At 69.0% G+C, this 56,265-nt stretch carries 48 protein-coding genes, 4 pseudogenes and 4 riboswitches (1 of these 56 only partly in view); of the genes and pseudogenes, 22 read left to right on the forward strand and 30 right to left on the reverse strand.

Translation table 11 applies throughout. The features are described 5' to 3' along the window. The 6 genes and pseudogenes from Q9R22_RS05665 to Q9R22_RS05690 form a co-directional block, all read right to left on the reverse strand. Positions 1 to 427 (reverse strand): annotated as a pseudogene (locus tag Q9R22_RS05665) (hypothetical protein); the annotation flags it as partial. A gap of 233 nt (positions 428 to 660) precedes the next feature. Beyond that, positions 661 to 1,058: pseudogene (locus Q9R22_RS05670) on the reverse strand (3-hydroxyacyl-CoA dehydrogenase NAD-binding domain-containing protein). After that, the gene (locus Q9R22_RS05675) at positions 1,055 to 1,846 is read right to left on the reverse strand and encodes an enoyl-CoA hydratase/isomerase family protein (protein ID WP_131332199.1); all 792 of its coding nucleotides are present in this window, start codon (positions 1,844 to 1,846) and stop codon (positions 1,055 to 1,057) included. The pseudogene Q9R22_RS05670 and the gene Q9R22_RS05675 overlap by 4 nt, the downstream one beginning before the upstream one ends. A gap of 7 nt (positions 1,847 to 1,853) precedes the next feature. Next, on the reverse strand, positions 1,854 to 3,077 hold the full coding sequence (locus Q9R22_RS05680; RefSeq protein ID WP_131332200.1) for a thiolase family protein: 1,224 nt from the start codon (positions 3,075 to 3,077) through the stop codon (positions 1,854 to 1,856). A 198-nt stretch (positions 3,078 to 3,275) separates the two neighbouring features. Beyond that, positions 3,276 to 4,703: pseudogene (locus Q9R22_RS05685) on the reverse strand (MFS transporter). Positions 4,704 to 5,055: 352 nt separating this feature from the next. Further along, positions 5,056 to 6,267 (reverse strand): cobalamin-independent methionine synthase II family protein, encoded by a 1,212-nt coding sequence (locus Q9R22_RS05690; RefSeq protein WP_131332201.1) that lies wholly within the window; start codon positions 6,265 to 6,267, stop codon positions 5,056 to 5,058. Positions 6,268 to 6,281: 14 nt separating this feature from the next. Next, positions 6,282 to 6,368, reverse strand: a riboswitch (SAM riboswitch). A gap of 250 nt (positions 6,369 to 6,618) precedes the next feature. Here Q9R22_RS05690 and Q9R22_RS05695 point away from each other — a divergent pair. Continuing rightward, positions 6,619 to 7,368, forward strand: a complete 750-nt coding sequence (locus tag Q9R22_RS05695) for a 3-hydroxybutyrate dehydrogenase (protein ID WP_131332202.1) — start codon at positions 6,619 to 6,621, stop codon at positions 7,366 to 7,368. Positions 7,369 to 7,580: 212 nt separating this feature from the next. Here Q9R22_RS05695 and Q9R22_RS05700 read toward each other — a convergent pair whose 3' ends face one another. After that, positions 7,581 to 8,384: an IclR family transcriptional regulator gene (locus Q9R22_RS05700; RefSeq protein ID WP_131332203.1), complete on the reverse strand. Its 804-nt coding sequence runs from the start codon at positions 8,382 to 8,384 to the stop codon at positions 7,581 to 7,583. A 152-nt stretch (positions 8,385 to 8,536) separates the two neighbouring features. Between Q9R22_RS05700 and Q9R22_RS05705 the strand changes: the two genes are divergently transcribed. The 6 genes from Q9R22_RS05705 to Q9R22_RS05730 all read left to right on the forward strand — a co-directional run bounded on the left by Q9R22_RS05705 (position 8,537) and on the right by Q9R22_RS05730 (position 14,139). Then, on the forward strand, positions 8,537 to 9,331 hold the full coding sequence (locus Q9R22_RS05705; RefSeq protein ID WP_242670562.1) for a CoA transferase subunit A: 795 nt from the start codon (positions 8,537 to 8,539) through the stop codon (positions 9,329 to 9,331). Next, the gene (locus Q9R22_RS05710) at positions 9,328 to 10,005 is read left to right on the forward strand and encodes a CoA transferase subunit B (RefSeq protein ID WP_131332204.1); all 678 of its coding nucleotides are present in this window, start codon (positions 9,328 to 9,330) and stop codon (positions 10,003 to 10,005) included. Before Q9R22_RS05705 ends, Q9R22_RS05710 begins: the two co-directional genes overlap by 4 nt. Continuing rightward, positions 10,002 to 11,192, forward strand: coding sequence for an acetyl-CoA C-acetyltransferase (locus Q9R22_RS05715; RefSeq protein WP_064846513.1), 1,191 nt, complete (start codon positions 10,002 to 10,004; stop codon positions 11,190 to 11,192). The genes Q9R22_RS05710 and Q9R22_RS05715 overlap by 4 nt, the downstream gene beginning before the upstream one ends. Positions 11,193 to 11,342: 150 nt before the next feature. Continuing rightward, complete coding sequence (locus Q9R22_RS05720; RefSeq protein ID WP_131332205.1) at positions 11,343 to 11,867, forward strand: DUF2243 domain-containing protein; 525 nt, start codon at positions 11,343 to 11,345, stop codon at positions 11,865 to 11,867. Continuing rightward, the gene (locus Q9R22_RS05725) at positions 11,867 to 12,748 is read left to right on the forward strand and encodes a cytochrome c oxidase assembly protein (RefSeq protein WP_131332206.1); all 882 of its coding nucleotides are present in this window, start codon (positions 11,867 to 11,869) and stop codon (positions 12,746 to 12,748) included. The genes Q9R22_RS05720 and Q9R22_RS05725 overlap by 1 nt, the downstream gene beginning before the upstream one ends. Then, positions 12,745 to 14,139 (forward strand): short-chain fatty acid transporter, encoded by a 1,395-nt coding sequence (locus tag Q9R22_RS05730; RefSeq protein WP_131332207.1) that lies wholly within the window; start codon positions 12,745 to 12,747, stop codon positions 14,137 to 14,139. The genes Q9R22_RS05725 and Q9R22_RS05730 overlap by 4 nt, the downstream gene beginning before the upstream one ends. A gap of 79 nt (positions 14,140 to 14,218) precedes the next feature. Here the strand turns inward: Q9R22_RS05730 and Q9R22_RS05735 are convergent, their stop codons facing one another. Beyond that, positions 14,219 to 14,983: an NAD(P)-dependent oxidoreductase gene (locus tag Q9R22_RS05735; RefSeq protein ID WP_131332208.1), complete on the reverse strand. Its 765-nt coding sequence runs from the start codon at positions 14,981 to 14,983 to the stop codon at positions 14,219 to 14,221. Positions 14,984 to 15,038: 55 nt separating this feature from the next. Continuing rightward, on the reverse strand, positions 15,039 to 16,439 hold the full coding sequence (locus Q9R22_RS05740; protein ID WP_131332209.1) for an MFS transporter: 1,401 nt from the start codon (positions 16,437 to 16,439) through the stop codon (positions 15,039 to 15,041). A 158-nt stretch (positions 16,440 to 16,597) separates the two neighbouring features. Here Q9R22_RS05740 and Q9R22_RS05745 point away from each other — a divergent pair, with 158 nt between their 5' ends. Further along, the gene (locus tag Q9R22_RS05745) at positions 16,598 to 17,374 is read left to right on the forward strand and encodes a LysR family transcriptional regulator (protein WP_131332210.1); all 777 of its coding nucleotides are present in this window, start codon (positions 16,598 to 16,600) and stop codon (positions 17,372 to 17,374) included. Here the strand turns inward: Q9R22_RS05745 and Q9R22_RS05750 are convergent. Beyond that, entirely contained in the window at positions 17,358 to 17,852 is a 495-nt protein-coding gene (locus Q9R22_RS05750; RefSeq protein WP_131332211.1) for a GNAT family N-acetyltransferase, read from the reverse strand. The genes Q9R22_RS05745 and Q9R22_RS05750 overlap by 17 nt on opposite strands. Next, positions 17,849 to 18,478, reverse strand: coding sequence for a TetR family transcriptional regulator (locus Q9R22_RS05755; RefSeq protein ID WP_131332212.1), 630 nt, complete (start codon positions 18,476 to 18,478; stop codon positions 17,849 to 17,851). The genes Q9R22_RS05750 and Q9R22_RS05755 overlap by 4 nt, the downstream gene beginning before the upstream one ends. Before the next feature lie 117 nt (positions 18,479 to 18,595). Between Q9R22_RS05755 and bioB the strand changes: the two genes are divergently transcribed. The 4 genes from bioB (at position 18,596) to bioD (ending at position 23,430) form a co-directional block, all read left to right on the forward strand. Then, the gene (gene bioB, locus Q9R22_RS05760) at positions 18,596 to 20,002 is read left to right on the forward strand and encodes a biotin synthase BioB (RefSeq protein WP_131332213.1); all 1,407 of its coding nucleotides are present in this window, start codon (positions 18,596 to 18,598) and stop codon (positions 20,000 to 20,002) included. A gap of 85 nt (positions 20,003 to 20,087) precedes the next feature. Beyond that, positions 20,088 to 21,446: an adenosylmethionine--8-amino-7-oxononanoate transaminase gene (bioA, locus tag Q9R22_RS05765; protein WP_131333844.1), complete on the forward strand. Its 1,359-nt coding sequence runs from the start codon at positions 20,088 to 20,090 to the stop codon at positions 21,444 to 21,446. Continuing rightward, positions 21,443 to 22,717, forward strand: a complete 1,275-nt coding sequence (locus tag Q9R22_RS05770) for an 8-amino-7-oxononanoate synthase (protein ID WP_131332214.1) — start codon at positions 21,443 to 21,445, stop codon at positions 22,715 to 22,717. Before bioA ends, Q9R22_RS05770 begins: the two co-directional genes overlap by 4 nt. Beyond that, positions 22,714 to 23,430, forward strand: a complete 717-nt coding sequence (gene bioD / locus Q9R22_RS05775) for a dethiobiotin synthase (protein ID WP_131332215.1) — start codon at positions 22,714 to 22,716, stop codon at positions 23,428 to 23,430. Before Q9R22_RS05770 ends, bioD begins: the two co-directional genes overlap by 4 nt. Positions 23,431 to 23,448: 18 nt before the next feature. On the opposite strand, the gene Q9R22_RS05780 is transcribed toward bioD, so the two are convergent. Next, entirely contained in the window at positions 23,449 to 24,975 is a 1,527-nt protein-coding gene (locus tag Q9R22_RS05780) for a gluconokinase (protein WP_131332216.1), read from the reverse strand. 265 nt (positions 24,976 to 25,240) lie between these two features. On the opposite strand from Q9R22_RS05780, the gene ilvD reads away from it, so the two are divergent. The 3 genes from ilvD (at position 25,241) to Q9R22_RS05795 (ending at position 30,405) form a co-directional block, all read left to right on the forward strand. Next, a complete protein-coding gene (gene ilvD / locus Q9R22_RS05785; protein WP_064846519.1) occupies positions 25,241 to 27,079 on the forward strand; it encodes a dihydroxy-acid dehydratase in 1,839 nt (612 codons plus the stop codon). 40 nt (positions 27,080 to 27,119) lie between these two features. Further along, positions 27,120 to 28,784, forward strand: a complete 1,665-nt coding sequence (locus Q9R22_RS05790) for an amino acid permease (protein WP_311254118.1) — start codon at positions 27,120 to 27,122, stop codon at positions 28,782 to 28,784. 130 nt (positions 28,785 to 28,914) lie between these two features. Then, a complete protein-coding gene (locus tag Q9R22_RS05795) occupies positions 28,915 to 30,405 on the forward strand; it encodes a sodium:alanine symporter family protein (RefSeq protein ID WP_131332218.1) in 1,491 nt (496 codons plus the stop codon). A 136-nt stretch (positions 30,406 to 30,541) separates the two neighbouring features. Here the strand turns inward: Q9R22_RS05795 and Q9R22_RS05800 are convergent, their stop codons facing one another. From Q9R22_RS05800 to Q9R22_RS05810, 3 genes are all read right to left on the reverse strand, one after another. Then, positions 30,542 to 31,816 (reverse strand): hypothetical protein, encoded by a 1,275-nt coding sequence (locus Q9R22_RS05800; protein ID WP_311254119.1) that lies wholly within the window; start codon positions 31,814 to 31,816, stop codon positions 30,542 to 30,544. A gap of 148 nt (positions 31,817 to 31,964) precedes the next feature. Further along, complete coding sequence (locus Q9R22_RS05805) at positions 31,965 to 32,456, reverse strand: CoA-binding protein (protein WP_131332220.1); 492 nt, start codon at positions 32,454 to 32,456, stop codon at positions 31,965 to 31,967. Then, positions 32,453 to 33,877 carry an O-acetylhomoserine aminocarboxypropyltransferase/cysteine synthase family protein gene (locus tag Q9R22_RS05810; protein WP_311254120.1) on the reverse strand — a complete coding sequence of 475 codons (1,425 nt, stop codon included), beginning with the start codon at positions 33,875 to 33,877 and terminating at the stop codon, positions 32,453 to 32,455. Before Q9R22_RS05810 ends, Q9R22_RS05805 begins: the two co-directional genes overlap by 4 nt. Before the next feature lie 61 nt (positions 33,878 to 33,938). Continuing rightward, a riboswitch (SAM riboswitch) is annotated at positions 33,939 to 34,036 on the reverse strand. A gap of 18 nt (positions 34,037 to 34,054) precedes the next feature. Between Q9R22_RS05810 and Q9R22_RS05815 the strand changes: the two genes are divergently transcribed. Beyond that, complete coding sequence (locus Q9R22_RS05815) at positions 34,055 to 34,294, forward strand: hypothetical protein (protein WP_131332222.1); 240 nt, start codon at positions 34,055 to 34,057, stop codon at positions 34,292 to 34,294. A gap of 112 nt (positions 34,295 to 34,406) precedes the next feature. On the opposite strand, the gene Q9R22_RS05820 is transcribed toward Q9R22_RS05815, so the two are convergent. From Q9R22_RS05820 to Q9R22_RS05850, 7 genes are all read right to left on the reverse strand, one after another. Next, positions 34,407 to 35,102 (reverse strand): succinate dehydrogenase/fumarate reductase iron-sulfur subunit, encoded by a 696-nt coding sequence (locus Q9R22_RS05820; RefSeq protein WP_131332223.1) that lies wholly within the window; start codon positions 35,100 to 35,102, stop codon positions 34,407 to 34,409. Further along, positions 35,102 to 36,079, reverse strand: a complete 978-nt coding sequence (locus tag Q9R22_RS05825) for a succinate dehydrogenase cytochrome b subunit (protein WP_131333845.1) — start codon at positions 36,077 to 36,079, stop codon at positions 35,102 to 35,104. Before Q9R22_RS05825 ends, Q9R22_RS05820 begins: the two co-directional genes overlap by 1 nt. Positions 36,080 to 36,224: 145 nt before the next feature. Further along, on the reverse strand, positions 36,225 to 36,743 hold the full coding sequence (locus tag Q9R22_RS05830; RefSeq protein WP_085107897.1) for a DUF3995 domain-containing protein: 519 nt from the start codon (positions 36,741 to 36,743) through the stop codon (positions 36,225 to 36,227). A gap of 9 nt (positions 36,744 to 36,752) precedes the next feature. Further along, positions 36,753 to 38,885: an AMP-binding protein gene (locus tag Q9R22_RS05835; RefSeq protein WP_207387869.1), complete on the reverse strand. Its 2,133-nt coding sequence runs from the start codon at positions 38,883 to 38,885 to the stop codon at positions 36,753 to 36,755. A gap of 112 nt (positions 38,886 to 38,997) precedes the next feature. After that, a complete protein-coding gene (locus tag Q9R22_RS05840) occupies positions 38,998 to 39,963 on the reverse strand; it encodes an ABC transporter permease (RefSeq protein WP_242670563.1) in 966 nt (321 codons plus the stop codon). Then, positions 39,960 to 41,009: an aliphatic sulfonate ABC transporter substrate-binding protein gene (locus Q9R22_RS05845; protein WP_131332225.1), complete on the reverse strand. Its 1,050-nt coding sequence runs from the start codon at positions 41,007 to 41,009 to the stop codon at positions 39,960 to 39,962. Before Q9R22_RS05845 ends, Q9R22_RS05840 begins: the two co-directional genes overlap by 4 nt. 4 nt (positions 41,010 to 41,013) lie before the next feature. Continuing rightward, positions 41,014 to 41,817: an ABC transporter ATP-binding protein gene (locus Q9R22_RS05850; RefSeq protein WP_131332226.1), complete on the reverse strand. Its 804-nt coding sequence runs from the start codon at positions 41,815 to 41,817 to the stop codon at positions 41,014 to 41,016. Positions 41,818 to 41,824: 7 nt separating this feature from the next. Next, positions 41,825 to 41,916: riboswitch (SAM riboswitch) on the reverse strand. 128 nt (positions 41,917 to 42,044) lie between these two features. Further along, positions 42,045 to 42,159: riboswitch (SAM riboswitch) on the forward strand. 77 nt (positions 42,160 to 42,236) lie between these two features. On the opposite strand from Q9R22_RS05850, the gene Q9R22_RS05855 reads away from it, so the two are divergent. The 3 genes from Q9R22_RS05855 to Q9R22_RS05865 all read left to right on the forward strand — a co-directional run bounded on the left by Q9R22_RS05855 (position 42,237) and on the right by Q9R22_RS05865 (position 44,864). Next, the gene (locus Q9R22_RS05855) at positions 42,237 to 43,664 is read left to right on the forward strand and encodes an LLM class flavin-dependent oxidoreductase (protein WP_131332227.1); all 1,428 of its coding nucleotides are present in this window, start codon (positions 42,237 to 42,239) and stop codon (positions 43,662 to 43,664) included. 99 nt (positions 43,665 to 43,763) lie between these two features. Then, positions 43,764 to 44,402 carry a trans-aconitate 2-methyltransferase gene (locus Q9R22_RS05860; protein ID WP_207387870.1) on the forward strand — a complete coding sequence of 213 codons (639 nt, stop codon included), beginning with the start codon at positions 43,764 to 43,766 and terminating at the stop codon, positions 44,400 to 44,402. A 69-nt stretch (positions 44,403 to 44,471) separates the two neighbouring features. Beyond that, positions 44,472 to 44,864 (forward strand): SdpI family protein, encoded by a 393-nt coding sequence (locus Q9R22_RS05865; protein ID WP_207387871.1) that lies wholly within the window; start codon positions 44,472 to 44,474, stop codon positions 44,862 to 44,864. A gap of 141 nt (positions 44,865 to 45,005) precedes the next feature. Here the strand turns inward: Q9R22_RS05865 and Q9R22_RS05870 are convergent, their stop codons facing one another. Continuing rightward, positions 45,006 to 45,251, reverse strand: coding sequence for an SMR family transporter (locus tag Q9R22_RS05870; protein ID WP_311254121.1), 246 nt, complete (start codon positions 45,249 to 45,251; stop codon positions 45,006 to 45,008). A gap of 285 nt (positions 45,252 to 45,536) precedes the next feature. Between Q9R22_RS05870 and Q9R22_RS05875 the strand changes: the two genes are divergently transcribed. After that, positions 45,537 to 46,601 (forward strand): alcohol dehydrogenase, encoded by a 1,065-nt coding sequence (locus Q9R22_RS05875; protein WP_131332228.1) that lies wholly within the window; start codon positions 45,537 to 45,539, stop codon positions 46,599 to 46,601. A gap of 181 nt (positions 46,602 to 46,782) precedes the next feature. Here the strand turns inward: Q9R22_RS05875 and cls are convergent, their stop codons facing one another. The 5 genes from cls to purS all read right to left on the reverse strand — a co-directional run bounded on the left by cls (position 46,783) and on the right by purS (position 52,351). Further along, positions 46,783 to 48,273, reverse strand: coding sequence for a cardiolipin synthase (gene cls / locus Q9R22_RS05880; RefSeq protein WP_131332229.1), 1,491 nt, complete (start codon positions 48,271 to 48,273; stop codon positions 46,783 to 46,785). A gap of 13 nt (positions 48,274 to 48,286) precedes the next feature. Beyond that, entirely contained in the window at positions 48,287 to 48,802 is a 516-nt protein-coding gene (locus tag Q9R22_RS05885) for a GNAT family N-acetyltransferase (protein WP_131332230.1), read from the reverse strand. Positions 48,803 to 48,841: 39 nt separating this feature from the next. After that, positions 48,842 to 51,139 (reverse strand): phosphoribosylformylglycinamidine synthase subunit PurL, encoded by a 2,298-nt coding sequence (gene purL, locus Q9R22_RS05890; protein WP_064846533.1) that lies wholly within the window; start codon positions 51,137 to 51,139, stop codon positions 48,842 to 48,844. A 160-nt stretch (positions 51,140 to 51,299) separates the two neighbouring features. Then, the gene (gene purQ, locus Q9R22_RS05895; RefSeq protein WP_131332231.1) at positions 51,300 to 52,091 is read right to left on the reverse strand and encodes a phosphoribosylformylglycinamidine synthase subunit PurQ; all 792 of its coding nucleotides are present in this window, start codon (positions 52,089 to 52,091) and stop codon (positions 51,300 to 51,302) included. 2 nt (positions 52,092 to 52,093) lie between these two features. Beyond that, entirely contained in the window at positions 52,094 to 52,351 is a 258-nt protein-coding gene (gene purS / locus Q9R22_RS05900; RefSeq protein ID WP_035960791.1) for a phosphoribosylformylglycinamidine synthase subunit PurS, read from the reverse strand. A 234-nt stretch (positions 52,352 to 52,585) separates the two neighbouring features. On the opposite strand from purS, the gene Q9R22_RS05905 reads away from it, so the two are divergent. Continuing rightward, positions 52,586 to 53,428, forward strand: a complete 843-nt coding sequence (locus Q9R22_RS05905; protein ID WP_131332232.1) for an SDR family oxidoreductase — start codon at positions 52,586 to 52,588, stop codon at positions 53,426 to 53,428. 104 nt (positions 53,429 to 53,532) lie between these two features. Then, positions 53,533 to 55,350, forward strand: a complete 1,818-nt coding sequence (locus tag Q9R22_RS05910) for a glycoside hydrolase family 15 protein (protein WP_242670564.1) — start codon at positions 53,533 to 53,535, stop codon at positions 55,348 to 55,350. Positions 55,351 to 55,389: 39 nt separating this feature from the next. Here Q9R22_RS05910 and Q9R22_RS05915 read toward each other — a convergent pair whose 3' ends face one another. After that, the gene (locus Q9R22_RS05915; RefSeq protein ID WP_131332234.1) at positions 55,390 to 55,761 is read right to left on the reverse strand and encodes a Rieske 2Fe-2S domain-containing protein; all 372 of its coding nucleotides are present in this window, start codon (positions 55,759 to 55,761) and stop codon (positions 55,390 to 55,392) included. A 233-nt stretch (positions 55,762 to 55,994) separates the two neighbouring features. Further along, a pseudogene (locus Q9R22_RS05920) lies at positions 55,995 to 56,265 on the reverse strand (3-methyladenine DNA glycosylase); its annotated part runs 626 nt beyond the window's last position; the annotation flags it as partial.

The following is a 56,265-nucleotide window of genomic DNA, read 5'->3' on the forward strand; positions in this document are numbered from 1 at the left end:
AGCTGGCCTGCTTGCCCGCGGGGGCGCTGCCGGGTTCCACGACACGTTCGTAGCTCACGATCTCCATGGCGCCGAAGACGGGGTGGTGCACCGGGATCGCTGCGGTCTTGTCGCACGGCCCCGCGCAGGGGTCCGCGACGGCCGGCAGGGACGGCGCCGTAGCGGTGGCTGACGCGGCCGGGGTGCTGCCCGCACCCGCGGTGTTCGCAGCGGTGGCCGTGTCGGCGGGACTGGGCTGGGCCACCGCGGTGGCGCCGTCGGTGGCCGCCGTGGAACCGTGCGCGGTCTGCTGCGCCGGAGTGCTCACGCTCTGAGACCCCTGGGGCGTGGTGGCCTCTGCCGCGTTCTGGCCATTCTGGCCGCAGCCCACGAGCAGGGGGACCGCGAGAACCGCGGCGGTCAGGGTCTTGGTCCTGGTGCTCTGCATCTCCATCACCTCTACGAAGTTTTTCGATGACGAACACGCCCTACGATTCATCAAGACGTTTGCTTTCGCAACACGTCGTGACGAAATCGCGACCTCTGTCGTGCCGGGGCGGTGACCGGGCCGGGGGGTGGGGAACAGCCCCGCGGCGTCGTCGAACCCCAAGTCAGAAGGGGTTCGACGCGCGGAACAGCCGATGCGCATCCGACCCGCCACGAGTACTGCCGTGCACGCGCTCAGGAGTAGTCGTAGAACCCCTTGCCGGATTTACGGCCCAGTTCGCCGCGCTCCACCATGTCCCGCATGAGCTGGGGCGGGGCGAAGCGGGGGCGTCGTTCACGGTGGCCGGCGTCTTGCCGATGCCCGCGACCCACTGCAGGGTCAGCTCTTTCAGCTCCTGACGGGTCTTGCGCCCGATCACGATCTCCACGAGCTTGGAAGCCGGGACGGGGTTGAAGAAGTGCCTGCCGCAGAACCGCTCGGGGCGCTGGAGCTCATCGGCGAGCCCGTCCACTTCCACCACGGTCACGCGCGCTCCGGAGATCAGGAACGCGTGGGCGATCCCCGCGCCCATGCGCCCGCCTCCCAGGACTCCCATGCGGGACGGGACGGTTGCGGTGGTGTTCTCGGTCATGTCTTGGGCTCCCTCTTGCGGTCCAGGAACGCTTGCATACGGTCGAATTTGGCCTGCGACTCGAACAGGATGGCCTGCGCGAGCTCGTCCACGTGGGGGTGCGCCTCGCGCGGCATGGCGAACACACGTTTGGACACGCGCACGGCCAGCGGGTCCTGCGCGGCGATGCGATCGGCCAGAGCGTCCGCCGCGGCCAGCAGCTCGTCTGGTTCGTGGATCTCGGTGATCAGGTGGGCCTCCAGGGCCTCCTGCGCGGAGAGGGTCCGACCGGCCAGCAGGATGTCCTTGGCGAGTGACTCACCGGCCAGTTCCCGCAACCGCCACAGGGCCCCCGCGGCGGCAATGATGCCCAGGCCGGTCTCGGGTTGGCCCACCGTGACCCGCGGCGTGCCGATCCGGAAGTCCGCGGCCCACGCGAGTTCCGCGCCCCCGCCCAGCGCGTAGCCGTCCAGGGCCGCGATCACGGGCATGGGTAGCTTGGCGATCCGGTCGAACAGCTGCGAGTTCACGCCGCGCAGGGCGTCCTCACGACGCCGCTCGCGCAGTTGCGCGATGTCCGCACCGGAGGCGAAGATCCCCTTCCCGTTCACGTGCGTGCCGCTCAGGATCATGATCCGGGGATCGCGTTCCAGACGGGTGCACACAGCGTGCAACTCGTCCACCATGACCTCGTCGATGGCGTTGCGCACTGCGGGGCGGTCCAGCGCCACGTGCATGCGGTCCGGGGTGTCGGTGATGCGCAGGGCCGTGAACTGCGCGGCCCACTCGGGGGTGTCGTGCTGCGTCATGGCAGGATCACACCCGCTCCACGAGCAGTGCTGCACCCTGGCCCACGCCGATGCACATGGTGGCCAGGCCCTTGGCGGTCTGCTCCCGCTCCATCCGGCCCAGCAGGGTGATGACGATGCGCGAGCCCGAAGAACCCAGGGGGTGGCCCAGGGCGATCGCCCCGCCGTCCCGGTTCACGATCTCCGGGTCCAGGCCGAGCCGGCGGATCGATGCGAGCGACTGGGTCGCGAACGCCTCGTTGATCTCCACGGAGCCCAGATCGCCCGCGTTCCAACCGGCGCGTTCCAGGACCTTCTCGGATGCGGGCACCGGGCCCAGGCCCATGATCTCGGGGGCGAGACCGGCGGAAGCACCGTCCACGACGCGGCCTCGGGCGTTGAGCCCGTACTTGGTCACGGCCCGTTCGCTGGCCACGATCACGGCGGACGCGCCGTCGTTGAGCGAGGACGAGTTACCGGCCGTGACCACGGACCCGCCCTTGACCACGGGGCGCAGCTTGGCGAGCACCTCCGGGGTGGAGCCCTCGCGGGGGCCCTCGTCCGTGTCCACGACCGTGACCGCACCCTTGCGGCCGTGGACCTCCACGGGCACGATCTCGGCGTCGAAATGACCGGCGCGGATCGCGGCCAGGGCCTTTTCGTGCGACTGCGCGGCGAAGGCGTCCGCGTCCTCGCGGGAGATTCCGTCCACCCGGGCGACCTCCTCGGCCGTCTCGGGCATCGAGTAGGTGGCCTTGCCGTCCCGCGAGAGCGGGCCCTCCACGAACGCGGGGTTCACGAACCGCCACCCGATCGAGGTGTCGAAGACCTCCCCGGGCTTGGCGAACGCCGTACGGGGCTTCTCCATGACCCACGGCGCGCGGGACATGGATTCCACACCACCGGCCACCACGATGTCCGCGGCCCCGGACTTGATCATCTGGGACGCGATCGTGATCGCGGACATCCCCGACGCGCACAGCCGGTTGACCGTAATCCCGGGGACCGTGTCCGGGTACCCGTTGAGCAGCCACGCCATCCGGGCCACGTTGCGGTTCTCCTCACCGGCGCCGTTGGCGTTGCCCAGGATCACCTCGTCCACGAGCGCGGGATCGATGCCGGCGTCCTCCACGACGGAACGGATGCACAGTGCGGCTATGTCGTCCGGGCGCACCGAGGACAGGGCACCGCCGTAACGACCCACGGGGGTTCGCGCCCCTCCGACGAGGAAGGCTTGGGGCATCGAGGACATGGCAACTCCTAAGTGAGGCAATAACTGACCGAACGTTCACTGCAAAGGTTCCCCGATCATGTGAGCCACGTCAATCGATGACGGTCACGCGGGGAAGAGCGCGACGGGCCCGGCAACCGTATGGCTGCCGGGCCCGCCGTGCGCCGTCGTGACCTCCGACGAATCAGAGGCCGGGACGGTTGGTTCGTGTGTCGGGGATCAGTGGCGGCGGATGCGCGCCGGAGCGGTGGTCTCGGGCTCGCCGGCCACCGGGGGAACGATCTCGTCCGGGTGCGCCCGGACGTACTCCTGGTGCACCTCCGCGACGTGCAGGTCCTTGCCCTGGTCCGACTTCTTGACGAACGAGACCGCGATGAAGGACACGAGCGAGATCATGGAGATGTACAGGCCGATGGTCCACGCGGCGCCGGTGCGGTTGAGCAGCAGCTGGGCGATCATGGGGGCGAACGCGCCACCAATGATCGACCCCAGGGCGTAACCGATCGAGACACCGGAGTAGCGGACGCGGGCCGGGAACATCTCGGCGTACATGGCGGACTGCGGACCGTAGGACGGACCCAGACCGATCGTCAGGATGAAGATCGCGGCCGCGAACAGGGGCAGGGACGCCGTGTTGAGCATTCACCACATGGGGATGGCCCACAGGATGATGATGCCGTAGCCGATCTGGAACGTGAGCTTGCGCCCGATCTTGTCCGAGATCCACCCGCCGAACATCGTGAAGATGAGCCACCCGACGCCGCCCACGAGCGTGGCGATCAGCGTCTCGGGGCGGGACATCCCCAGGGCCTTGGTGCCGTAGAACGCGAAGAACGCGATGACCAGGTAGCCCGCGGCGTTGTTCGCGGCGAAGATCAGCGCGGCCAGGATGACCTGCGGGGAGTTGGTCCGGAACAGCTGGCCCAGGGGAGCGGAGGACTCCTTGGCGCGCTGGCGCATCTCCAGGAACACGGGGGACTCGTCCACGGAGCGGCGGATCAGCCAGCCCACGAAGATCAGCACGATGGAGAACAGGAACGGAACGCGCCAGCCCCAGGCCTCGAACTGCTCGGGGGTCAGGATGGCGCTCAGACCGAACATGAACAGGGTGGCCATCAGTACGCCCAGGGGCACACCGATCTGGGGGTAGGCGCCGAAGAAGCCGCGCTTGTTCGCGGGCGCGTGCTCCACGGACATCAGGGCCGCACCACCCCACTCACCACCGGCGGAGAAGCCCTGCAGGATACGCAGGACCAGCAGGATGATGGGGGCCGCGATACCGATCTGCTCGTACGTGGGCAGCAGGCCGATCAGCGTGGTGGCCGCGCCCATCCCGAAGAGAGTCATGACCAGGGTGATCTTGCGCCCGTACTTGTCACCGATGTGACCGGCCACGATCGCACCCAGGGGACGGAAGAGGAAGCTGATGCCCAGGGACGCCCAGGCGACGATCTGTCCCAGCGTGGCGTTCTGCTCGCCCGCCGGGTTGAAGAAATGGGTGGCCAGGATGAAGGCGGCCGCCTGCGCATAGATGAAGAAGTCGTACCACTCGATGGTGGTGCCCACGAGGGTGCCCGCAAGGACCTTGCGTTCTTCTCGGGTCATGGTGTGCGCCAGCTGAGCGGGCGCTGAGGTGGTGGATGCCATGCGGGTCTCCAGGATCGGCGGACGCGGGGTCCGTGGGGTGCCAGTGGCGGAGTGGATCAGGGGAATAACCGACCGATTGGTCTCGAAATAAGTGTACGAAAGAATGTGAAGCGCACCACACGTTTCGTGTATTAAATCGTATATTTTTCCCGGGCCGTTCACCCGGGCGGGCAGCATGTCGGCCGTTGTGACGCGTTCATGACACGGCAACGCCCCCTCCCGCCGTGCCGCACCGTGGAAGGTGCGGGCGCAGCGGAAGGGGGGCGGGCGGCGTCGTCCGGGAAGATCGGGGAACCGGAACGGTCAGCGACGCGGTGGGACTAAAAGCTGCAGGACCAGCCGCGCGGCCTGATCAGAACAGGCGCTCGGACGCGATCCGCGCACCCACCACGAGGGACTCGAGCTTGGCCAGCGCGATCTGCGGGTGCAACCGCCCGCCCAGACCGCAGTCCGTGGAGGCGATCACGTTCTCCTTGCCCACCACGGACGCGTACTGCTCGATCCGGTCCGCCACGAGCTCGGGGTGCTCCACCACGTTGGTCGAGTGAGAGACGAAACCGGGGTAGACCACCTTGCCCTCGGGCAGCTGGTGGTCCTTCCAGACCTTCCACTCGTGGCCGTGGCGCGGGCTGGACGCCTCGAAGCTGTAGCCCTGCGCGCGGATGGTGAGCATGAGGTCCACGAGGTACTTGAACTCGAGGTCCGTGGTGTGCGGGCCGTGCCACGAACCCCAGCACAGGTGGAAGCGGATCTGCTCCTCGGGGAGGTCGCGCAGTGCGTAGTTCAGCGCGTCCACGCGCAGCTGGGTGAAGGCCAGGTAGTCCTCCACGGTGGGCTCGGGGTTGATCTGGTCCCAGGACTCGGCGATCGAGGGGTCGTCGATCTGCACGGTCAGTCCGGCGTCCACGATGGCCTTGTACTCCTCACGCATCACGTCCGCGCACGCGTAGACCAGCTCCTCGTCCGTGGCGTAGTACTCGTTCTTCACGCGCGCGCAGGAGCCGGGGGACAGTGCCGCGACGAAGCCCTGCGTGGCACCGTTCAGAGCCATCGCGTCCTTCACGCGGCGGATGTCCCCGGCCACCGCCTCCTGACCCGTGTAGGTCAGCGGGCCCGTGATCTTGGGCTGGGAGACCGTGTTGCGGTGCACGAGCACGCCCGCTGTGGGGTCCTCATAGGCGTCCCGGAAGCGCTCCCGGTCGCGGCGGTCGGGGAAGCTCGTGAGCACGATGTGTCCCGGGCTGGAACGGTGCTTCTCGCCCTCGTTCCAGCGGTCCTCGTCCGTGGGGGTCAGCCCGCCCAGGCGGTGGAACGAGTAGTTCCACCAGGCCCCGTAGTCCACGGCCCCGGACGTGGTGTGGCCGTACTCGCCGTCGTTGACGATGTCGATGCCGATCTCGCGCTGGGTGCGCACGATCTCCTTGACGCCCTCGTCGAGCGCCTCGCCCAGCTGGGAGAGGTCGATCTCGCCCGCCTGGAAACGGTTGTTGGCCTTCAGCAGCTCGGGGGTGCGAGGCAGGGAGCCCACGTGGGTGGTCTGGATGCGATCGGTGTTCAAGGGCATGGCTGTGCTGTTCCTTTCCATCGGTCCTGGCGTTAGCACCGGTGTCACCCCGGTTGCTGCGGCTTCCACGAGCCAGATCTCTCGGCCGCTCTGGATGGGTACTGCTCCATCCAACAGCATCGCGAGGAGTGGACGCCAGTTGTGGCGTGTCGGACGACGACGCCGCTCCCCGGGTTCCTCCTGCCCGGCCCCTCGGGCTCGGGTCACCGGGGCTTCCGTGACCGGGCGGCCCCCGGTGCGGGCCGTGACTCGTAGCTGGTCCGGGGTGGTCCGTTCCGGATCGTGACCCGGCGGCCCCCCGGGGCGTAGCGTGACGCGGTAGGAGAACCGTCCACGCGCAAAGAGGCTGTCATGGAGCAATCACTCGAGGGGAAGAAGGCCCTGGTCACCGGTGGGGCCAGCGGGATCGGCCGCGCCGCCGTGCAGGCGTTCGCGGACCGCGGCGCCCATGTGGTCGTCGCGGACATCAATGAAGAAGCCGCTCAGACGACGGCCTCCGAGGTGGGCGGGGAAGCCTGGGTCGTGGACCTCTCGGACACCGCCGCGCTCACCGAACTGAGCCTGGACGTGGACATCCTGGTCAACAACGCGGGGATCCAAAAGGTGGCACCCGTGCAGGACTTCGACCCCGCGGACTTCCACCGCATCCTCACGCTCATGCTCGAGGCTCCGTTCCTGCTGATCCGTGCCGCGCTGCCGCACATGTACGAGCGCGGATGGGGCCGGATCATCAACGTCTCCTCCATCCACGGTCTGCGCGCGTCCGCGTACAAATCCGCGTACGTCACGGCCAAGCATGGGCTCGAAGGGCTGTCCAAGACCGTGGCCCTGGAGGGCGCTGAGCACGGTGTGACCAGCAACTGCGTCAACCCCAGTTACGTGCACACCCCGCTCGTGGACAAGCAGATCAAGGACCAGGCCGCGACCCACAGGATCCCCGAGGACCAGGTGATCGAGAAGATCATGCTCACCGAGTCCGCGATCAAGCGCCTCGTGGAACCCGAGGAGGTTGGCGAGCTCATCGCGTTCCTGGCCGGCCCGTCCGCGGGCATGGTCACGGGTGCGTCCTACGCGATGGACGGTGGCTGGACGGCGTCCTGAGCGCGGGGCGACGTCGCCGCGTCCACCCTCGCTGCCGTTCGGTGTCGAGGCAATGGCCCGCGTTCCACGGCCCCTCTCCGGCCAAGGGCCCGAACATCTGCGTCCCGAAAAAACACTCGCAGTCGCACAACGCGTGCGGTATCGGGGCACAGATGTTCCGGGGTGCGAGGACGCGGGGTCTGACGGTACGGGACGACGCCGCTGCGTCCGGTTCACACGGTCGTGGCCCCCGCGCGCAGCGCCGTGGAGAGCTTGTGGGCCTGGTCCAGCAAAGCCGCCCCGAGGCCGGGTCTGCGTTCCGCGGTGAACCGGGGTTCGATCCCCGTCAGGGAGAGCGCGTAGCGGGGTTGGCCGGTCGCGTCGAACACCGCGGCCGCCATGCCCCACGAGCCCTCCACAATACGTCCGGGGTTCAGGGACCAGCCGTCCTCCCGGACCTGGGCGACGAGGCGGCGGACGTGAGCGTCGTCGTGCTGTGGACCGAGGCGCGTCCGCTCCTCCCGGGTGTCCGCGAGGGCGGTCTCCAATTGGTCCGGGGGTAGGTGACCGAGGATCGCGAGTCCCGCGGAGGCCACGCCCAGGGGCAACCGCAGGCCCTCGTAGAGCACGTGCGAGCGCACCGGGAACGCCCCCTCCACCCGGGCCAGGCAGATGACCTCGTTGCCGCGGCGAGCGGAGAAGAACGCAGACTCGCCCGTGGCCTCGGCGAGCCGCTGCAGGCACGGGGTCGCGAGGTCCTGGGCGGGATAACGTTGGGCGGCCACCGTGCCCAGGATGTGCAGTTCGGGACCCAGGGCCCAGTTGCCGTCCTCCGTGCGGTCCACGAGCCCCTCGGCGGCGAGCGCTGCGAGCAATCGGTGCGTGGTGGGCCGGGTCAGCCCCGTGCGGTGGGCGATGGCTGCGGTGGATCCGGCTGACTCCCCGGATGCCACGGCCTGCAGGATCGCGGCGACCCGGGAGACCACCTGCGTGCCCTGCGGGGAGAGCTGCGGGTTCCGGGATTTCTGCGGGGTCATACACGCTCCTGCGTCGGGACGTTCACAATATGGACAGACTAGCGACAGTTTTTCAGATTGTGATCCCTTCACCGACGATTACGGGTGAAGCATTGACCAAGATGTGGTCACTTTCTAGTCTGAGAGGCAGATCACGCACTGGAGGGCTGACCATGTCCAAACTCAGGGACAACGTGGCCGAGTTGCTCGCCGAGACGCTGGGGGACGGGATGACCGTGGCGGTGGGCGGTTTCGGACTGTCCGGGATCCCGCGGGACCTCATCGAAGCGGTCCGGGACAACGGAGCCAAGGACCTGACCGTGGTGTCCAACAACATGGGCGTGGACGGCAAGGGGCTCGGTCTGCTGCTGGAGAACAAGCAGGTGAGTAAGGTGCTGTCCTCGTACGTGGGGGAGAACAAGGAGTTCGCCCGCCAGTACCTGGAGGGTGAGCTCGAGGTCGAGTTCAACCCGCAGGGCACGCTCGCCGAACGGCTGCGCGCGGGCGGTGCGGGGATCCCCGCGTTCTACACCGCCACCGGTGTGGGCACGCGCGTGGCGGAGGGGAAGCCCACCGCGGAGTTCGACGGGCGCACCTACGTCCTGGAACGCGGGATCGTCGCGGACATCGCCCTGGTGCACGCGTGGCGAGGGGACACGGACGGCAACCTGATCTACCGGCGGACCTCGCGCAACTTCAACCCGGTGTGCGCCACGGCCGCACGGATCACGTTTGCAGAGGTCGAGGAGATCGTGGCCCCGGGCGAGTTGGACCCGGACCACATCGTGACCCCCGGGGTCTTCGTGCAGCACGTGGTGCAGTACTCAGGGGCGCCCAAGGAGATCGAGCAGCGCACCACGCGACCGAGGCCCGCGGCGTCGTCGTCGGAGGGCGGAACGGACGTGCGGACCGGCGGTGGTGCCGTCCGAGGCGCTGGCAACGGCGGAGCGGAAGGAGCGGTGGCATGAGCTGGACGCGTGATGAGATGGCGGCCATCGCGGCGTCGGAACTGCATGACGGCGACTACGTGAACCTGGGCATCGGGATCCCGACCCTCGTGGCGAACAACCTGCCCGAGGGCGTGAGCGTGGTGCTGCAGACCGAGAACGGGGCGCTGGGCATGGGCCCGTTCCCGTACGAGGGGGACGAGGACCCGGACCTGATCAACGCCGGGAAGCAGACGATCACCCTGCAGCCGGGGGCCGCGATCTTCGACTCCGCGATGTCCTTCGCGATGATCCGCGGTGGACACGTGAAGATGGCGATCCTGGGGGCCATGCAGGTCTCGCAGCGCGGCGACCTGGCCAACTGGATGATTCCCGGCAAGATGGTCAAGGGAATGGGCGGGGCCATGGACCTTGTGACCGGAGCACCTCGTGTGCTGGTCTTGACGGAACACGTCGCCAAGGACGGCTCCGCCAAGCTCAAGCGGGAGTGCGATCTGCCCCTGACCGGTGTCGGGGTCGTGGACCGCATCATCACCGACCTGTGCGTCTTCGACGTGGAGGAACACGGGCTGGTGTTGCGGATCCTCGCCCCGGGTGTGACCGAAGAAGAAGTAGCAGCCAAAACCGAGGCCGAATACCGGGTTGAGCTCGTGGACGTCACCCCGGACTCCGTGCCCGTACAGGAGGAGAAATGACAGAGAACGCCAATGACGTGGTGATCGTCAACGGAGCACGCACACCCCAGGGCAAACTGCTGGGCGCGCTCGCGGACCTGAGCGCCGTGGACCTGGGCGCGCACGCGATCAAGCACGCCGTGCAGCGCGCGGGGGTCTCCCCCGAGGACGTGGATTACGTCTACATGGGCAACGTGGTGCAGGCGGGCACCGGGCAGAACCCGGCCAAGCAGGCCGCGGTGAAGGCCGGACTGCCCAAGACCGTCCCGGCGGCGGCCCTGAACAAGGTGTGCCTGTCCGGTCTGGTGGCCGTCACGGAAGCGGCGCGAATGCTGCGCCTGGGTGAGGCGGACGTCGTCGTGGCCGGCGGGATGGAATCCATGACCAACGCGCCGCACCTGGCCCTGGGTGCTCGCAAGGGCAAGTCCTACGGGGACATGCGGCTCGCGGACTCGCTCGCCCACGACGGGCTCGTGGACGTCGAGAAGGGCGTGCCCATGGGTGAGCTCACCGAGTCCGGCAACGGCGAGCGTCAGATCGACCGCGCCGAGCAGGACGCGGTGGCCGCGCGCAGCCACCAGCTCGCGGGCAAGGCCCAGCAGGACGGGATCTTCGCGGACGAGATCGCGCCCATCGAGGTGCCCCAGCGCAAGGGCGATCCGATCACGGTGTCCGAGGACCAGGGCGTGCGCCCCGATTCTACCGCGGAGGGCCTCGGCAAGCTGCGCCCCGCCTTCACGAAGGACGGCGCCATCACCGCGGGCAACTCGTCCCCCATTTCCGACGGCGCTGCGGCCCTCGTGCTGACCACGCGCGGCTACGCGGAGGAGCACGGACTCGAGTGGCTCGCCGTGGTGGGCAAGCCCGGTCAGGTGGCCGGCCCGGATACCTCCCTGCACTCCCAGCCCTCCCGGGCCATCGAGCACGCGCTCTCGCGGTCCGACTGGACCCTGGAGGATCTGGACTTCATCGAGATCAACGAGGCGTTCGCGGCCGTGGCCGTGCAGTCGGTGCGCGACCTGGGCGTGGACCCCGAGAAGGTCAACATCCACGGTGGTGCGATCGCCTTGGGCCACCCCGTGGGGGCCTCGGGCGCGCGGATCGCGCTGCATGCCGCTTTGGAACTGGCGCGGCGTGGCTCCGGCAAGGCCGCCGTGTCCCTATGCGGTGGCGGCGGTCAGGGTGAGGCGTTGTTGTTGAGCCGTTGAGCCTTTGAGCCTTGCAGGTGGGTCACGCCCGTCCCGGACCCGGGGCGGGCGTGACCCGCACCAGGGACGGCCCGGCTCGAGTCGGCTGACCGGCCCGGGTGCTAACCGGGGGCGGGCGGCCGGGGTGATCGAATGGATTCAGGAGGAACCATGGCGCACACGGCATCCACATCGGACTCGACATCGTCGGGGGGCCCCGGATCAGGGGGCGGGCCTGTCCCGGACCCCCGGCGCACCCGCAAGCGGGCGGCGCTGTCCGGGTTCCTGTTCGGATGCGGTATCGCCGCCTCCATGATCGACTTGTTCATCTTCCACCTGGGCCTGCAGTGGCACCACTTCTACGACCTTTCCACGCACGAGGTGGCTCTCGTGACGGACGGGTTCTTCCACGCCTTCGGGTGGTTCATCACCATCTGGGGTCTGTTCCTGCTCGCTGACGTGCGCCGACGGGGTGGGGTGCACTGGCCCCACTGGATCGGGGCCGTGATCCTGGGCGTGGGGACCTTCCAGCTCTTCGATGGCATCGTGGACCACAAGCTGCTGGGCATCCACCAGATCCGCTATGGCGTGGACATCCTTCCGTACGACCTCGTGTGGAACGGCACCGCGGTGATCCTCATGCTCATCGGGTTCGTGGTGCTGCGGCGCGGCGCGCGGGCCTATCGGACCCGCTGATGTCCTCGGACCACGCCCACCATGCGGATCACACCCACCACGCGGAGACCGCCGCTGCTGTCGGATGGCCTGTGTTCGAGTGGCTGGTCGTGGTGGTGCTGGTACTGGCTGCCGCGGGGTACGGGTGGTTGTTGTGGTCGGGCCGTCACAGGACGGGCCCGAGTCCGTGGCGTCCCGTGAGTTTCTACGTCGGCCTGCTGGGCGTGGGGGTGGGCCTCGTGGGGCCCCTCGCCCACGCCGGGCACACCAGCTTCACCGCTCACATGGTGGGGCACCTGTTGGTGGGGATGCTCGGACCCCTGCTGCTCGTACTGGGCGCGCCCGTGCGGGTGGCGCTGCGCGGGCTGTCCACCGCTGGGGCGCGCCGGGTCTCGCGGGTGCTGCGGTTCCCGGTCGTCCGCTGGGTCACGCACCCCGTGGTGGCCGCGATCCTCAATGCTGGCGGGTTGTGGTTGCTCTACACCACCGCGCTGTTCCACTGGATGCACGCCTCCGCGTGGGGCCACGCGCTCGTCCACACCCACATCTTCCTGGCCGGCTACGTGTTCACGGCGGCCATCGCCGGACCGGACCCCGATCCGCATCGTTCGTCCTTCCGGGTGCGCGCCGTGGTCCTGGTGCTCTTCATCGCGGCGCACTCGGTCCTGGCCAAGTGGCTCTACGCGCATCCGCCCGCGGGAGTCGCGCCCCACGACGCCCACGTGGGCGCGCAGGTCATGTACTACGGCGGCGACGTCGTGGACGTCCTGCTGATCGTCCTGCTGTTCCTGGGCCACCACCGGGCCACGCGCCCGCGCCCGGCAACCGATCGCATGTACCCAACCCTGATCCAGATCGGAGAACCACCCGTGTCCCGCCACCACCGAGAGCCGTTGTCATGAGCACCCCGGGAACCCCGCAGGCCACCGCCGCCCGGTCCGAACCGCCGCTGGCCCGCGTGATGCGGCCGCTCAACACCGCCGTGGAGAGGTTCATCCCCTCGGCGCTGATCTTCGCCATAGTCCTCACCGTCCTGGTGGCCCTCATGGCCCTGCTGCTGACCGATTCCGGGCCCGTGGCCGTGATCCAGGGATGGGGCACGGGACTGTCCGGGCTGCTGGAGTTCATGACCCAGATGGCGCTGGTGCTGTTGCTCGGTCATGCCCTGGCCAGTACCCGGCCCGTGCGCGCCGGTCTCGGCAAGTTGGCCTCGGTGCCCCGCTCATCCCTGCGCGCCTACGTCTTCGTGTTCGTCATCGCTGCGGTGGCCTCGCTCATCACATGGGGTTTCGGCCTGGTGGTCGGCGGTCTGCTCGCCCGGGAGGTCGCCGCGGAGTTCGCGCGCAGGCGCCAGGCCGTGAGCTTCCCGATGCTCGTGGCGTCCGGGTTCTCCGGGTTCGTGGTGTGGCACATGGGGTATTCGGGCTCCGGCCCACTGACCGCCGCGACCCCGGGCTCGTTCATCGAGAAGCAGGTGGGCCACATCATTCCCATCAGGGAGACCATTTTCTCGTGGTGGAACATCAGCGCGATCGTCGTCACCCTGATCCTGGTGGCCCTGGCGCTCTGGCTCGTGGCACCGCGCAGCGTTCCCGAGTCCCACACGGTCACGGCCGAGGCGCCCGCCCAGTCCGAACAGGAGATCGAGCGCCCGGTGATCGAGGCCCCGGCCGACCGGTTGGATGCCTCCCGCATCCCCACGACTCTCGTGGGCCTGGAACTGGTGGCCTACCTGGTCATCCACTTCGCCGGGGGTGGAACGGTCACCCTGAACATCGTGAACTGGATGTTCCTGGGGCTGATCTTCCTGTTGTCCCGCAACACGTTCGAGGTCATGGGCCTGGTCAAGAACGCCGCGTCGAACGTGGGGGACATCCTGCTGCAATTCCCCCTGTACGCCGGGATCATGGGCATCATGACCGCCACGGGGCTGATCCAGGTGCTCTCCGACTCGATCGTCGCCGTGGCATCGCCTCAGACGCTGGGCCTGCTGGCCTTCCTGTCCGCAGGGCTGGTCAACTTCTTCGTCCCGTCCGGCGGCGGGCAGGTGGCCATCCAGGCACCCATCCTGTTGGACGCCGCCGCCCGCCTGGACGTGGACCCCTCCGTGGTGATCATGGCCGTGTCCTACGGCGATCAATGGACGAACATGATCCAGCCGTTCTGGGCCCTGCCGTTGCTGGCCATCGCGGGACTGAAGATCCGGGACATCCTGGGCTACACGACCGTGGTGTTGTTGGTCTCCGGGATCGTCTTCGCCGCCACCATGCTGGTCGTGGGCGCGGGGGTCTGAGCGCGTGTCGTGTTCCGGGCGCACCGCGGTCTCGGAGCACGACGGCGCTCGGCGTCACCTCGCTGAGGTGGCCGGGGTGTCAGACCTCGTCCGGGTTCCAGCCCTGGACCTTGCCGTCCGGGGCCGCGTACTTCACGATCAGGCTGCAGTCCAGATCCCCGTACCCCTCGTCGATCAGGCGCTGGAAGCGCTGGGCCGCGAGTTCGGCCGCGGGGAGGTCCACGCCCGTCTGCTCACCGGCGGACAGCGCGAGCCCCACGTCCTTGGCGGCCAGGACGGAACCCTCCGCACACGCTTCGAGATTGACGAAGAGCATCATGTTGTTCACGATCTTGGCCGATTGCCCCATGCCCGGCCCGCCGGTGTGCACGATCCGACCCGCCATGGGAGTGATGACCTGCTCGGCCCGGGCCACGGTGTCCTTGTCGCCCCCGATCATGAACGTGAGTGTTCCCGCCGCAGCACCGCTGATCCCGCCCGAGACCGGGGCGTCCACGAACGCGAAACCCTTCTCCGCTGCGGCCTTGTGCAGCTCCAGGGCGGTTTCCACGTCGATCGTGGAACTGTCGATGAGGAGGGCGTCCTTCGGGGCGAGCGCCAGGACGCCCTGGTCGCCGAGGTAGACGGCGCGGGAGTGCTCGCCCTTGGGCAGCATGGTGAACACCACCTCCGCACCCTCGAGGGCTTCGGCCATGGAGGAGAACGTCTCCACACCGCCGTCCCGCGCGGTGGCCATGGCCCGCTCGTCGAGGTCGAAGCCGCGCACGGTGTGACCCGCTTCGACCAAGTTCGCGGACATCGGGGATCCCATGTGGCCCAGTCCGATCCAGCTGATGACGGTCATGATGTCGATCCTTTCGTCGTGCCCCGAGGGTTTCGTCGGTCGCGCGTCGCGGGGTTCAGGCGCCGTGGTGCGCGGCGCGTTCTTCGTCCAGGCGGCGGCGATCGGCGTCGTCGACCGACTGCAGGGAAATCCCGCGGGTCTCACGCAGCGTGATCACGGCGAAGAGCGTGATCACGCACGCGATGGAGATGTAGATGGAGATGGGGACCCACGAGTCGAACTGGCGCAGCAGCGTCGTCGCGATGATGGGCGCAAGGGAACCCGCGATGATCGAGGTGACCTGGTAGCCCAGGGAGACGCCGGAGTAGCGCATGCGGGTGGGGAACATCTCGGCCATGATCGCGGGCTGACCGGCGTACATGAACGCATGGATCACGAGACCCACCACGATCGTTCCCAGGATGATCCACTCGTTGCGGGTGTTGAACAGCGGGAAGGCCGCGAATGCCCAGACGATGCCCAGCGCGGCCCCGGTGGCGTATACGGGACGCCGCCCGGCTTTGTCGGAGAGCCGGCCCACGAGCGGGACCACGATCGCATGGACGACGTGCCCCACCAACAGGAGCAACAGGATGTTCGAGGTGTTCATCTTCAACTGCGTGGACAGGTAGGTGATGGAGAACGTGACGACGATGTAGTAGAGGATGTTCTCCGCGAAGCGCAGGCCCATGGCGCCGAGCACGCCGCGGGGGTAGCGGCGGAACACCTCCGCCACGCCGTACGCCGCGCCCTTGGCCTCGATGATCTCCTGCTGGGTCTCCTTGAAGATCGCGGCATCCGTGACGTGGGTGCGGATGTAGTAGCCCACGGCCACGATCACCACGGAGAGCCAGAAGCCCACGCGCCAGCCCCACGACAGGAACTGTTCGTCCGAGAGCGTGCGGGACAGCACCAGGAGCACGACGGTGGCCAGGAGGTTGCCCAGGGGGACCGCGGCCTGGGGCCAGCTGGCCCAGAACCCGCGTTCCTTGTTGGGTGAGTGCTCGGCCACGAGCAGGACGGCGCCGCCCCATTCGCCACCCACGGCGAATCCCTGCGCGAACCGCAGGAAGACGAGCAGTGCCGGGGCCAGGTAGCCCACCTGGTGGAACGTGGGCAGGCAGCCCATGAGGAAGGTCGTGGCACCCACCAGGACGATGGCGACCTGCAGCAGATGCTTGCGGCCGTACTTGTCACCGTAGTGACCGAAGACGATGCCGCCGAGCGGGCGGGCGATGAAGCCCACCGCGTAGACCAGGAACGCTTTGATGATGCCGTCCAGCAGGTTGCCGGTGTCTACGAAGAACAGGGGACCGAAGACCAGGGTCGAGGCGGTCGCGAACAGGAAGAATTCGTACCACTCGACCACCGTGCCGGCCATCGACGCCGCGACCACCTTCTTGAGGCCCCCGCGGGGCTGCTCGTTCGCGGCGGGTCCGGTGCCCGGCGGTGGGGTGGTCTGGTCCGTGGTGCTCATGGGGGTCTCCTTCTGCTCTGGCCCATGTGATGACCGTCACAGTGCAGTGCCACCAACCTACTGGGCGGTGGTCGTGCGCTCAATGGCCAAAACGTGGCCGGGGGCGTGCAGAAATGCACAGACGGCTGGCCGACGCTCGGCTCCGCACGGAGGGTCTGATGACGCGCGGGGTGGACAACCTGCTCCTGTCCGTGGTGCGGCACGGTTCCTACTCGGGTGCCGCTGCCACTCAGGGGATCAGCCACACCACGGTGTCCCGCAGGATCGCGGCCCTCGAGAAGTCCGCGGGAGCCCGCCTGCTGGTCCGCTTGGACGGGGCGTGGGAGCCCACGGATCTGGGTCGACAGTTCGTGAGTGCCGCCGAGGGCATCGAGACGGCCCTGGATTCCCTCGCCCTGGAATCGGGCGGTGCGGGAGGCGGGGTGAAGGGGCTCGTGCGGGTCTTGGCCCCGGACGGCCTGGGCGGGATCGCCGTGGGTGAGGCCATGCGCAGGCTGTCCGAGACCCACCCGGGTGTGCGGCTCGAGATGATCAACGCGGCGCGCCGCCCGAGCGCCAACCTCGTGGGGATCGACGTCGCGGTGGTCGTGGGGCGCCCAGAGGTCTCCCGGAACGAGTCGTTCCACGTGGCGGACTACTTCCTGGGGCTCTACGCGTCCGCGGCGTACGTGGAACGCCACCCGGCCCTCGAATCCCCCGCCCAATTGCAGGAGCACCCTCTGCTCTACTTCATCGAGTCCATGCAGGACGTCCCGGAGCTGATCGATCCCGTGCGGCATCTGCCGCGGATGCACCAGTCGATCGGGGCCACGTCCTCCATGGTGCACGTGGAGTTGACCCGGTCCGGGGCGGGTATCGGCCTGCTGCCGTGCTACCTGGCCGATCGCGCCGGGGTCCGCGCGCCAACGCACTCGCTCGCTAGCGCACCATCCTGAGCTCGCGCAGGTCCGACAGTCGCGGGTCCACCGTCTCGGTCCCGTCCGCGCGGAAGCCATTGCCCTCGTAGAACCGGATGGCGCGCGCATTGGCCGCGGCGACCCACAGCTGCGCGGGCTCGGCCCCCAGCGCGGCGTCCAGCAGCGCCTGTCCCGCTCCGCCGCCGTGGTGCTCGCGCAGAACGTATACCATGCGCAGCGCGGTCTCCCGCGCCGGTTGCGACTCCTCCGGTGCGCCGACCGCGGCGAAGCCCACGATCCGTCCGGCCACCTCCGCGACGCGCACCGCGCTCCGGCCGGCTTCATCGCGCAGCAGGCCGTCCCACATGGTGCGACGACGCCACTGCGCCGTCTCGTCGTAGAAACGCTCCGGGAGCATGCCCGCGTACGTCTCACGCCAGGAACGCACGTGGACGGCCGCGAGGGCGGGAGCGTCGTCGGGCTCGGGGAGACGGATGGTGAAGGCGGGCCGTGTCATGGGTCGGACCTCTCGAGGGGCGCTGCCTCACGACCGAGGATCAGGGCCAATCCGGCCTCGAACCGTGGAGCGCTGTCAGTGGTGGGCAGCCCCATGGCCTCGCGGGTCTGCTGAGCGGTGACGGAGCCCAGTGTGAACCGGACCAGGGTCAGGGCCGTGTTCTCGGCGGTCCGCTGCGTGAGACCCGTGGCGGACAGGGCCGCGACGAGTAGCGGAACCGGCGGCAGGTCGAGCGGATCGAGGGCGTGGGCCACGCCGACGACCTCCGCGCCGTCGCGCACCGCGAGGATCAGCCGACGGAACTCCTCGGCAACCCGAGCGGGGTCGAGGTGGCCGGGCTCGGTGCGGCCGTCATCGGAGTGCCCCGGACCCGCCCCGTCGTGACCGGCCGAGCGGACGGCGCGGGGAATGGCGTCGTCGTGCACCGCGCGGTCGGCGGCGAGCGGTGCGACCATGCGCTGGGCGAGCACCGCCAGCAGCTCCTGCTTGTTGGCCACGTGCCAGTAGAGGGCGCCGGGCTGGACCTCGAGCTCCTTGGCGAGGCGGCGCATGGAGAGGTCACCCAGGCCGTAGCTCTGCAGGATGTGCCACGCGGCATCCACCACGTCATCGCGGTTCAGGGCCACGGTGCTCCTCTCGGGGTGCTCGGTCGGGTGCTGCGTGTGACTCTACCGATCGGCCGGTGCGGCGCGGGGCGGGCGTTGGAGAATTGACTTTCTTGAACGGCGTTCAATAATTGAACAATGTTCAAGAACCCTGCCGAGCTGGCCGAGCGCGTCCTCGCCGGCGACCCAGTGACCCCGGACGAAGCCCTCGAGCTGCTGCACACCGACGACCCCGGCATGCTGGACCTCGTGGCCGCCGCCGCACGGCTGCGCCGCGAACACTTCGGGATGACCGTGAAGGTGAACTACCTGGTCAACCTGAAGTCCGGGTTGTGCGCCGAGGACTGCGGCTACTGCTCCCAGCGCCTGAACTCCGGGACAGACATCCTCAAGTACTCGTGGCTGAGCCCCGAAAAGGCGGTGGAGCAGGCCGAGTACGGCATCCGCGGTGGTGCGAGTCGCGTGTGCCTCGTGGCGAGCGGTCGCGGCCCGTCCAACCGTGAGGTGGGCAACGTGACCCGCACGGTCGAGGCGCTGAAGGAACAGCACCCGGATGTGGAGGTCTGCGCATGCCTGGGCCTGCTCAAGGACGGCCAGGCGGAGACGTTGAGCGGAGCGGGCGTGGACGCCTACAACCACAACCTCAACACCGCCGAGTCCCACTACGAGTCCATCTGCTCCACCCACACCTACCAGGACCGCGTGGACACCGTGGAGCGCGCGAAGGACGCCGGGCTCTCGCCGTGCTCCGGGCTGATCGTGGGTATGCGGGAGACGGACGAGCAGCTCGTTGAGGCGCTCTTCGCGCTGCGGGAGCTGGGCTCGGATTCCGTGCCGGTGAACTTCCTCATGCCCTTCGACGGCACGCCCCTGGCAGGCACGTGGCAGCTGAGCCCGCAGAAGTGCCTGAAGATCCTCTCCGTGGTGCGCTTCGTGTGCCCGGACAAGGAGATCCGCATGGCCGGTGGCCGCGAGATGCACCTGCGTTCGCTGCAGCCGCTCGCCCTGCACGTGGTCAACTCCCTGTTCCTGGGCGACTACCTCACCTCCGAAGGGCAGGCGGCCAAGGCGGACCTGGACATGATCGCGGACGCCGGCTTCACCGTTCTCGGCGCCGGTCCGGACCCGTCCCGGGACCGTCACGCCGGCCCGGCCGACGTGCAGGGCAGCGGTGCGGAGCAGGGCGCGGGGGAGCGGACGACGACGCCGTGCGGGTCCGCGTGCGGATCGGCCGCCGGTTCCGCGTCCGGTGACAATGCTGCGTCCGACGGTGAGTCCGCCTCTGCTGACGTGCCCCGAGGCGAGCCTGCCGAGGGGGTCGGCAGCGCCCCCGAGGACGGTTCCCCCATCGCCGGTGACTTGGCCCGCGGCGGCGCCGCGGCGTCGTCCGCACCGACCGGCGCCGGCATGTCTCCGGCCCTGGCGGCCCTGCTGGGCTCGGGCGACGGCCCCGAGCAGGACGAGGACGACACCAGGGTGAGGGTGGAGCTGAGCCCGACTGTGCGGCGTCGTGGTGCGGGCACGTCGGTGGCGCCGAATGCCTGAACCGGCACCGCAGATCACGCACGGCACCGCGCCCGCCGAGAGCAGCGGGGAGGCTTCTTGCCCCGCCGCGGGTGCCGTGGCAGAGATGGCAGAACAGGGTGACGACGCCGTGGAGCCCACCCGCCTCGCCGCTCGTGACCGCGGGCTGCTCTGGCACCCCTACGCACCGCTGGACGGACCCACACCCCACGCGGTGCTGGCCGCGGAGGGCGTGACCCTGACCCTGGAGACCCCTGAGGGGGACCGGATCCGGGCGATCGATGGCATGGCCTCGTGGTGGTGCGCCGTGCACGGCTACCGCAACCCAGAGCTGGACCGCGCCGCCGTGGACCAGATCACGGAGTTCTCCCACGTGATGTTCGGGGGGCTCACGCACCGCCCGGCCGTAGAACTCGCGGAGCTGCTGGTGGAGGTCACCCCGCCCGAGCTGCAGCACGTGTTTTTCGCAGACTCGGGCTCCGTGAGCGTGGAGGTCGCGCTGAAGCTCGCGGTGCAGTACCAGGCGGCCCTCGGACGACCGGAGCGCCGTCGCATCCTGACCGTGCGCGGCGGCTACCACGGGGACACCACCGGGGCCATGAGCGTGTGCGATCCCGAGGGCGGGATGCACGCCGAATTCTCCGGGCTGGTGGCGGAGCAGCTGTTCGTGGCACCGCCTCCCGCGGCGTCGTCGCCGGGGGAGGATCACGAGTGGGTGGGGTCGGACGAGGACGTCGCGCGGTGGAGCGCGGACGTGCGCGCCACGGCCTGGGCGCACCGGGACGAGCTCGCGGGCGTCATCGTGGAGCCCGTTTTGCAGGGAGCCGGCGGGATGCGCACGTATGACCCGCGCTGTCTGCGAGCCCTGCGGGAGATCGCGGACGAGCTGGACCTCGTGCTCATCGCGGACGAGATCGCCACGGGGTTCGGACGCACCGGGCGGTGGTTCGCGTGCGAGTGGGCCGGGGTGGTCCCGGACGTGATGTGCGTGGGCAAGGCCCTGACCGGCGGATACATGACCCTCGCCGCTGTGCTGGTGTCCGGATCCGTGGGAACGGTCATCACGGCGTCACCGCAGCGTGCGCTCATGCACGGGCCCACGTTCATGGCCAACCCGCTCGCGTGCGCGGTGGCCCTGCAGTCCGTGCGGATGCTCCGGGACACGTGGCGCCGGGACATCACCCGGCTGGAAACCGCCTTCCGGGAGATCCTCCCCTCGGCCGCCGAACTCGACGCGGTAGAGGACGTGCGGGTGATCGGCGGGGTGGGTGTCGTGGAATTCCACCGGGCCCCGGACAATGCACGGTTGACGCGCGCAGCCCTCGAGCACGGGGTGTGGCTGCGGCCCTTCGGTCGGTTGCTCTACGCGATGCCGCCCTTCATCTGTTCGGACGACGACTCCCGCCGCATCGCCCGCGCCGTCGTGCACGCGGCCCGGGACGTCACCGGGGAGGCCGGGGCATGAGCACGGAAACGGAGACGGCACTGGCAGGAGGCACCGCGGGACCCCTTGACGATTGGCTTCACGACCGGGCGCGGGAACGCGACGAACTGGGACTGCGGCGTGAACTGCGGCCCATGCGTGGACCGTGTGTGGACCTCGCGTCCAACGACTACCTGGGCCTGTCGCGGGACCCCCGCGTCGTGGCCGCGGCGCACCGCGCACTGGACGGGTACGGGGCCGGTTCACGGGCGTCGCGGCTCGTCACGGGCACATTGTCCGTGCACGAGGAGCTTGAGCGCGCCCTGTGCGAGCTCACGGGTCAGCCCGCGGCCCTGGTCTTCTCGAGCGGGTACGCGGCGAACACGGGTGTGCTCACGGCGTTGGGAGATGTGGACACCCTCATCGTCTCGGACGCCCACGTGCACGCCTCCCTCGTGGACGGTGCCCGGTTGTCCCGCTCGCCCGTGCGGATCGCGCGGCACTCGGACGTGGCCCACGTGGAGCAGCTGCTGGCGGAGCGGTCGCAGTCGCGGGCGATCGTCGTCGTCGAATCCGTGTACTCGGTGTGGGGGGATCACGCACCGCTCGAGGCGCTGGCGCGGGTGTGTTGCGCGCACGATGCGTTGTTACTCGTGGACGAGGCCCATGGGATCGGGGTCGCCGGCCGTGGTCGCGGGCTCGTGCACGAACTCGGCCTCGCGGGCGCGCCGCACGTGGTCCTGACCGTGACGCTGTCCAAGGCGCTCGGCGCGCAGGGCGGGGCGGTGCTCGGGTCCGAGCTGCTGCGCGACCACCTGCTCAACCGTGCGCGCCCGTTCGTGTACGACACCGCCCTCGCACCGGCGAGTGCCGCGGCCGCCGCGGAGGCCGCCCGGATCGTCCTCGGGCGGCCCGAGCTTGCGGACCGGTTGCACGAGCGCGCGGCCTTCGTGGCCCGCGCGCTGGACGTGCCTCTCGCGCACGCTGCGGTGCAGTCGGTGCCCGTGGGATCGGCGGAACTCGCCGTGGACGCCGCCCGGACCCTGCGTGAGCGTGGGGTGGCGGTGGGATGCTTCCGCCCGCCGTCGGTGCCGGACGGCATCAGCAGGCTGCGTCTCACGGCGCGCGCGAACGTGGAATTACAAGAATTGTCGGGGGCGGTGGATCGGGTGCGGGAGGTTCTGCGCGCTCTGGAGCCGTCCACGCCGGGAATGGGCGCCGGCCTCGGCCGGGTCGCGCCGTCGCGACCCGTTCCGGCCCCGGGCTCCGGCGCCGATAGAGGTACGCCATCCGTCCAGGAGGTCACCGCATGACTCGCAACCCACTCGCCCATGCGCCCCTTCCCCGTATCACCATCGTCACGGGGACGGACACGGACGTGGGCAAGACCTACACGACCGCGGCGCTCGCGGTGGCCGCATGGTCCTCCGGAGTCCAACGGATCGCGGTCTACAAGCCCCAACAGACCGGCGTGCGCGGGGACGATCCGGGGGACGTTGACGACGTCGCTCGGCTGGCTCATACCGTCGGCGTGCCGTCCGTGGCGCTCACCGTGGCGGAGGGACAGCGGCTCACCGAGCCCATGGCCCCGCCTCCCGCTGCGGCGGTCGACGGGGTGGACCTTCTGTCGATCACCGCGCACGTGGAGCGGGTCATGGAATTACAGGAATCCCACGACCTCGTGCTGGTGGAGGGCAGCGGGGGAGTGCTCGTGGAGCTGGACGGGCAGCAGCATACGATCGCGGATCTGGCGCGGGAGCTGCAAGGCCGCGCGGGGGAGGACGTCGGGACGGTCGTGGTGACCCGCCCGGACCTGGGAACCCTGAACCACACCCTGCTGACCCTGGAGGCCCTGCACCACCGGGGCGTGCGGGTGTCGGGGGTCGTGCTGGGATCCTGGCCGGCTCACCCCGATCCGGTGCAGGAATCCAATCGGAACTACCTGGCGGACCTGCCGGATGTGAGCGGCCACCACATCCCACTACTGGGCGCGGTCCCCGCGGGATGGAACGTTGGCGTGAGCTGAAGACGGCACATGGAGGGCTCACGAGCCCTCCACCGCCGCCCCGTAGAGCCGCTCGAAACGGTCGCGGACACCCCGGTAGTACTCCTGTGCGGAATCGCGAGGGGTGTACGTCCCCGCGGGTTCCGGGGAGGAGCACTCCACGTCCGGCGCGAGTGACTCCAGCATGAGCAGGGCATTGCCGCGGCACGTGGACCGCTTGATGGTCTGGTGGATCACGGGGGTGCCCAGGTAGTCGCCCAGGATCTGCAACCAGGACGGCAACTCCTGGGTGACCCGGCCCGCCGCCACGATCCGCTCCACGTCCGTGGCGGCCCGTTCCAGCTCGTCCGACACCCTCCGGTAGGAACCAGCGATCCCCTCCAGCATCCCGCGCGCCATAGCGGAGGCATCCGTGGACGCTGACACATCCGCGAACACCGCCCGCGCACTGCCCGCCCACCCGGTGGAGCGTTCGCCGGTCAGGAAGGGGAGCACCCCGGGGGTGTCGGGGGAGGGATCCGCGGCGGCGATCTCGTCGAGTACGACGCCGTCGAGCGCGAGGGTGTCGAGCAACCAGCTCACGGCGCGGCCCACGTCGTTGAGGGCGCCGCCCAGCAGGCACCGGGAGGAGTCAATGCGGTAGCACCACAGCCCCGGCGGGATGTCCTGGGGGCGGTGGTGCAGCAGGACCCGCATGGCGCCGGAGGTCGCCGCAGACGCGACGATCGTGTGCTCGTCCGATCCGCCCACCCCCAGGTTGGCGCACAGCCCGTCCGCCACGGGCGCGAACCACTGCGCGTTCGCGAGCCCCTGCCAACGCGCGGTGCGCTCGGGATCCACGTCCGGCAGCGGTTCGTGGGGTTCGAGGACCGGGGAGAGCACGTCCGCGGTGATGCCGGCGGCCTTGAGCATCCGCCGATCCCAGTTGCCCGAACGGCGGTTGAGCAGCCCCGTCCACGCGGCGGTCGCGGTACCCGCGGCGGTGGTGCCGAGCAGACGCAACCACACGTACTCGCCGATGCTCAGCCAGCGCTCTGCGGCCTCGAAGTCCTCGGGGCGCGTTTCCGCGAGCCACCGGAACCGCGGGGCCAGGTAGCTCGTGTGCAGGCGCGCGCCCACGGTCTGCTGGACCTGCCGTTCGTCGAGTTCCTCGCGCATTTGTTTCAGCTGCGGCGCGCACCGTGAGTCGGCGTACGTGAAGCACTCGGTCACGGGGTCACCCTTCGCGTCCACGCCCACCAGGGAGGACGCGAAGGAGTCCAGGCCGACGCCGCGCACCCGCCCCGCGAGCTCCTTCCGGTCGCACACCACGTCCAGGATCTCGCGGATCTCGTCCACCACCTGGTCCGGGTCGATCACGGAGGTGCCGTCCGCCGCGGTGGTGAACGCGTGGGGGATCTTGTGGCGGTACCCGCGCACGGGTGTCCCTGTGGCGTCATGCACGGAGCCGCGCGTGGCGGTGGAGCCGATGTCCAGGGTCATCACCAGGGGGTCCTGCGCCCGGTCCAGTTCCACGGCGAAGTCCACGCCGTCGTCCAGGCACGGTGTGTTCTTGTGCTTGCCCATCTGCGTCTTGCTCCCTCGCGGTTGTGCCGTCCTCCCAGTCTAGGGACGGGCCCGGTGCGCGCTCGGCGGACGACGGCGCCGGGGTCCGGGGCGCGCGGGACGGACGGCGGCGTCGTCGTCCTCTCGTCCCGAATGGTGAGACGGCTGTCTGCTATGTGAAAACTGTGTCGGCGTCACGCGTATTCTTGAGGGAACACTTTTTGCCGGGAGAACGGCGCATTTCGCGCCGTCCACGTCCCGGTCCAGCCTTCGGGAAGGGGTCACAGTGCCGCAGCTACGTTCAGCAACGTCCACCACCGGTCGGAACATGGCGGGTGCCCGCGCCCTCTGGCGCGCCACCGGCATGGGCAGCGAAGACTTCGGCAAGCCGATCATCGCGATCGCGAACTCCTTCACGCAATTCGTCCCCGGTCACGTGCACCTGAAGAACATGGGGGAGCTCGTGGCCTCCGCGGTGCGCGAGGCCGGAGGCGTGGCCAAGGAGTTCAACACCATCGCCGTGGACGACGGCATCGCCATGGGCCACGACGGCATGCTGTACTCCCTGCCCTCCCGGGACATCATCGCCGACTCCGTGGAGTACATGGTCAACGCGCACTGCGCGGACGCCCTGGTGTGCATCTCCAACTGCGACAAGATCACCCCCGGCATGCTCATGGCCGCGCTGCGCCTGAACATCCCCGTGGTCTTCGTCTCCGGCGGCCCCATGGAATCCGGCGAGGGCGTGGAGGGCGTGGTGGAGCACCGCGTGGACCTCGTGGACGCCATGGCCCTGGCCGTGGACGAGTCCGTCACGGACACGCAGCTGGCCCAGATCGAGGAGAACGCGTGCCCCACGTGCGGTTCGTGCTCCGGGATGTTCACCGCCAACTCCATGAACTGCCTGACCGAGGCGCTGGGTCTGTCCCTGCCCGGCAACGGCACCACGCTGGCCACGCACGTGAACCGCAAGCGGTTGTTCCTGGAGGCCGGGCGGCGGATCGTGGAATCCGCCAAGCGCTATTACGAGCACGACGACGACTCCGTGCTGCCCCGCAACATCGCCACCAAGGCAGCGTTCCGCAACGCCATGGCCCTGGACATCGCCATGGGTGGGTCCACCAACACGGTGCTGCACATCCTGGCCGCCGCGCAGGAAGCCGAGGTGGACTTCAATCTCTCGGACATCGACGCGCTGTCCCGGAAGGTCCCGTGCCTGGCCAAGGTGGCGCCGAACTCCACCAAGTATCACATCGAGCACGTCCACCGGGCGGGCGGCATCCCCGCGATCCTGGGTGAACTGCGGCGCGGCGGGCTGCTGAACGAGGACGTCCACACCGTCCACTCGCAGACCATGGGCGAGTGGTTGGACGAGTGGGACATCCGCTCGGGCAAGGCATCCGACGCCGCCAAGGAGTTCTTCCTGGCGGCACCGGGCGGCGTGCGCACCACCCAGGCGTTCTCGCAGGCCAACGAGTACGAGGACCACGACGTGGACGCCGCCGAGGGCTGCATCCGCTCCGTGGAGCACGCCTACACCAAGGAGGGTGGGCTCTGCGTGCTGTTCGGCAACATCGCCGAGGACGGCGCGGTGATCAAGACCGCCGGGATCGACCCCGACCTGTTCCACTTCACCGGCCGGGCCTTCGTGGTGGAGTCCCAGGACGAGGCCGTGCACGAGATCCTCTCCAAGAACGTGAAGGAGGGGGACATCGTCGTCATTGCCTACGAGGGACCCAAGGGCGGACCGGGCATGCAGGAGATGCTGTACCCCACGAGCTACCTCAAGGGCCTGGGGCTCGGCAAGAAGTGCGCGCTCATCACGGACGGCCGCTTCTCCGGGGGCACCTCCGGGATCTCGATCGGCCACATCTCCCCGGAGGCAGCGGCTGGCGGTGCCGTGGGTCTCATCGAGCACGGTGACGAGATCGAGATCGACGTGGAGAACCGCGTGCTGCGGGTCAACGTGGACGACGCCGAGCTCGCGCGCCGTCGCCAGGAGAAGGGTGACGCCCCCTGGAAGCCCACCAAGCCGCGTGAACGTCGCGTGTCCAAGGCGCTGCGGGCGTACGCTTCCATGGTGACCTCCGCGGACAAGGGCGCAGTGCGCGTCGTGGAGGACTGAGGACGGTCCCACCCGGGCGGTCAGGACGAAGGGAACAGATATGTCCCAGAACGGCCCGCGGTTGACCGAGGTCCAGGAGAAACACGTCCTGCAGCGGCGCTTCGAGGACGAGACGGCGGGGTTCCACAAGGGGCTGGGCGCTCGCCAGTTGCAGATGATCGCGATCGGCAGCGCGATCGGGACCGGGCTGTTCCTGGGCGCCGGTGGCCGGTTGGAGCAGGCCGGTCCGTCCCTGTTCCTGCTGTACGCGGTGTGCGGTTTCTTCGCCTACCTGATCCTGCGCTCACTGGGCGAACTCGTGGTGCACCGGCCGTCCTCCGGCTCGTTCGTCTCCTACGCCCGTGAGTTCTACGGCGAGAAGGCCGCGTATGTCTCCGGGTGGTTGTATTGGCTGAACTGGGCCATGACGGCGGTCGCGGACGCCACGGCCATCGCGATCTACATCAAGTGGTTCGGTCAATACAGCGCGTTCGTGGCGGGGATCCCGCAGTGGATCCTCGCGTTGATCGTGGTGGTCCTAGTGGTGTTGCTGAACCTGGTCTCGGTCAAGGTGTTCGGCGAGCTGGAGTTCTGGTTCTCCCTGATCAAGGTCCTGGCCCTGGTGGTCTTCCTGGTCATCGGCACGTTCTTCGTGCTGTTCGGCACGCCCACCGGTTCCGAGGTGGGGTTCTCCCTGATCCGGGACAGCGGGGGCCTCTTCCCGTCCGGCGTGCTGCCGGCACTCATCGTGGTGCAGGGTGTGGTGTTCGCGTACGCCGGCATCGAGCTCGTGGGCACCACGTCCGGGGAGACCCGCAACGCGGAGAAGGTCATCCCCCGGGCCATCAACACGGTGATCCTGCGGATCGCGGTGTTCTACGTGGGCTCCGTCCTGCTGTTGTGCCTGCTGTTGCCCTACACCGCCTACAGCGCCACCGAGAGCCCGTTCGTCACGTTCTTCTCGTCCATTGGCGTGGACGCGGCGGGGCCCATCATGCAGCTCGTGGTGATCACCGCGGCGCTGTCCTCGCTCAACGCAGGCCTCTATTCCACCGGGCGCATCGTCCATTCCATGGCGCAGGCCGGTTCCGCCCCGAGGTTCACGGGCAAGCTGTCCGCGTCCGGCGTGCCCTACGGCGGCATCCTGTTGACCGCCGGGGTGGCCGTGCTCGGCGTGGGGCTGAACTTCGTGGTCCCGGAGCAGGCGTTCGAGATCGTGTTGAACCTCGCGGCACTGGGCACCATGGCGGGCTGGGCCGCGATCTCGCTGTCCCACCAGCGATACGTCTCCCTGGCGCGGAAGGGCTTCTACAACCGCCCGAGCTACCGGGCGCCGCTGGCGCCGTTCACCAACTGGCTGACCATGTTCTTCCTCGCGGGGGTCCTTGTGCTGATGGCCGTGGACTACCCCGTGGGCACCTTCACCCTGGCGTCCTCCCTGGTGCTGATCCCGATCCTGGTGATCGGGTGGTTCATGGTGCGGGGCAGGGTGCGCGAGATCGCCGCCGAACGCGAGGGCTTCACGGGGGCGTTCCCGGTGCTCGCGGAGCGGCCCGCGGTGGGCGCGTTCCGCCCGGTGGGCCGGGAGAACTCCACGGGTTCCGGGTCCACCACGTCCACGGCGTCCCTGCATCGGGCCCCGGGGCCGGGTTCCACCGCCGGTGCCCCGACGCCGCCCCCGGGACACCAGGGTCCGGGGCACCAGGGCCCGGACACGTCCCGCTGACACCCGCACGGGGCCCTGTTTCCGCTACTGTGACCTAGATCAGTGCAACAGCACACATCAGTCACCCGGTTCCCCGCTGCCCATCGCGCAGCGGCCGGAACCGTCTTGAGGCAGAATTCCGGGGAATCACATGGATGCGTTGACAGAACTCGTGGGAACGCTGGGCGGTTACATCTGGTACGTCGTCTTCGCGATCCTGATCGGTGTGGGGTTGTACCTGACCATCCGTACCAAGGCCATTCAGCTGCGCGGGATCCCCGAGATGTTCAGGGTGCTCACCGATCCGCCCGGTGACGCCGAGAACGGCCGGAAGGGCATCTCCTCGTTCCGCGCGTTCACGGTCTCCGCGGCCGCTCGCGTGGGCACGGGCAACATCGCCGGTGTGGCCATCGCCATCAGCCTGGGTGGGCCCGGTGCGGTGTTCTGGATGTGGGTCATCGCCGCGATCGGCGCGGCCAGCGCGTTCGTGGAGTCCCTGCTGGGGCAGCTGTACAAGGTCAAGACCGGCGACGGCTACGTGGGCGGTCCCGCGTACTACATGGAGCGCGGGCTCAACAAGCGCTGGATGGGTCTGCTGTTCGCGGTCATCATCACCGTGACCTACGGTTTCGTGTTCAACTCCGTGCAGTCCAATTCCATCGTGGACGCCGTGAGCGGGTCCTTCGACGTGGACATCACCAACGGCCAGGGCATGTGGATGCGCGTGGTCCTGGGTCTCGCGCTCGTGGTCATCACCGCGGCCGTGATCTTCGGCGGCATCCGCTCCATCTCCTCCGTGACGCAGATCCTGGTCCCCGTCATGGCCGTGCTGTACCTGGTCCTGGGGCTGCTCGTGATGGTCCTGAACATCACCGCGGTCCCCGGCATGCTGCTCATGATCGTGGAGGGCGCGTTCGGCATCCGCGAGTTCGTCACGGGCAGCGTGCTCGGTGTGATCATCCAGGGTATGAAGCGCGGTCTGTTCTCCAACGAGGCCGGCATGGGTTCCGCGCCCAACGCCGGTGCGACCGCCTCCATCTCCCACCCGGCCAAGCAGGGTTTCGTGCAGTCCCTGGGGGTGTTCTTCGACACCATGCTCGTGTGCTCGATCACCGCGTTCATCGTGCTGCTCTCCAACCCCACGTTCGGCGACGAGCGCCAGGGTGCCTCCCTCACGCAGAGCGCCCTGGGCATGCAGCTGGGTGACTGGGCCGTGCACTTCCTGACCGTGGCGATCTTCCTGTTCGCGTGGTCCTCGGTGATCGGCAACTACTACTACGGCGAGTCCAACATCCGCTTCATGACCAAGTCCCGTGCGGCCATGAACATCTACCGCTTCGCCGTGCTCGTGTGCGTGTTCCTGGGTGCCATGCTCGCGCTGGACCTCGTGTGGTCTCTCGCGGACCTGTTCATGGCTTTCATGGCCACGCTGAACCTCATCGCGCTGTGCATGCTCGCGGGTGTCGCCGCCAAGGTGCTGGCCAACTACATGGAACAGCGCAAGGCCGGGGTGGAGCCCGTGTTCAAGGCCGGGGACGTCCCCGGGATCACCGGTCTCTCCGCCTGGGACGGCACGGACACCGTCACACTCCCCGTGTTCTGGGAACAGCGCGCCAACCAGAAGAACGGGGCGCGCCGCTGAGCGACCCGTACGCGGCGTCGTCGTCCCCGGCTCTTTGCAGGGGCGACGACGCCGCTGTCGTTCCCGCGCACGCACGTCACCGTGCGTGGCGGGCGCGCGGACGACGCCGCTCGCGGGGACCGCTCGACGGCTGCGCTCAGCGGCGCTCGGGCGAGGGGATCGGGGAGTCGCCCGAGCCGTCCGCGAGATCCTGCTGGACCTGGGTGTCGATCGCGCCGGTGAGGGCGTCGTCGTCCGCGGGGGAATCGTGGGTCGCGTCCCGGAGCTGGTGCTCGTTGAACTCGGAGAACTCCTTGTCCTGCGCGCGACGCTTGGTCAGCAGGGCGCGGATCCGGTTGCGGCGCCCGGCCTCCACGCTGATGTCCTCGCGGTGACGGAACCACCACCACAGCATGACGACCACCAGGACCATGCCCACGTACCCGATGATCGGGTAGACCACGCTCATCAGGGTGCCGAAGCCCGCGAGGCTCACCACGTAACCCACCGCGCACAGGCCCAGGAAGATCGGGACGTAGCGGTGGCGGTGGTTCACGGTGACCCGGCGACCCAGGGCGTAGAACATGCTGATGGTCGTGTTGTAAATCATCACGAACGTCACCACAACCATCCCGAGTGCGGCCCACGGGTGCATGGTTTGGAAGAGCTGGAGCATGGGCACCTCGGAGCCGCCCACGGCATCGAAGTTCACGAGTAGGGCGAAGGCGTTCATGGCCAGCAGAACGGTGTAGACCACGCCGCCCAGCAGCCCGCCCCAGCCGGCATCGCGCGGGTTGAGGGCGTTGCCGCCGATTACCAGGGACATGGACACGCCCAGCATCAGGGCCATGCACGTGTAGTTGATCGCGGACAGCCACCACGGGCTCACGGGGGAGTCCGCCTGCACCGCGAGCTCGTGCAGCGATCCGAGATCCACGGGGAGCTTGGTCAGGGTGTAGCCGAAAGCCACGATCACGGCCACGAAGATCGCCGGGGTGACCGCCGAGATGATGTTGGTGACCTTGTTGACGTTGAGCAGCCCCGTGACCATCACGAGCACCACCATGATGGCCGAACCGATCCATGCGGGCAGCCCGAACTGTTGTTCCAGTGTGGAACCCGCACCGGCGAGCATCACGATGCCCATGGCCAGCAGGGTCAGGCTCACCGCGATGTCCAGGAACCGGGACACCACGGGAGAGGACACGGACCGGAAGACCCGGCGGTGTTCGTCCGCCAGGAAGTAGCTGCCGATGTGGATGATCACGGCACCCGCGGCGATCATCAGGATCCCCGAGACCACCGAGCCGGCCAGCCCCCAGACACCGAACGAGATGAAGTACTGGATGACTTCTTGACCGGTGGCGAAACCGGCACCCACCAGCAGGCCCACGAAGGCCAGGGTGACTTGCAGGGTTTTCTTGGCGGACACGGGAGCAACTCCTCGGGGGTCGGACGGTTCTCATGTGGCTCGGATCACATCCTGGGCCTTCTCCACCGGTCAAGCATAGGGAGTGGGCTCCTCCGCGCCACGGGACAGCGTCCGGCCTGCGACGTGATGTCGCCGACACCTCCCGATCTCAGGCCAGGACCTGGCGCTTCGAGGAGATCACTCCGGTGTTGAACCCGGCCAGGTGGAGACCGCCGTGGAAGCGCGCGTGCTCGATCTTCACGCACTGGTCCATCACCACGTCCAGCCCGGCGTCCTCTGCGATGGCCGCCGCTTCCTCGTTCCACGAGCCCAGCTGCAGCCACAGGGTCTTGGCGCCCACGGCCACGGCCTCCCGTGCCACGCCGGGCAGGTCCGCGTCCTTGCGGAACACGTCCACGAGGTCCGGGACCTCGGGCAGCTCCGCGAGCGACGGGTAGACCTTCTGGCCCAGCACCTCGTCCAGCACGGGGTTCACGAAGTACACGCGGTACGGGCTCGACGACTGCAGGTACGTGGCCACGAAGTAGCTCGCGCGGGACGGCTTGTCGGACATTCCCACGATCGCGATCGAGCGCGTGCCCCGCAGGATGCCGAGCCGTTCGGGGGCGCTGGGGCCCACCCAGGTGCGTTGCGTGCTCATACCTGTTCTCCTTCGGCTCCGGGCAGCGTGCAGGCCGCCGCACTGTTGTCCTGGTCCAGGGTGGTGCGCGCCGCGTCCGTGAGCGCGGCGGAGGGGGCGATGACGCCGCCGTCCCGGTTCCTACCGCTGGCTGCGCTTAGTGCCTGGTCCAGGTCCCACAGGATGTCCGCGGCGTCCTCGAGACCCACGGAGATCCGGATCAGGTCCTCCTTGACCCCGCCCGCGGCGAGCTGTTCGGAGCTCAACTGCTGGTGGGTCGTGGATGCGGGGTGCAGCACAAGGGTGCGGGCGTCCCCGATGTTGGCCAGGTGTGAGGCCAGTTGCAGGCTCCCGATGAATCGGGCGCCCACCTCACGGCCGCTCAACTCGTCCGTGCCGGCCACACCGAAGGCGAAGACGGATCCGATGCCGTGGGGCAGGTACTTCTGCGCGCGTTCGTGGTGGGGGTGGCCCTCGAGTCCCGCGTAATTGACGTAGGAGATGCGTGGATCCGTGGCGAGCCACTGCACGACCTCCTGCGCGTTGGCCACGTGGGCGTCCATGCGCTGGGGGAGGGTCTCCACACCCTGCAGCAGGTTCCACGCGGCCTGCGGGGTCAAGGACGGCCCGATGTCCCGCAGCTGCTCCGAACGCAGTTTGGTCAGGAACCCGTACTCACCGAAGTTCCCCCACCACGTCACGTTGTTGTACGAGGGAACCGGTTCGGTCATGGCCGGGAACTTCCCGTTGCCCCAGTCGAAGCGGCCGGATTCGACCACCACGCCACCCAGGGTGTTGCCGTGCCCGCCCAGGAACTTGGTGATCGAGTGGATCACGATGTCCGCGCCGTGCTCGAACGGGCGGCACAGGTACGGGGTGTTGAGGGTCGCGTCCACGATGAGCGGGACACCCGCCTCGTGGGCCACCGCGGCGAGCCCCTCCAGATCGGCGATCTCACCGGAGGGATTGGCCACGAGCTCTGTGTACACGGCCTTGGTGTGCTCGGTGATCGCAGCCTTGTAGTCCGCCGGGTCGGTCCCGGGGACGAAGGTGGTTTCCACGCCGAAGCGACGCAGGGTCACGTCCAGCTGGGTGACCGTTCCGCCGTAGAGCTGGGACGAGGCCACCACGTGGTCACCCTGGCCACACAGCGCGGCGAACGTGATGAACTCGGCGGCCATCCCGGAGGACGTGGCGACCGCCCCGATCCCGCCCTCGAGGGAGGCGATGCGCTCTTCCAGGGCCGCCACGGTGGGGTTGCCGATGCGCGAGTAAATGTTGCCGTACTTCTGCAGCGCGAACAGGTTGGCGGCGTCGTCGGCGTCCTTGAAGACGAACGAGCTGGTCTGGTAGATGGGCACGGAGCGGGCCCCGTGCTCGGCGTCCGGGGTGCCGCCGGCGTGCAGGGCGCGGGTGCGGAAACCGAACTGGTGCTCGGCCATGGATGTCCTCCTCGTCGGCCGGGTACGGCTCCCGTCCGACAGCTGCCCGGGGCCGCGCAGCACTCCATCGGTCCTGGCGGTAGCACCGTGCAGTTGGCCGAGCACTGCGGGTTGCTGCGGCGTCATGGATCCAGGTCTCTCGGCCGCTCGGGATGGTGCGCCTATTGTGTCGCGCGCGTGGGTGACGGACCAAACCGTGCGGATCGCAGCCGCCCGAAAGCGGGTGCGATTGATTCAGAGGGCGCGCGCCACGGGTGCCCCGCCGCGAAGGTCACGCTGCAGAACAGGTTCCAGCGTTCCCTGGCCCGCAGGATCCCGGATGCCACGGTGGTCGAGGACTCACGCTCGGCGGCCCGCACCACCGCGCGTCCCGCCGGGCCGTTGCGGCTGCCCTTTCCCCGGTGGCGCAAGGGCTGACCCGCCCGTCCGCGGTTCGGCCCCCGGTCGGTGGGGCCCGCGGTGAAAGCGGTGAACTTCCCGCCCGTGGGGTCGCCGACTGCTGGTGAGCTCGCTGGCTTCGGGGCGGAACTCAGCCGTACTTCTCGGGGTCCTTCCGGCGCAGGTTTTCCCGCGCCACCGCGGTGAGGTTCTCGAGTGGCAGCCCCGCCGGGCAGACCTCCGTGCAATCGCCCAGCAGGGAGCACGGGCCGAACTCGTGCTCGGCGGCGTCGAGCACCTTGCTCGAGCGCTCGTCGCGTTCCTCGGGCGTCTTGGCGAGCGGCGGCAGTTCCTTGAGCAGCGTGCCCACGTAGAGCTGGCCCGAGCCGTTGGGGCACGCGGCCACGCACGCGCCGCAGCTGATGCACCCAGCGGTGTTCAACGCCTTCATCGCGACCGGGAACTTGGCCTCCTTGGCCACGCGCCGCAGGGCCTTCTTGTCCACGGACAGGTCCTTCTTGACCGGGAACGCTCCCGCGCGCAGGGGCTCGATGAAGATCTCGTCCCCGTCCCGGTAGGCCCTGAGCGACTGAGTGCACGAGGCCCGGTTCTTCTCCGGCCCGTGGGCCACGCCGTCCACGGTCACGCCGCACTTGCCGCAGATGCCCTCGCGACAGCCGTCGTCGAAGCTCACCGGCTCTGTACCCTGGCGCTCGAGCGTCTCGTTGACGGCATCGAGCAATTCGAGCACGCTCATCTCCTCGCGGGCCTGCACGGGGTGGACGGTCTCGAAGCCACCGGGCTCGTCCTCGCCCGCCTGGCGCCACACGTGAACGGTCAACAGCATCAGCGCACCACCTTGGTCAGTACGGCCACGGGAATGCTCACGTTCCCCAGGGCGACGACGCCGCCCACGGCCTTAGCGATCGTGTCCACCTGTCGTACCCGTCGCGCGGTTCCGGTCACCCCGGTGTCCATCGCGGCGGTCCGCAAGCCGTGGATCATGTGTCCGGCGAGCGCGGCCATCGAGGCCGTATAGAACACCGCCACGGACGGCCGGGACAGGCTCGCCACCAGGTTGCCGTACGCGTCACCGTGGGTGTGGCTTACGGAAGCAGCAGGCCGGGCGCCCGCCGTCAGGTCCAGCACGTGGTGCACCGTGAACAGTCCGAGCACCGCGCCCGTGGAGCGCATCGAGCGGGCGATGATCCGGGGGACGGAGCGGCGTCGGCCCCGGGGGCGCTGACGTGGCGCGTGGCCATCTAAGCGGCTGGCCAGGAAGGCGCCGTTGAACGCCGCTTTCCGGTACCGTTGCGTCCCGCTCGGGGGAGGCGCGAGGGGGAAGCCACCCCGCAGCACCTTCTGCGCGGCGGCGCCCACCCGCCACGTGATGGGCCGGAGCGCATCCGCCACCGCGCGGCCCTCGGCGCTCATGGCCCGCAGCGTGAGCTCGGTTCCGGCCAACACATGGGTCGCAGCACTTCCGATCAACCCGATACGCACGACCCACAGCACGGAGTTGCGGGGCAGCACCGGCGCGCCCACCGTGCGAATGAACTCGGCGTACTCGTTGTAGTGGTCCCGGCCTAGGTAGACCTGCATGTTCCCGGCCATGTGCCCCACAGTGAACACGCTCAACACGGTGCCAGAGGCGGCCATGGCGAGCTTGAGGTCGGAGCTGTGGGTGTCCCCGAACATGCGCTGCCAGGCATCGCCGGCCACGGCAGCAATCCCGGCAGTGACGGACGCGTCCGCGGGGGCTGTGGCCGTGCGGGTAGTGCCGGTGACGGGTCGCTCGGTCGAGGGCTGCGCGGCGGAATTCATCACTGAGCCATCTTAGAAGTTCCTTCGGGGCATAACAGTTCGCGGGGTCACACGCGGTCATGCCCGCAGATCAGGAAGAAGCCTGGGTGGTGGTCATCCGCAGTTGGTGGCGTGGGTTCCCCGGTCGGCTCCTTCGTGCGGATGTTCACCTCCCGATAAGTGACTCACGTGTGCCGTGCGGGCGCGTCCGCGCCGGCCGGGACCGCCACAGATGGATCAGCAGCGCGGCACCCCAGACCAGGAACAGTGGATCCCACAACCATGCGTGACCGATCATGGCTAGTCGCTCGTATCCGGTGGCCGGGCGGATGAGCCCGATGAGCACGGCATTGCTGATCACCGTGTTGGTCCCGCCGTAGACCACCAGGACCACGGCACCCACCCAACTTATGGCCCGCCAGAACCGCCGCCAGGGCACCCTGTCGTAGGCTTCCGCCACTGGGATGACGGCTGCCATGAGCTTGAAAAGCGAAACCATGCCCAGCCCCAGCCCGACGGCCAGGGGTGCCTCGTAGGACAGCCGTACCGTCCACTGCCCCACGGTGTCCAGCAACCAGTGCCCGCCCAAAGCCCAGTAGAGGCTGAATCCGGCATGCACGACCCCGGCCGCACACGCCAACCAGACCCAGCCGCGACCGCCGTGGGATCGGGGCAACAAGCTCATGTGGTCAAGCTAAGCACGCCCTGCCAAGACCTCCGCGATCGCGTTTAGCGCTTCCTCGTTCTGCAGCGAGGAACGGTCGCCCAGCTGCTCGCCCTCGTAGAGCTGGGTCAGCAGGCGGCGCGTGATCTTCCCCGAACGGGTCTTGGGCAGATCCGGAACCACGATGACCTCGCGCGGTTTGGCGATCGGGCCGATCTCCCGGGCCACGTGCGCGCGCAGCTCCTCGCGGACCTCGTCCGCGGACAGCGATTGCGCATCCGTTGTGAGCACCACGCACGCCAAAATAGCGTGGCCCGTTACCGCGTCGCGGATCGGGGTGGCCCCGGCCTCCACTACGTGGGGGTGGGTCACCAGGGCGGATTCGATCTCGATCGTCGACAACCGGTGCCCGCTCACGTTGATCACGTCGTCCACCCGCCCCAGGATGTAGAGGTCGCCCTCGTCATCGGTGCGTGCGCCGTCGCCGGCCCGGAACCAACCGCGCTCGCCGTAGGCCGCCCAGTAGGAAGACAGGTAGCGCTGCGGATCGCCCCATACCGTGCGGGCCATGGACGGGCCGATCTTGTCGATCACGGCGTAACCCTGCAGGTTGGGGCCCACTTCCTCACCGGCCTCGTCCAGTACCCGCACAGATACGCCGGGGACCGCACGCGTAGCGCAACCGGGCTTGGGAGAGGTGTGCGCTGCAGCCTCGTCGAACGTGCCGGGACGGGCGAACTGCGGATCGTGCGGGCGCGGGGACGCGACGCACGAGCCCGTCTCGGACTGCCACCACGTGTCCACGAAGGGCACCTCGTCGCGGCCTACCTGGGCGCGCAACCAGCGCCACGCCTCCGGGTTGATGGACTCGCCCACGGAGCCGAGCAACCGGATCGAGGAGAGGTTGTAGACCGGGGGCAGCCCCTTGGGGAACGCGCCCATGAGCGAGCGGATCAGGGTGGGTGCCGTGTAGTAGTTGGTCACGCCGTAGCGCTCGATGATCTCAAAGTGGCGACCGTAATCCGGGGTGTTGGGCGTGCCCTCGTAGATCACCTGGGACACGCCGTTGACCAGCGGGCCGTAGATCTCGTAGGTGTGCGCGGTGACCCACGCGAGGTCCGCGGTGCACCAGTGCACGGTGGAGTCCACCTTGGCGGGGTCGTTCACGGCGGACAGCTCCTCCGGGCGCAGCACCCCGGACGCGTCGGGCACGTCCGGGAGCAGGTCGAACAGCAGGGCGTGGGTGTATGCCGTCTGCACCATGTATCCGCCCATCGTGTGGACCAGGCCCTTGGGCCTCCCCGTGGTGCCGGACGTGTAGATGATGAACAGGGGCGTCTCCGCGTCGAACGCCTCGGGCTCGTGGACTTCCGAGACGCCCGCGGTGAGCTCGTGCCACCACACGTCACGCCCGGGGGTCCACGGCACGAGTTCCTCGTCCTTGGAATGCAGGCCCCGGGTGCCGCGCGGCAGATCGGTGCGCCCGGGCCGGGACGTGCGGCGCACCACGATCACGTGCTCGATGCTGTTCTCACCGCTGCAGGCCTCGTCCGCATTGGTCTTCACGGGGACGACGGCGCCGCGCCGGTTCTGCCCGTCCGTGGTCACCAGGACCTTGGCTCCGGTGTCCTCGACCCGGAACTTGAGGGCTTCTGCGGAGAACCCGCCGAACACGAGCGAGTGGATCGCCCCGATGCGCGCGCACGCGAGCGTGATGATCACGGTCTCCGGGATGACCGGGAGGTAGATGACCACGCGGTCGCCCTTCTCCACGCCCAGTTCGAGCAGGGCGTTGGCGGCCCTGGACACCTCACGCTGCAGGTCCGCGTAGGTATAGACCAGGCGGTCCCCGGGTTCACCCTCGAAGTACAGGGCCACGTGCTGACCACGCCCGGCTGCCACATGGCGGTCCACGCAGTTGTACGAGACGTTGAGTTTCCCGCCTTCGAACCACGCGATCTCGGGCACGGTGTAAGTGGGGTTGCCGTCGTGGTCCTCACCCGTGCGCTGCGGCTTCTCGAACCGGTGAGCCGTGTGCCACGGCTGCGCCCAGTCCAGCCGCCCGGCCTGCTCGACCCAGAACTGCACCCGGGCGTCGTCGGAGATCAACGCCGGGTTCGGTGTGGGGTGAGCGGGGTCTGAGTACGAGTGCGTACCGGTCACGAGTCCTCCTGTGATGTCGATCCGAACGGTCGGTGTCTGTAACGGCCGGGCCCCCGGTCGAACGACCGGGCCGCGGTGGAACGGCGGGCGCCGGCGGGAACCGGGCGGGTTGTCACCTGGTTCCGGCCACGCTCCAGCGCTGCTGCGTCCACCGCTCGAAGATGCCGAGCAGGGCGTCCGTGAGCTTGCCCAGCACGGCCAGCAACACGATCGCGAGCAGCAACCGGTCCGTGCGGCCGTTGTTCTGCGAATCGGTGAGCAGGAATCCCAGGCCCATGGAGGAGCCCAATAGTTCCGCGGCCACCAGGAACAACCACGCCTGGGCCAGGGCCAGGCGCAGCCCGGAGATCACGGAGGGCAGCACCGCGGGCAACTGCACGGTGGTGAAGAGCTTGACCCCGCGCAGCCCGAAGGACCGTGCGGCTTCGATCAGGTGCTGGTCCACGTGGCGCAGCGCGGCGGACACCGTGGTGTACACCGGGAAGAAGGCGCCGATCGCCACCAGGGTCACCTTGGAGTTCTCCCCGATCCCGATCCACAGCAACAGCAACGGCACCCATGCCAGGGACGGCACGGCGCGCAGCGCGCCGATCGTGGGCGAGCCGATGGCCCGCGCCCACGGGGAGAGCCCCAGCAACGCGCCGAGCAACAGCCCGAGCCCACTGCCGATCAGGAAGCCCACGATCACGCGCTGCGTGGAGATCCCCACGTGCAACCACAGGTCACCGCTGCGCAGCAGCTCCCATCCCGCGGCGAGCACCGCGGACGGGCGCGGCAACTGCACGGGGGAGAAGGTCCCGTTCGTGGAGAGGGTGTGCCACGCGAGCACCAGCAGCACGGGCAGGACGATCCCGATCAGCCCCAGGGCCCAAGGATTGCGCAGCGCGCTGGGACGCGTGCGGGAATCCGCCGCGGCAGGGGTGTCTGATGGGGGTGCGACGTCGCCGGGTGCCACCGCGCCCGCCTCGTGGCGTCCGTTGTCGTCGGACAGTGTGGCCACCGCAGTGACGCCAGCTGCTTCGGAGGACGCGCCGTCCGAGGACCGCGGTGCGGCGGAGGAGGTGTCGTGAGTGCTCATGAGGACTGCTTCCCTTCGATCACCTGGGCCACGGCGGCCGCATCGGCGTGTTGTGCGTAGTGCTGCTCCACGATGTTCGCGAGCGCCTCGTCCACGTCCTGCTGCGAGGAGACGTCCCCGGATTCCACCAGGATGGGCCCGACCCGCTCGAGCACCGCGAGCTGTTCGGGGCCCGGAACGGGGTCGATGTCCAGGTGGGTGCGCTGCCAGACCCGCCGGGCGGTGTCGCGATCGATGCTCGCGCCTTCCGCGAGGATCGCGATCCCCTCCTCCGGGTGCTGCAGCGCCCACTGCCGCGCGTAGGCGTACGTGTTCACCACGTCCTGCGCACCCGTGGGATTCAGCTGCAGGAACACCTCCCTCGCGTTGAGGAACCCGTACGTGTTGAACTCCAACTGCCGGTGGAACAGCACGTCCCCCGCCTTCTCCGCGGCGGCCATCACGGGGTCCAGTCCGGACCATGCGGCCACCTGACCGGTGTCCAGCGCGGTGCGCCCGTCCGCGTGCTGCAGGTTCACCACGGTGACGTCCTGTGCGCTCATGCCCGCCGCGCCGAGGGACTGCAGGAGGAAGAAGTACGGATCCGTGCCCTTCGTCGCGGCCACGGACGTGCCCGCGAGGTCCGCCACGGTGCGCACGGGGGAGTCCGGGGTGCGCACGAGCGCGGACCACTCGGGCTGTGAGAACAGGTCGATCGTCCTGATCGGCGAGCGGTTGGCACGCGCGAGCAGTGCGGCGGAACCTGCCGTGGAGCCCACGTCCACGACCCCGGCGCGTAGCGACTCGTTGGCCTTGTTGGAACCGGCCGAGTACACCCACGTCACGGTCTGGCCGTGGGCGCCGGCGACCTTCTCGAGCCAGCCCTTGGCCTTGATGATCAGGGACAGCGGGTTGTAGGTCGCGTAGTCCAGGTAGATCTCGTGCGCGGAACCGCCGGCCACACCGCGGCCCGGACCTTCGCCCTCCATGACGCATCCGCTCAGGGGCAGCGCCAGCGCGGACAGGCCGAGTGCCTGCAGTGCGCGGCGTCGGGACAACTGCGCCATGCGCTCAGCGCTCCACGCCGAGTAGGGCCAACAGGTGGGCGCGCAGTGCGGTGATCTCACTGTCCTCGCGGGAGCGCGGGCGGGCCAGCTCGGGGGAGATGATCTCGGCGATGGTCGCGGGGCCCGTGGCCGTTTCCCGCGCGAGCACCACCACGTGATCGGAGAGCACCAGGGCTTCCTCGACGTCGTGGGTGACCATGAGCACGGTCGTGGGATCGGCGCGGTGCACGTCCAGCAGCAGATCCTGCATCCTGATCCGGGTCAGGGCGTCCAGGGCCCCGAAGGGCTCGTCCAACAGCAGGACCCGCGGGTTCCGTGCCAGGGCCCGGGCGAGGGATGCGCGCTGTGCCATGCCCCCGGATATCTCCGAGGGACGGTGATTCGCGTGGTGGGACAGGCCGACGAGCTCCAACAGCTGCGCCACCCGCCGCTTCCCCTCCTGGGCGGGAGTCCCGTGGGGCAGACCCAGTGCCACGTTGCGCGCCACGCTGCGCCACGGCAGCAACCGCGGTTCCTGGAAGCCGACGGCGCAGCGCGGGTCGATCTCGCGCACCACCGAGTCGTCGATCCGGACTTCGCCCTCGCTCGCCGTGCCGAGCCCGGCCACGGCGCGTAGCAGGGTGGACTTGCCGCACCCCGAGGGGCCCAGGACGGAGACGATCTCGCCCGGACGCACCGTGAAGGTCACGTCCCTCAGGACCTCGTGGACATGCGCTCCGTGGTGTGCGGGGAAGGACTTGCCGACCCGGTCGAAGGTGACCGCCGCGGCGTCGACGGCAGATTCCGGGCGCGTGAGGATATGGCTCAATTCATCAACTCCATCGTTCCTGGCATTAGCACCTTGCCCGCGTGGGGCTGGTTGCTGCGACGTCAACGAGCCAGGTCTCTCAGCCGCTCCGGATGGGAACCCCACCATTGAACGGGCCGGGAGCCCGCGGGTGCAAATCGTGTGACGCGCCGGGGCGCCGTCGTGACGTGCCGTAACCCCAGGTGTTTCCGAGGACCGGGGATCCCCGTTAGGATCGATGCCACAACGATCACGAGTGCCGACGTTTAGCCCTGGCTTGTCGGACGGCAACCCTCTCCCGTAGCGGGGTGCCCCAGGTGAGGATCGGGCCGCATGACACACCGCATGCGGCAAGTACGGCGCCACACAAGCGCGCTGGACCCGCAAGGTAGGCCGCCGTAGGTGGTGCACGGGGCGCGGGTCGTGTTCCTGCTGAGGGGCTGACCGAGATGAGCAAACGGATTTCCGTCAACGCGTTCGACATGACCTGCGTGGATCACCAGAGCTTCGGGTTGTGGCGCCACCCGCGGTCCCGGGCCACCGAGTACAACACCATCGAGTACTGGACGGAGCTGGCCAAGCTGCTGGAGCGGGGCAAGTTCGACGCCCTGTTCCTTGCGGACGTGGTGGGCATCTACGACATCTACAAGAACTCCGCGGCTCCGGCCGTGCGTGACGGGGCCCAGGTCCCGGTCAACGACCCGTTCATGCAGGTCTCGGCCATGGCCGCCGTGACCGAGCACCTGGGTTTCGGCGTGACGAGCGCGGTGACCTACGAGCAGCCCTACACCCTGGCCCGCAAGTACGCCACGCTGGACCACCTCACCAAGGGCCGTGTGGGCTTCAACGTGGTGACCTCCTACCTGCCCTCCGCCGCCGAGAACCAGGGTCTGCCGCGCCAGATTGAGCACGATATGCGCTACGAGATCGCGGAGGAGTTCCTGGACGTGTGCTACAAGCTCTGGGAGGGCTCGTGGGAGGACGACGCCGTGGTGCAGGACCGTGAGACGGGCGTCTACGCGGATCCCACCAAGGTCCACCCCATCCGGCACAGCGGGGAGCACTTCACCGTTCCCGGGGCGGGGCTCACGGCACCGTCCCCGCAGCGCACGCCGCTGATCTTCCAGGCCGGCGCCTCCTCGCGCGGGCAGGCGTTCGCGGGTAAGCACGCGGAAGCCGTGTTCATCGGCGGGTTGCGCCCGGACCTCACGCGTTTCGTGACTGACAAGATCCGCGACCGGGCTCGGGCCGAGGGCCGCAGCCGTGACGACGTCAAGATCTACGCGATGCTCTCCGTGGTCGTCGCGGACACGGACGAGCAGGCCCAGGAGAAGTACCGCGATTACCTGCAATACGTGGACCTGGAGGCCTCCCAGGCGATCATCGGTGGGTGGTCCGGCGTGGACCTGTCCCAGTTCGACGAGGACGAGGCCCTGAACTACATCAAGACCGACTCCATCCAGTCCTTCTTGACCCCGTTCACGCTGCAATCCAAGGACAAGCAGTGGACGCGCGAGGAGATCGCCAAGCACTGCGCCCTGGGCGGGATGGGTGCCGTGCTCGTGGGTTCCGCGCAGACCGTCGCGGATCAGCTCGAGACCTGGGTGGACGAGGGCGGCCTGGACGGCATCAACCTGGCCTACCACGTGAGCCCCGGTTCCTTCGAGGACTTCGTCGAGTACGTGGTCCCCGAGTTGCAAAAGCGCGGGCGCTACCGTACCGAGTACGAGGGCACCACCCTGCGCGAGTCCCTCTACGGCGAGGGCCAGCCGCGGGTCAAGGACACCCACCCCGCCGCGAAGTACCGCGGCGCGTTCGTGGGCGAGCCCTCCGTCGCGGACACGCCGTCCCGCGAGCTGGTGGGCTGACACCTCCCTCCAACGACGACGCCGCTCGCGCCCGGTCCCGCAGGTCCGGCAGGGCGGCGTCGTCGGCTTCCTCGCCCGTTGCCAGGGCGGGACCCCCGTGTGAGAGTGGAACGCGTGCAACCCGGTTACGACCACTTGGCGAACGACTACGAGAAGGCTTTTCCCGCTCCCTTCCGCACGGCGCTCGAACGGCGCGCGGTGGAGGCCTTCGCGGATCACGTCATCGCGGCAGGGGCGCCCGGCCCCGCGATGGATGTGGGGTGCGGCACGGGCCACGTCACGGCCGCACTGTCCGAGCGGGGTCTGCACGTGGTGGGGGTGGACCCGTCCGAATCCATGCTGGGTATCGCGCGCACATCGTACCCGGAGGTCGCCTTCGAAGCCGGCGATGCGAATCCCACGTCGTGGGGTGGTGCAGCGGGGCCTGACCGCCGAGTGGCCGCCGTTCTTGCGCGGTTCAGTCTGATCCACGTGCCACCCGCGCGGCTCCCCGGCATCCTGGACTCCTGGGCGGACGTGATGGCACCCGGAGGGGTGGTCATGGTGGCGTTCCAAGCACTCGACGGAGAGCGTGCCGTGGTCTCGTTCGATCACGCCGTGGCTCCGGCGTGGCGCTGGCATCCGGACGTGATGGCCGATCATATGAAGCATGCCGGGTTCACGGAGGCCTGGCGTACCGTCAGTCGCCCGGACGCAGAACATCGCTTCCCCGAGTGCCACCTGTTGGCGGCACGGTGACCTGATCGAGCACGAGATGGATGGGTTGTTTCATAGGGTGGGGGAAATGCCCGTGACCCGGAGGGAACCGTGGACGAGGACCTGCTCGGAGTGATCATGCTGTCGTTCAGCACGGTCCTGGTGTGCGTCGTGACCGTGGTGATCGTCAGGGCAGCGGCCGTCGGCTCGCTCGATCGCAACGGGGCCGTGGGCCTCCGGACCCGGCACACGCGCGCGACCGACGCCGCGTGGTCCGCGGGTCACGCCGCGGCCCTTCCGAGGGTGCGGTGGTCCGTTCCCGTGGCCGTGTGTGCCGTGGTGGCGGCGATCGTGTTGCTCGTTCTGGGGCGGCCCGAATGGGGCATCGTCGCCGGGCTGGTGGGTGTACTGCTGCAGGTCGCGGTGCTGGTGTCCGCCGTGGGGCCGGCCAACCGTGCCGCTCGGCGGGCCGCGCAAAAGTCGGCTCCGGAACCCCGCGCCTGAGACCGGAACCCCGCGCCTGAGACCGGGGCGCATCAGCGGCGTCGTCGACGGCGCGGCGGGCGTAGGGGGGGCACGACGGGGCGCTCGCGGGAGGCCTTCGCCGGAATGGAGAGCGGCCGGTGCGGGCGGCCAGGTTGCGGGTCAGTGACTCGCTTCGAGCTCCACGAGCAGGACACCGGCGGCGGCCCAGATCCCGTAGGTGACCCCCAGGGGCATCCCGCGGCGCAGTACCAGCGTGAGACACATGAAGGCCCCGGTGTACCCCAGCACCACCACGGCGTACAGGGCGGGTTGTCCCAGGGCCGCCTTGATGCTGAGCGTCGCGGTGACCTCCGGGAGGACGGCCCCGGCCAGGAAGAACCAGGCCATGACGTTGCCCTGCCTCATGACACCCGGTCCCGGCGGTTGCGAACACCGGCGACGGCGCGGTCGGGCGCTGTGGCGCTACTCGGGCAGGAGATCAACGCCGGTGAGCCTATAGCGGCGGCACCCGGAGCCACGCCGTGTGACCGAAGTCGGGCGGCGGCTGCCGTTGACCGCGCGGGGCGCGCGAGCGTCGTCGTCCCTCGAACCGACGGGAGCGAGCCCGTGGACGATTGACCCCGGCGGCCTAGAGTGGTGACACAGCTTACATGGTAAGGCGACTTCCACACACGCTACGAGGGAGTAAACATGAAGGTTTTCGCGCACACGGAGCCGGGTGGAGCAGCCCAGGAACTCGAGGTGGAACGGCCCGAACTGGAAGGCTCCGCGGTCATGATCCGCGTGACCAACTCGGGGGTCTGCCACTCGGACGTGCACTGCCAGGACGGGTACTTCGACCTCGGCAGCGCCGGGCGCTACGAACTGACCGCGGCGGGCGCGCAGTACCCCGTGGTGCTCGGGCACGAGATCGTGGGTGAAGTCGTGGCCGCGGGACCGGACGCCACGGTGACGCCCGGGGACACCAAGTACATCGTGTTCCCGTGGATCGGTTGCGGCGAGTGCCAGGCCTGTTCGGAGGACCGCGAGAACTACTGCAGCGGGAAGAAGCGCAACCTCTCGGTGCAGCGCCGCGGCGGCTACGCAGAGGAGGTCCACGTGCCGGACGAGCGCTACCTGGTGCCGCTGGGCGACATCGACCCGTCCTTCGGCGCCACGCTCGCCTGCTCCGGCCTGACCTCCTACTCAGCGGTCAAGAAGATCATGCCGCTGCCCGCGGATAAGCCCGTGGCCGTGATCGGCGCGGGCGGTGTAGGGCTGATGACCATTGCGGTGCTCAAGGCCCTGGGTCACGAGAACATCGTGGCCGTGGACATGAGCGAGGCCGCGCTGAAGAACGCCCAGGCGGTGGGCGCGTCCGCCACGGTGGCCGTGGGCGGCGAGGACCTCGTGGGCGACATCGTCCGGGCCGGCGGGGAGAAGATTGCCGCGGCCATCGACCTCGTCAACAACGGGGACACCTCCAACGCCGCGCTCTTCGCCATGGCCAACGGCGGGACCCTGGTCAGCGTGGGCCTGTTCGGGGGCCAGTACCAGTTCCCCACCGCGCTCACCGCGTTCAACCTGCTGAACATCCGCGGCAATTTCGTGGGCAGTCTTCCCGAACTCAAGGAGCTCGTGGCGCTCGCCCAGGACACGGATCTGCCCAAGCCGCCCATCACGGAGCTCCCGCTCACCGCACAGGAGGTCAACTCCGCGCTGGACGGCCTGCGCAACCGCACGTTCAACGGCCGCGCGGTGCTCGTAGCGGGCTGATCCGCACCGGGCCCCGTGCCCACCGTGCACGACGACGCCGTCGCCACCCCGATCTCTGCGGGCGGCGACGGCGTTCGCGCACCCGGGCGAGGAACGAACACTCGCGCCCGCCCCGGGTGGGCGGCACCGAGGGGACGGACGACGCCGCGCCCGGCCCCGCGGCGTCGTCGTCCGGGGCGCGTCAGAGCAGGCCGGAAGTAAGGCGGCAGACGTTCTCCACGAACTTGCGCCCCAGCGAGCGTTTCTCCCAGGCGTCCAGGTCCAAGAGGGTGGAGTTGGCGCGGAACTGCCCCACGACGTCCTCCATCCGGGTGCGGAACGACTCGTCCACGATCAGGACGGAGACCTCAAGGTCCAGCGCGAAGGAACGCTCGTCCATGTTGGAGGAACCGATCACGGAGACGATGTCGTCCACGAGCACGAACTTGGCGTGCAGCACGGTGGGGGAGCTGTAGCGGTAGATCTCCACCCCGGCGCGCGCGAGTTCGGAGTAGTACGAGTTCTGGGCGTGCTGCGCGAGGAACTGGTCCGAGGTCTCACCCACGAACAACTGCACCCGTACGCCCGCCTGGGCCTCCGTGGTGATGGCGTGGAGCAGGGACTCGTCCGGGACGAAGTACGGGCTGGAGATCACCACGCGGTGATTGGCGTTGTAGATCAGGTGGTTGAACAGGCGCAGGTTGTTCTCGGTCTCGAACCCGGGCCCGGACGGCACCACCTGGGCGTACATGGGCTCGGCCGTGTGCTCGAGCGCGGCGGGGGTCTCGTCCAGCAGGAGGTCGTCGGTTTCCGAGTACCAGTCCGAGACGAACACCGCGTTCAACTCGGTGACTACGGATCCCGTGCCCCGGACCATGAGGTCCTTCCACTCGAGGCCCTTCCGCAGGTTCTTCTTCTTGTTGTAGGAGCGGTGGATGATGTTCTGTGAGCCCGTGTAGGCCACCTGGCCGTCCACCACCAGGATCTTGCGGTGGTTGCGCAGGTCCGGGCGCTGCCACTCACCGCGCCACGGGCGGATGGGAAGCATGCGCCGCCACGGCACCCCGGAACGGTTGAACTGGCGGACCAGTTCCGCGTACCCCGGGTAACCCAGGGACCCCACGTGGTCGATCAGGATCCGCACGCGCACACCTCGTTCGTGGGCGCGGATCAGGGCATTGAGCAGCTCTCGGGAGACCTGGTCCACGGCCACGATGTAGAACTCGAAGTGCACGTAGTCCGTGGCGCGGTCCACGTCCCGGGCCATCCGGGCCATGGAATCGTGATTATCGGTGAGGATCTCGAAGTCGTTACCGCCCACCATGGGCAGGGCACCCAGGTTCTGGTTCAGCTCCGCGGTGGTGCGCACCCATTCCGGGTACTCGGCGAGCTCGGGCCCCAGCGGGAGGCGCTCGGGGGTGTTCTCCTGGATCACGTGGTTCATCCGGGCCTGCTTGGCCATGCGTTTACGCGGTAACCGGGTGGAACCGATCACCACGAACAACAGGAGCCCCGCGTACGGCATCAGGAAGATGGCGAGCAACCACGCGAGCGCCACGGACGGACGGCGCTGATGGGGGATCCAGCCCAGGGCCAGGATCTTCAGGAGCAGGTCCAGGACCGCCAGGATGATGAGGATCCACTCCGGCAGGGTGTCCGCGGGGAGCAGGTCGAAGGGTATCCAGGGGTACATCCGTGACCGTTCGTCAGGGGCGCCGCAGGTAGTAGGTGTCCTCCGAGCCCTCGGAGGGTCGTTTCACGAACCCGCAGCGCACGAGCACCCGGCGTGCCGGTTCGTGGTCGGCCGGGACGGAGCCGTGCACCGCACGGATCCCGGGGTCCTCGAATGCGCGGTCCACGAGCGCGCGCAAGGCCTCGGTGGCCAGCCCCTGGTTCTGGTGCTCCGGGACGATGGCCCCCTTGATCTCCAGTTCGTGGTCCATGGCGGGTCCCGCGAACCCCGCGGCGCCGATGATCTGCCCCGAGCTGAGCCGGATCACGGCGAGCAGGGCGCAGTCGCTCTCCGTGAAGAAGTGCTCACCGGCCTCGATCGCCTCCCGGGCCCAGTCCTCGTTCTCGGGGGTGGGGAAACCCGGCGCGAACTGGGGCAGTCGTGAGCCCCCGGCCACGACCTCGAGTTCATCCGGTGTGAACGCGCGCAGCTCCAACCGCTGCGTGCGCAACGGCTGCGGCGGAACCGGCCGCGGCATGTCGTCCAACATGGCTCCCTCCGAGGGTTCTCGTGCTGTGGTCCCGGCCCGTCAGCCGAAGTGACGGGGCAGGGTTGATGCGTGGGCGGTCTTCAGCTCGTCCAGCGCCACCGTGAACTCGCCCTGGAAGTCCAGGGCCCCGGCCTCGGTGTCCACCACGCCGATCCGCGCGAATGGGTAGCGGCGCACAGTGCACATGTCCTGGAAGCGCACCTCCTCCGAGCGCGGCACGGCCACGACGGCGCGGCCCTGCGTCTCGGAGAACAACAGCGTGAACAGGTCCACGCCGTCCCGCTCGGCGACCTCACCGAGGCCGATCCGGGCGCCCACGCCGAAGCGCAACGCCATCTCGGCGAGCGTGGCCCCGAGGCCGCCCTCCGCGACGTCGTGCGCGGCGTCGATCATGCCGTCCCGAGACATGTTGATGAGCATGTCACCCAGGACGCGCTCGCGGGCCAGGTCCACGCGCGGGGGCAACCCACCCAGGTGGCCGCGCACACGCGCCCACTCGGAGCCGTCCAGCTCGTCCGCGGTCTCGCCGAGCAGGTAGATCGCCTGGCCATCCTCACTCCAGCCCGAGGGCGTGCGGCGCGTGACGTCGTCGAACACGCCCATCATGGCGATCACCGGGGTGGGATTGATGGCCACGCCGCCGGTCTGGTTGTAGAGGGAGACGTTACCGCCGGTCACGGGCACACCCACGGTCTGGCACCCGTCCGAGAGGCCGCGCACGGCCTCCGCGAACTGCCACATGATGTCCGGGTCCTCGGGGGAACCGAAGTTCAGGCAGTCGGACACGGCCACGGGGCGCGCGCCCGCGGTGGCCACGTTGCGGTACGCCTGGGCGAGCGCCAACTGGGCGCCCTGGTACGGGTCCAGGCGGGTGTAGCGACCGTTCGAGTCCGTGGAAAGGGCCACGCCCAGGTTGGTGCGCTCGTCCACGCGGATCACGCCGGCGTCATCCGGCATGGCCATGGCGGTGTTGCCCTGAACGTAGCGGTCGTACTGGTCGGTGACCCAGTCCTTGGAACACAGGTTCGGGGAGGCCATCAGTTCCACGAGCGCAGGGCCGAGCTCCGCGCCGGACGGGCGGGCGGCGTCCTCCGGGGAGCCCGTGAAGTGGGCTGCCTGCAGGGCGTCCTGGGATTCGGGGCGCGCGTAGGGGCGTTCGTACACGGGACCGTCGTGGGCCACGGTGCGGGGATCCACGTCCACGATGACCTCACCCTGGTAGTCGATGACCAGGCGGCCGGTGTCCGTGACCTCGCCGATCCACGAGTACTCCACGTCCCACTTGGCCATCACGGCCTCGAAGCCCGCGACCTTCTCGGGGGTGACCACGGCCATCATGCGTTCCTGCGACTCGGACATCAGGATCTCGCCCGGGGTCAGCGACGGATCGCGCAGCAGGACCTCGGTGAGGTCCACGCGCATGCCGCCGTCACCGTTGGACGCGAGCTCGGACGTGGCACACGAGATGCCCGCCGCACCGAGGTCCTGGATGCCCTCCACGAGCGAGCCCTTGAACAGTTCCAGGCAGCACTCGATGAGCACCTTCTCCGCGAACGGGTCACCCACCTGCACCGCGGGGCGTTTGGAGGGCTTGGAGTCGTCGAAGGACTCGGACGCGAGTACCGAGGCGCCGCCGATCCCGTCCCCGCCGGTGCGCGCGCCGAAGAGCACCACCTTGTTGCCCGTCCCGGACGCGTTCGCCAAGCGGATGTCCTCGTGGCGCATCACACCCACGGCGAGCGCGTTGACCAGGGGGTTGCCCTGGTAGCACGGGTCGAACTCCACCTCTCCGCCGATGTTCGGCAACCCCAGCGAATTGCCGTAGCCGCCCACGCCGGCCACGATCCCGTGCACCACGCGCTGGGTGTCCGGGTGGTCGATCGCGCCGAAACGCAACGGGTCCATCACGGCCACCGGGCGGGCACCCATGGAGATGATGTCTCGCACGATCCCGCCCACGCCCGTGGCCGCACCCTGATAGGGCTCCACGTAGGACGGGTGGTTATGGGACTCGATCTTGAAGGTCACGGCCCAACCGTCCCCGATGTCCGTGACGCCGGCGTTCTCACCGATGCCCACCATGAGGTTCTTGCGCATCTCGTCCGTGACCTTGTCCCCGAACTGGCGCAGGTGCACCTTGGAGGACTTGTACGAGCAGTGTTCAGACCACATCACGGAGTACATGGCCAGTTCCGCCGCGGTGGGGCGGCGGCCCAGGATCTCCTTGATGCGCTCGAACTCGGTCTCGTTCAGCCCCAGTTCCGCCCAGGGCAGTTCGGTGTCCGGGGTGGAGGCGGCGTGCTCCACGGTGTCCAGGTTGAAGTGGGTTTCGCTCATGACGACTACTAGATCCCTTTGCGAACGATGGGGCGTGCGGTGCCGGGCGGGCGCTCACGCGGAGGCATGGTGTGGGCCGGGTGCGGTTCCCCGAACTGGCCCGATGATGAACGGACGGGACGCCGCGGTCCTCGCTGCGGGCGAGCGCGGCGTGGACGGGTCAGCGCAACAGGTGTTCCAGGGCGGAGACGAAGACGTCCAGCCCGTCTGTTCCCTGGCGCATCTGGACCGGACCGGAGCCGGAAAGATCGGCGCCGAAGCCCGGTTCCACGGCGTGCTCGGGGTGGGGCATGAGTCCCACCACGTTGCCCCGCGCGTTGGTGATCCCGGCGATGTCGTTGCGGGAACCGTTGGGGTTGCCGCCCGCGTAGCGGAAGACCACCCGGTGCTCGGCCTCTAACTCGTCCAGGGTGCGCTGCTCCGCGACGTACTGCCCGTCCTGGTTCTTCAGCGGCACCACGATGGTCTGGCCCTGCTCGAATCGCCCGGTCCACGCGGTGTCCGTGTTCTCCACGCGCAGCGCCTGGTCCCGGCAGATGAACTTGAGCTGTTCGTTCTTGATCATGGACCCCGGCAGCAGGTGGGCCTCGGTGAGCACCTGAAAACCGTTGCAGATCCCCAGCACCGGCATGCCCTCCCGGGCATTGGCAGCGTCCACGATCCTGTCCATGAGGGGGGCGAAGCGGGCGATCGCACCGGCGCGCAGGTAGTCCCCGTAGGAGAAGCCACCGGGCAGGATCACGGCGTCCACACCGTTGAGGTCCTTGTCTGCGTACCACAGCGGCACCGCGGTGCCGCCGGCGATCTCGACGGCGCGAGCGGCGTCGCGGTCGTCGAGCGTGCCCGGGAAGGTCACGACACCCACCCGCACGTCCGCGAGGCGGGAATCGGTGGCGGGTTCGGAGAGGTCCGCCACGAGGGGCGTCTGCTCGGCCGTGAGGTTCTGGGCCACGCTCAGTCCTCCTCGGGGGCCACGGAGACGTTCACGACGTCCTCGATCACCGGGTTGGACAGTAGCTTCTCCGCGGCTTCACGGGCCTGAGCGAGCACCTGCTCGTCCGCTTCGCCCTCGACCGTGAGTTCGAACCGGCGGCCCTGGCGCACCTCCGTGAAACCGCTGAGCCCGATCCGGGGCAACTCATTCGCGATCGCCTTGCCCTGCGGGTCAAGGATTTCCGGTTTGGGCATGACGTCAACGACGATACGGGCCATTTCCACTACTCCTGCGCTTACGGGCCAATCCTCGCCCATCCTATCGGCCCGGGGGTGGGCCGCGGGCAGACGGCAGAGCTGCCGTGCGCGGCCCGCAGGGGATGTTTCCGGACACGGGCGTCCCCTACGATGGAAAGTGTGCTGAGCGTCGGCCCGCCCGGGAGCCCTCCCGGTCACCGGGTCGGCGAAGCGCGAGAGCTCGCCCGGACCCGCTCCACCAGAGAGGACACTGTCATGGGATTCCCTGAACAACAGCAAGAGGCCCCCGGACTGCAGGCCGAGATGAACCCCGTCCCCGATTGCGGTGAGGACAGCTACCGCGGATCGGGCAAGCTCGAGGGCAAGGCCGCGGTCGTCACCGGTGGTGACTCCGGGATCGGCCGAGCGGTGGCTATCGCCTACGCCCGCGAGGGCGCGGACGTGCTGATCACCTACTTGCCCGAGGAGGAACGGGACGCCCGCGACGTCGCCCGCTACATCGAGGAGGCGGGACGCAAGGCCGTCCTGGTCCCCGGGGACCTGTCCGAAGCGGCGCACTGCCGTGCCGTGATCGCGAAGGCCGTGGAGGAGTTCGGCAAGGTGGACGTGCTCGTGAGCAACGCCGCCTACCAGATGACGCGCGAGAGCCTCGAGGAGATCCCCGACGAGGAGTGGGAGCACACCTTCAAGCTCAACGTGGGGGCGTACTTCCACCTGGCCAAGGCCGCCGTGCCGCACATGGCGCCGGGATCGGCGATCATCGGCAGTTCGTCGGTCAATTCGGACATGCCGGTTCCCACCCTGGCGCCGTACGCGGCGACCAAGGCGGCAATCGCCAACTTCTCGGCCAGTCTCGCGCAGTTGCTCGGGGAGCGCGGGATCCGCGTCAATAGCGTGGCCCCCGGGCCCGTCTGGACACCGTTGATCCCTTCGACCATCCCCGCGGAGCAGCTCGAGAGTTTCGGGGACGCGGAGCCCCTCGGGCGCGCCGGCCAGCCCGCAGAACTGGCCCCGGTGTACGTGTTGCTCGCGTCCGACGACGGCAGTTACGTCTCCGGGGCGAGGATCGCCGTCACTGGCGGCAGCCCGATCCTGTGACCCGGTCGCGCTGACGTCAGCGAGTCCTCCGGATGGCGGGTCGTGCCGTTCCCGCGGCGCGATCCGCCGTCCTCCCGTCCCGTCCCACGAGAGAAACGAGCCCCGTGAACGCAACCCCCGACCGCGCCGAGCCCCTGAACAAGGTGTCCCGGCGCCGGGACGGCTACGTGGACCTGCGTTCCTACGCAGCCCTGGGTAACGGGCGCACCGTGGCGCTGGTGGCCCAGGACGGATCCGTGGACTGGTACCCCGTCCCGGACCTGGACTCCGCGCCGCCGTTCGCCAAGCTGCTCGACGCCGAGCACGGCGGGTGCATCGAGCTGCGCCCGGAGGAGGAGTTCGAGGTCACCCGGGAGTACGTCCCCGGGACCAACATCCTGACCACCACGTTCTCCACGGCCTCGGGGACCGTGCGGGTCACCGATTCCCTCAACATGGGGTCCACGGGGCAATTGCCGTGGAACGAACTGGCCCGCTCGGTGGACGGTGTGACCGGGAACGTGGCCATGGTGTGGCGGGTGGCCCCGGGCACCATGTTCAACACCGTCTCCCCGTGGGTCGAGATGATCGCGGGGGAGCCCGTGCTGCGCACGAACCGGGTGGGCATGGGGGTCCGCACCGACGCTGCGGGGGAACCGCAGGTGGGGACCCGGCAGATCTCCGGGCGGTTCACCACGCGCCCCGAGTCCGAGCATCTGCTCGCGGTGGTCGCCACGCACGGTGAGCCCTTGCGCCTGCCCTCGCCCCGTGAGATCCGCAAGAACCTGGCCATGACCCGGGACACGTGGCGCCGATGGCGTGATCTGCTCGACTACGACGGTCCCTACGGCGCGGAGGTCGAACGCAGCGCCCTCGCGCTCAAACTGCTCAGCCACAGCCCGTCGGGGTCCGTGGCGGCCGCGGCGACCACGTCCCTTCCCGAGAACAGGGAGGGCACCAAGAACTTCGATTATCGCTTCGCGTGGATCCGTGACGCCACCTACACCCTGCACTCGCTGTTGCGACTGGGGGAGCAGGAGGACGTGCACGCGCAGGTGTCCACGATCCTGCGCCGAGCCCGGGCACAGACCCCCGACCTGCGCGTCCTCAACCGCTTCGACGGCGAGGTCCCCGCCTCCGAGATGACCGCGTACGACGCCCCCGGGTGGCGAGGGATCGGCCCCGTGGTCTCGGGCAACGATGCCGCGGACCAGTTGCAGTTGGGCGTGTACGGGGACGTCTTCGACATCGCGCACCTCTACGTGGGCGGCGGCAACGTGTTGGACACCGCCACCGCCCGGACGCTCGCCGACCTCGCGGACGCGGTGTGCGACCTGTGGCGCCGCCCCGACTCCGGGATGTGGGAACTGCCCGAGCACCGGCACTACACGAGCTCCAAGCTGGGGTGCTGGCACGGCCTGGACCGGGCCGTGAAACTGGCGGAGGCCGGTCACATCCCCGGGTGCGTGGACCGGTGGCGCTCGGAACGGGAACGGATCCGGGAGTGGATCGAGACCGAGGGCTGGAGCGAGGAACGGGGCGCGTACGTCTGGTACCCGGGAACCGACGAGTTGGACGTGTCCGTGTTGCTGCACGCGATGACCGGGTTCGATCGTGGTCCCCGCATGTCCTCGACCATCGACGCCGTTCGGGAGGAGCTGGGCCGCGGTCCGCTCATGTACCGCTACAGCGGCATGGAGAAGGAGGAGGGAGCGTTCGTGGCGTGCTCGTTCTGGACCGTAGCGGCGCTGGCCACGGTGGGCCGTCGCGAGGAGGCCGTGGACCTCATGGACGAGATGCTCCCTCTCGCCAATGACGTGGGGTTGTTCACCGAGATGATCGACCCCGAGGACAACTCGTTCCTGGGCAACTTCCCGCAGGCCCTCAGCCACCTGGCCCTGCTCAACGCCGCCGTGGCACTCGAGCAGGCGGCGCTCGAGTAGGACGCGCTGCAGCAGGGGACGACGAACGCCGAGGTCCGCTCAGTCGAAGCGCGCCACCACCCAGCCGTCCACTACATCCACGGCGGCCGCGGGGAGGTCCTTGGCCGGGTCGTGCGGCAGCTGCCGACCAGCGGCCATGGCCAGTCGCGAGCCCAGGAACCGGCCGTCCGGGCCGAACACCCAGTAGTGGTTGGGACACTCGAAGCTCTCGGCGCGCCCCGCGGCCTCCCGGCACACCGTGGCCTGCTGGTGTGGGCACGTGTTGGACAGCACGTGCAGCGTCCCGTCGGCATCCCGGGTCACGAGCACCGGGCCCGCGCTCGAGCGGGCGGTCACGAAGTCGAGGGGTTCCGCCACCGCGGAGACCACGGTGATCCGTTCCCATCCGTGGGCGGTTTCCCCGGGCCTCATGAACGGTCTCCGTGGGTCCGAGCGGTTCGGCCCTGCATGACGGCGCCGCTCGCGCCGTCCCGTCCGACTGCTCCGGTCTGCGTCATAGCGCCGATGTGCCCGCCCGCTCCGGACTGCCTCGTCGCGCCATCATGCCCGGCCGCGCGGACGGGCACCGCGGCGTCGTCCGAACGGCGTGGCCGGGGCGCGGAGCCGGCGGAATCGAGCGGCGCGGACGCGGCGTCGTCGACCCCGTCCAGGAGCCGCTCGACGGCCGCCGCCAAGCGCTCTCGCAGCCGATTACCCCGCTGCGCGAAGGCGCGCTGGCGCCGGACGTACTCGGCCTTGCCCTCGGGCGTCTCGATCCGCACGGGCTCGTACCCCCATTCCGTGAGGTCGTAGGGGGAGGCCTCCATGTCGGTCACGCGCACGTCCCACGCGAGGTCGAAGCAGTCCGCGAGCAGGTCCGAATCCACCGCGGGCAACAACTTGTAGGCCCACTTGTACAGGTCCATGCTCGCGTGC

The sequence above is a fragment of the Kocuria sp. PD6 genome, from assembly GCF_031844145.1.
Taxonomy (GTDB): Bacteria; Actinomycetota; Actinomycetes; order Actinomycetales; family Micrococcaceae; genus Kocuria; species Kocuria marina.

Excerpts from the sequence above, each read along its gene's own strand:
- Q9R22_RS05825 (WP_131333845.1), bottom strand. The coding sequence starts at position 36,079 with ATGAATTCCGCCGCGCAGCCCTCGACCGAGCGACCCGTCACCGGCACT.
- Q9R22_RS05740 (WP_131332209.1), bottom strand. The coding sequence starts at position 16,439 with ATGAGCACCACGGACCAGACCACCCCACCGCCGGGCACCGGACCCGCC.
- bioA (WP_131333844.1), top strand. The coding sequence starts at position 20,088 with ATGGCAGAACAGGGTGACGACGCCGTGGAGCCCACCCGCCTCGCCGCT.
- Q9R22_RS05885 (WP_131332230.1), bottom strand. The coding sequence starts at position 48,802 with ATGTTGGACGACATGCCGCGGCCGGTTCCGCCGCAGCCGTTGCGCACG.
- bioB (WP_131332213.1), top strand. The coding sequence starts at position 18,596 with ATGTTCAAGAACCCTGCCGAGCTGGCCGAGCGCGTCCTCGCCGGCGAC.
- Q9R22_RS05790 (WP_311254118.1), top strand. The coding sequence starts at position 27,120 with ATGTCCCAGAACGGCCCGCGGTTGACCGAGGTCCAGGAGAAACACGTC.
- Q9R22_RS05705 (WP_242670562.1), top strand. The coding sequence starts at position 8,537 with ATGTCCAAACTCAGGGACAACGTGGCCGAGTTGCTCGCCGAGACGCTG.
- Q9R22_RS05690 (WP_131332201.1), bottom strand. The coding sequence starts at position 6,267 with ATGCCCTTGAACACCGATCGCATCCAGACCACCCACGTGGGCTCCCTG.
- Q9R22_RS05810 (WP_311254120.1), bottom strand. The coding sequence starts at position 33,877 with ATGGCCGAGCACCAGTTCGGTTTCCGCACCCGCGCCCTGCACGCCGGC.
- Q9R22_RS05830 (WP_085107897.1), bottom strand. The coding sequence starts at position 36,743 with ATGAGCTTGTTGCCCCGATCCCACGGCGGTCGCGGCTGGGTCTGGTTG.
- Q9R22_RS05905 (WP_131332232.1), top strand. The coding sequence starts at position 52,586 with ATGGGATTCCCTGAACAACAGCAAGAGGCCCCCGGACTGCAGGCCGAG.
- cls (WP_131332229.1), bottom strand. The coding sequence starts at position 48,273 with ATGTACCCCTGGATACCCTTCGACCTGCTCCCCGCGGACACCCTGCCG.
- Q9R22_RS05725 (WP_131332206.1), top strand. The coding sequence starts at position 11,867 with ATGTCCTCGGACCACGCCCACCATGCGGATCACACCCACCACGCGGAG.
- Q9R22_RS05710 (WP_131332204.1), top strand. The coding sequence starts at position 9,328 with ATGAGCTGGACGCGTGATGAGATGGCGGCCATCGCGGCGTCGGAACTG.
- Q9R22_RS05680 (WP_131332200.1), bottom strand. The coding sequence starts at position 3,077 with ATGTCCTCGATGCCCCAAGCCTTCCTCGTCGGAGGGGCGCGAACCCCC.
- Q9R22_RS05805 (WP_131332220.1), bottom strand. The coding sequence starts at position 32,456 with ATGAGCACGCAACGCACCTGGGTGGGCCCCAGCGCCCCCGAACGGCTC.
- Q9R22_RS05695 (WP_131332202.1), top strand. The coding sequence starts at position 6,619 with ATGGAGCAATCACTCGAGGGGAAGAAGGCCCTGGTCACCGGTGGGGCC.
- Q9R22_RS05700 (WP_131332203.1), bottom strand. The coding sequence starts at position 8,384 with ATGACCCCGCAGAAATCCCGGAACCCGCAGCTCTCCCCGCAGGGCACG.
- bioD (WP_131332215.1), top strand. The coding sequence starts at position 22,714 with ATGACTCGCAACCCACTCGCCCATGCGCCCCTTCCCCGTATCACCATC.
- purL (WP_064846533.1), bottom strand. The coding sequence starts at position 51,139 with ATGAGCGAAACCCACTTCAACCTGGACACCGTGGAGCACGCCGCCTCC.
- Q9R22_RS05735 (WP_131332208.1), bottom strand. The coding sequence starts at position 14,983 with ATGACCGTCATCAGCTGGATCGGACTGGGCCACATGGGATCCCCGATG.
- Q9R22_RS05720 (WP_131332205.1), top strand. The coding sequence starts at position 11,343 with ATGGCGCACACGGCATCCACATCGGACTCGACATCGTCGGGGGGCCCC.
- Q9R22_RS05820 (WP_131332223.1), bottom strand. The coding sequence starts at position 35,102 with ATGCTGTTGACCGTTCACGTGTGGCGCCAGGCGGGCGAGGACGAGCCC.
- Q9R22_RS05715 (WP_064846513.1), top strand. The coding sequence starts at position 10,002 with ATGACAGAGAACGCCAATGACGTGGTGATCGTCAACGGAGCACGCACA.
- purS (WP_035960791.1), bottom strand. The coding sequence starts at position 52,351 with ATGGCCCGTATCGTCGTTGACGTCATGCCCAAACCGGAAATCCTTGAC.
- Q9R22_RS05795 (WP_131332218.1), top strand. The coding sequence starts at position 28,915 with ATGGATGCGTTGACAGAACTCGTGGGAACGCTGGGCGGTTACATCTGG.
- Q9R22_RS05870 (WP_311254121.1), bottom strand. The coding sequence starts at position 45,251 with ATGAGGCAGGGCAACGTCATGGCCTGGTTCTTCCTGGCCGGGGCCGTC.
- Q9R22_RS05770 (WP_131332214.1), top strand. The coding sequence starts at position 21,443 with ATGAGCACGGAAACGGAGACGGCACTGGCAGGAGGCACCGCGGGACCC.
- Q9R22_RS05875 (WP_131332228.1), top strand. The coding sequence starts at position 45,537 with ATGAAGGTTTTCGCGCACACGGAGCCGGGTGGAGCAGCCCAGGAACTC.
- Q9R22_RS05675 (WP_131332199.1), bottom strand. The coding sequence starts at position 1,846 with ATGACGCAGCACGACACCCCCGAGTGGGCCGCGCAGTTCACGGCCCTG.
- Q9R22_RS05730 (WP_131332207.1), top strand. The coding sequence starts at position 12,745 with ATGAGCACCCCGGGAACCCCGCAGGCCACCGCCGCCCGGTCCGAACCG.
- Q9R22_RS05780 (WP_131332216.1), bottom strand. The coding sequence starts at position 24,975 with ATGGGCAAGCACAAGAACACACCGTGCCTGGACGACGGCGTGGACTTC.
- Q9R22_RS05915 (WP_131332234.1), bottom strand. The coding sequence starts at position 55,761 with ATGAGGCCCGGGGAAACCGCCCACGGATGGGAACGGATCACCGTGGTC.
- Q9R22_RS05750 (WP_131332211.1), bottom strand. The coding sequence starts at position 17,852 with ATGACACGGCCCGCCTTCACCATCCGTCTCCCCGAGCCCGACGACGCT.
- Q9R22_RS05745 (WP_131332210.1), top strand. The coding sequence starts at position 16,598 with ATGACGCGCGGGGTGGACAACCTGCTCCTGTCCGTGGTGCGGCACGGT.
- Q9R22_RS05840 (WP_242670563.1), bottom strand. The coding sequence starts at position 39,963 with ATGAGCACTCACGACACCTCCTCCGCCGCACCGCGGTCCTCGGACGGC.
- Q9R22_RS05845 (WP_131332225.1), bottom strand. The coding sequence starts at position 41,009 with ATGGCGCAGTTGTCCCGACGCCGCGCACTGCAGGCACTCGGCCTGTCC.